Here is a 57,671-nt window from a genome sequence, read left to right on the forward strand (position 1 = left end):
CGCGGATTATCGAGCGGTCGAGACCTATCGTCATCAGCCGGGAGAACCTTTGCGCGTCGACATCGCGGCGCTGGTGAGCACCGAGGACCCGACGATGCGACCCGAACAGGCCGACGAATGGCGAGCGCACACCAGCGGCGGATTCGATCGGGCGACGTTCCCCGGCGGGCATTTCTACCTGGACGAGCACGGCGCGCAGGTCGCGAGCTTCGTGGAGCGCCACCTCGCCGCCTGAGCAGGGCCGCCTCGTCAGTGCGGTGCGTGCACACGGGTGGCCGGGGTGGCCCGCCTGCGCAGCGCCCACCCATAGCCGATCCAGGACGCCACCACCAGCGCGGCCACGACTGCCCGCACCAGCCCGAGTGCGCTTTCGGGGTAGATCACGCCGGTGATGTAGTGATCGATGAAGCCGCTCGACGGCAGCCGCTGCTCCCCGGCACGCTCGCGCGCCCAGTTCTCCAGATACGTGAGCGGGCAGTCGATGCCGAACACGATCGTGCTGAATCCCCAGCAGACCGCGAGCACGTGCAGCCAGATCGTGCGCCCGAAGCGCCACGCGAGGAACCCGCCGACCACCACGTAGGCCACGAACGCGAAATGCGTGACGGCGGTGGCGTCGGCCAACAGCCGGTAGAGCACGCCTCCAGCGTAACCTTCCCTCGCGCGGCGGGTCCCGGGTCGGCCGCTACCACGGGGAAGGCTGGTAGTCCTTGAGGAAGCAGCCGAACAGATCGATCCCGTTCTCACCCTGCACGATGGGGTCGTAGACCCGCGCCGCGCCGTCGACCAGGTCCAGCGGGGCGTGGAAACCCTCTTCGGCGAGGCGGAGCTTGGTGTAGTGCGGGCGCTCGTCGGTGATCCAGCCGGTGTCGACCGCGGTCATCAGGATGCCGTCCTGCTCGAGCATCTCCCTGGCGCTGGTGCGGGTCAGCATGTTCAGCGCCGCCTTGGCCATGTTGGTGTGCGGGTGTCCCGGGCCCTTGTAGGCGCGGGAGAACTGCCCTTCCATGGCGGAGACGTTCACGACGTATTTCCGGCGCGCCGCGGCGGCCGCCATCGCCGGGCGCAGGCGCGAGACGAGGATGAACGGCGCGACCGAGTTACACAACTGCACTTCCAGCAGTTCGGTCGGATCCACCTGCGCGACGGTCTGCACCCAGCTGTTGGTGTGCGCGAGGTCGGGCACCAGGCCGCCCGCGTCGATCGCGACGCCGCGCGCGATCCGTTCCGGCGTCGCCGATCCGGCGACCAAGGCCAGCTCGGCGACATCGGCGGCGGTGAGTGCCGGGGTGAGCGAGGCGGTCAGCGCGGTGGGGTGCGCCTGCATGGTCTTGCCGAAGCTGACCACCTCCGGCAGCGCGCCCGCGGGCAGCGGACCCGATTCCGCCTCGACCAAAGCGCTGTAGGCGCCGGGGGAGCGACGGACCGTCTGTGCGGCGTTGTTGATCAGGATGTCCAGCGGGCCCTGGGCGGCGACATCGTCGGCCAAGGCGACCACCTGGGCCGGATCGCGCAGATCGATGCCGACGATGCGCAACCGGTGCAACCAGTCGGCGCTGTCGTCCATCGCGGCGAAACGCCGGATCGCGTCGTTGGGAAAGCGGGTCGTGATGGTGGTGTGCGCGCCGTCGCGCAGCAGGCGCAGCGCGATGTACATGCCGATCTTGGCGCGGCCGCCGGTGAGCAGTGCCCGCCTTCCGGTCAGATCGGTACGAGCGTCCCGTTTGGTGTGGCTGCGCGTCGCGCAGTCCGGGCACAGCTGGTGGTAGAAGGCATCGACCCGGGTGTAGCGCTGCTTGCAGATGTAGCAGGGACGCGGGCGGATCAGCGTGCCCGCGCTGGCTCCGGTGGTGGTGGAGCTGATCGGGATGCCCGCGGTCTCGTCATCGATCCGGTTCGGCGAGCCGGTCGCGGTCGCGGCGACCACCGCGCGGTCGGCGGCCGACACCGCCGCGCGCGCATCCGAGCGGCGCCGCTGCTTGAGCTTCTTGAACATGTGCCCGACCGCGCGCTGCACCGCCACCGAGTCGGGATGGTCCTTCTCCAGCGCTCCGGCCTGCTCCAGGACCCGAAGACAGGTCGCGAGGTCCTCGGGATCGATCATGCTTTCGGCCATCGCGGCGGGGGACATCCTTCATCGAGCTGGGCAGACGACCGGCCCATTGTCGCAAACTCGCCGGACCGGTCGCCCGCGCCCCGTCCGGTACGCCGTGGTCAGCTGCTGCGCGGGGTGATCGCCGCGCGGTCGGCGCGCAGGTCGTCGACGAAGTTGGCGATGGCCTCGGCGACCAACAACGGCTCGGTGATCGGCAGCCAGTGATTCGCCGGGACGGCGCAGCGCCACAGCTTGTCGACCCAGCGCGCGGAGGCGTCGTAGACGGCGGCCGGGACGAACGGGTCGGTGGTGTCGACCAGCAGCTGGACCGGGACGGCGGTCCTGCGCACCCGCGGCTTGCCCAGGTGGTGCAGCAGATTCGCCTGCGCGATGCGCGCGCCTGCGAGCAGATCGCCACGCCAGGTGCGCGCGATCCGCGCGGGCAGCGGCGAGACTCCCCCGAGCCCGCGCACGAGCAGGCCGCGCAGGCGGGGCGGGTAGAGCCTGCGGGCCATGGGACCGGGCGTCAGCGCCCAGCGCGCACCGTGCAACCACCAGCCCAGATCGCGGAGTTCGCGGCCGGCGCGGGGCGCCAGCGCGCGCAGCCACAGGCCGAGATGATCGAGGTTCGGTCCGGCGATCGCGGTGAACGAGGCGATGCGGGTGTTGGCACGCTCGTCGCAGACCGCTTCCCACAGTTGCACCGCGCCCCAGCCGTGGCCGCATGTGTGCACCGGCCTGCGCGGGCTGGCGGCGTCGATCACCGCGAAGAAGTCCTCCGCCAGCGTGCCGAGGCGATATTCCGACAGTACGGCGGGAACGGCCGAATCACCGTGGCCGCGAACGTCATAGGTGATGACCCGGAAGCCGTCGGCCAACAGGGCCGCGACCGTGGACCACACGCTATGGGTGTCGGTGAGGCCGTGCACCAGCACCAAGGGCTCCGCGGCGGCATCACCCCATTCGAAGACGGCGAGTTCGGCGCCGTCCCGGTCGACCGTCCAGGTGCGGTCCGGTCGGGGCGTTTCGGTGGTGTCGAGCAGTTCGGTCATGTCCTTACCTCATTCGCTGCCGGCTGCCGATCCGATGGCACGTCGCCGTCGTGCCCGATGTCAGTAATTCCGATACGGACAGTACGAAGGATTGACCCTTGGAGGGAAAGGTAAAACGTCCGAATATGGCGCAGCTCACCACCGGAATCGCGGCACGGGCGGCGGTTTCTCGTCGGCACTCGGCAGGCTGCCCGCCTCCACTCGCGGTCGGGCCTGGTCATCCGGGCGCTCCGGGTGGCCGTGACGGCGGCTCGCTTTCCTTGTTGACAACTCGCCAATAGTTCGGGAATCTGAGCCGTAACCGGCGAAGGGGCCGGACCGGAGCTAGCAAAGGATCCAGCGATGGCGCGCGCGGCGTGGAGTGACGACGAGGTCGAGGCGGTACGAGACCTGGCGAAGACCTTCTTCGAGAAGGAGGTCGTGCCTCATGAGGAGAAATTCGTCGCGCAAGGGCACCCCGATCGCGCGCTGTACAACCGGGCCGGTGAACTCGGCCTGCTGTGTCCCGCGATTCCCGCCGAATACGGCGGTGGCGGCGGTACGTTCGCGCACGAAGCCGCCATCATCGAGGAGCAGGCCCGCGCCGGGGACGGATCGATGGGCATCCCCGTGCACAGCTCGATCATCGCGCCGTACCTGTACGAGTTCGGTTCCGAGGAACTCAAGCGGCGGGTGCTGCCCAAGGCCGCGAGCGGCGAGATCGTGCTTTCCATCGGCATGACCGAGCCGGGCACCGGATCGGACCTGCAGAACATCAAGACCCGCGCGGTACTGGAGGGCGACGAGTACGTCATCACCGGCTCGAAGATCTTCATCACCAACGGCTGGCTCTGCGATGGCATCATCATCGCCGCCAAAACCGACCCGACCAAGGGCGCGGCCGGTGTCTCGCTGATCTTCGCCGAAGTCGGTGACGACACTCCCGGTTTCGAGCGCGGGCGCATCCTGAACAAGATCGGCGGCAAGGCCCAGGACACCGCGGAGCTGTTCTTCGACGGCCTGCGCGTGCCCGCGTCCAACCTCCTCGGCGGCGCCGAGGGGCAGGGCTTCTACCAGATGATGCAGATGCTCGCGCAGGAACGCCTGGTCACGGCGATCATCGCGGTCGCCATGATGGAGAAGGCGGTGCAGCTCACCGTCGATTACACCAAGGGCCGCGAAGCGTTCGGCAAACCGCTGTTCGCCATGCAGAACACCAAGTTCGAACTCGCCGAGTGCGCGACCGTCACCAAGGTCTCGCGCACCTTCCTCGACGACTGCATCGACAAGCACCTGCGCGGTGAACTCGACATTCCCAGCGCTGCCATGTCGAAATACTGGCTGACCGATCAGCTCGGTATCGTGGTGGACCGCTGCCTGCAACTGTTCGGCGGCTACGGCTACATGACGGAGTATCCGATTTCCCAGCTCTACACCGGCGCCCGCGTCCTGCGCATCCTCGCGGGCAGCAACGAGGTGATGAAGGATCTCATTGCCCGGTCTCTCTGACACCAGGAGTGCGGCCGCGGACGGTGGCGCCGACCCGGCGCTACCGCGCCGCCGCAGGCTCGAACCCGACGAGCGGCGCGCGCAGATCCTCGCCTGCGCGATCGACATGTTCGGCGAGCGCCCGTACGCGGCCGTCTCCACCGCCGAACTGGCGCAGCGCGCGGGCGTCGCGCGCGGTCTGATCAACCACTATTTCGGCAACAAGCGCGACCTCTATCTCGCGGTGGTGCGGCGCATGGTGACGTTGCCCAAGCTCGACAACATGGTCGTGCCCACCGGCAGCTGGCGTGAGCGGGTCGATGCCAGCGTGCGCTGGCTGCTGGACACCATCGCCGAGCACGGCAGCACCTGGGTGAAGGTCACCAGCCACGAGGGCGTCGGCGACGATCCCGAGGTGCAGCAGATTCTCGACGCCGCCGACGACGCGGCGGCCGAGCGCCTGCTGCTGATGGTCGGCCTCGCCGATTCGGCACACGACGCCGAACTGCGAGCGATGGTGCGTGCCTATGGTGGTCTGGTCAAGGTCGCGGGCCGGGAATGGATCACGCGCGGCACGCTCACCCGCGCGCAGGTGCACGAGCTGCTGTGCGACATGCTGCTGACGCTGGTCACCGAATCGCTGCCCAAGGTCGACCGCAGGCAGTCACCCGGCGGCCCGGATCACCGCTCCCCGCTGTAGCGAATCGGACGCAAGGCGCCCGGCCCGTGGCCCTGGCGGCCGTGCTTCAGTTCGATCGCCTGTTCCCGGTGATGTTCGACGAGCAGGGCGCCGACGCCGGTGATCCACAGCGCGGCCGTCACGACCACACCGACACCGGTCCAGCCGGTGAACCCGTATCCGGCGGCGGTCAGAGTACAGGCCAGCGCTACGACGCCGAGGGTGCACAACACGATGCCCGGGAGGTTGAAGTTGTCGTCGAGCAAATCTCCGGCCCTGGCATGCCAATGCGGGGTATCCCGGCCGCTCGAGGTCGTCTTATCGGACATGGATCCTCCTGGAGAAAGGCCGCGGTCAGGTGGGTCGTATGTCGACCAGCATGCGCCTCGGCTAACAGATTCGCGAGAGTTGCGACACGTTTGTTATTACGGCCCGATCACAAATATCCGACACTTCGAATCAACTTTTCGCCGCGCGCGCCCTATTCTGTGTCGGTATATCGGGGCGGGTCCGGGCAGTCCGAGGTTCCTGCGCGGTGTTGGTGTGGAGAGGGACCTGAATGACACGGGCAGAACGGCGTGATACGGATCGCTGGCCGCAGGCGCGGCCGGAGGATCGCTGGTCGGAGCCCGAGCCCGACGGCGGCTGGGCGGACGAGGAGGACGAGCGCTGGCCCGAGCAGCCGCCGAGCCGCCGCCGAACCGGCCGACTGCGGGTGGAGATCCCGCCGATCGTCAATCCGTACGCGATCGTCGCGCTCGTGGGGGCGCTGCTGGGGCTGTTCCCGGTCGCCATCGTGTTCGGCTTCATCGCCTTCAGTCACCCGCGCGGCCGGGTCATGGCGATGTTCGCGCTGCTGCTCGGCGTCGCCGAGATCACCGCGGTGGCCGGGTTCGTCCTGCTGACGGGCAACCGGCTGCCGGACGTGATGAACCGTCAGTCCGTGATCGCGCCCACGCCCGTCGCGTCGGTGCCCACGACCGTCGAGCGTCCGGTGGCGACGACCACGGCGGCAGCGCCGAGCCCCGCTGTGACCACTACGCCGTCAGCGAGCCAGGGACCGGTCACGAAAGGTTCGTCGTGCAGCGAGGCGCAGCTCGGCCAGATCGGCAGCGCCGCCGACGGTGGCACCCTGATCTGCCTCACCACCTCCGGCGGCTACCAGTGGGCGGGCCCGCACGTCGTCGCGACCGCCGTGCAGCAAGCGGGGTCGAAGTGCGACGCCTCCGGGGCGAAGACCGGACGCACCGCCGACGGCCGGGCCCTGGTGTGCGAACTCAGCGGCCGCAGCGGCACCTGGGTGTTGTGGACCGAATAACGCTCGCTATTCGGCCTTCTTGGCGCGGCTCGGCTGCACCCTGGGCGGTTCGTTGGGCATCTTCGGATATTGCGGGGGCCACGGCGCGTCCATGAGACCGGCCGCCATGTCCCGGTCGGACATCTCCAGCAGCGGGGCGATGGACTGGGGCGCACGATCGGCCCACGGGTCGCCCGATGCGGCGTAGCGTGCCGGGACGGTCGCGATGGTCAGCTCGTCGGGCACCACCGAATCCAGATCCGCCCAGCTGATCGGCGTCGAGACCTGCGCGCCGACCTTCGGCCGCACACACCAGGCGCCGAACACCGTTTTGTGCGGCGCGTTCTGATTGAAATCGATGAAGACCCGGTTGCCGCGTTCTTCCTTCCACCACTGCGCGGTGATGTCCTCCGGGAACCGGCGCTCCAATTCGCGGGCCAGCGCCACCGCGGCGGCCCGCACCTGATAACCGTCCCACTTCGGTTCCAGCGCCGAGTAGAGATGCAAGCCGCGTGAGCCGGAGGTCTTGATCCAGGATTCGATGCCGAGTTCGGCGAGCAGATCCCTGGTGCGTATCGCGGCGTGCCGGAGATCGGCGAAGGTGATGCCCGGCGAAGGATCGAGGTCGATGCGCAGCTCGTCGGCGATCTCCAGATTGTCGGCGCGGTTGGGCCAGACGTGGAACCCGAGGCATCCCTGGTTCACCGCCCACAGGATGTGGGCGAGATCGTGGGCGACGAGGGCGTCGCTGGTGGTGCCGTTCGGTGTGGACACCTCCACGGTGTGCAGCCAGTCCGGCGCGGATTTAGGCACCCGTTTCTGGAACCAGGACTTGCCGGACGCTCCGTCGGGATACCGCTCCAGCAGCAGCGGACGCCCGCCGACCACATTCAGGAACGGCTCGGCGATCGCCTGGTAGTAACGCACCAGATCGAGTTTCGTCTCGCCGCGCTTGGTGAAATAGATCTTGCCCGGATTGCTGATCGTGACGGTCCGGCCGTCGGTCTCGATGTCGACGGACTCGGTCATCGCGCCGCGCCTTCGCCGAACAGCGTGCTCAATTCCGCGGGCGCGACCTCGTCCAGCTGCGCGTAGGTACACGATTCCGGCGTCCGGTCGGTGCGGAAGCGCACCAGCCTGCCGCCGTGGCGCAGCCGTCCCGACTGCACGTGCTCGTAGCGCACCTCGGCGACCAGCTCCGTCCGCAACGCCTCCCAGGACAGATCCTTGCCGCCGGTCCAGCGGCTGACGCCGCCGGGCATCTTGCCCTCCGCCGCCGCCTGCGCCGCGGCGTCGGCCCAATCCCGCCAGGGATGGTTGTCGAGCGCGTTCTCCCGCAGTGGCGCGAGCTCCTCGACCAGTTCCTTGCGCCGGGCCGCGGTGAAGCTGCTGGCCACGCCGACGTGGTGCAGGCGGCCCTCGTCGTCGAAAAGTCCGAGCAGCAGCGAGCCGACCCCGGCCCCGTCCTTGTGCCAGCGGAAACCCGCCACCACGCAGTCGGCGGTGCGCTCGTGCTTGACCTTCAGCATCACCCGCTTGTCCTGGAGATAGGCGAGGTCGTCGGATTTGACCATCACGCCGTCGAACCCCGCGCCCTCGAAACGGGTGAACCAGTCCTCGGCGACGTCGGGATCGTGGGTGAGCGGAGTCAGGTGCACGCGCGCGAGCGCGGTGTCCAGGATCGTTTCGAGCAGCCGCCTGCGTTCGATGAACGGCTCCCCGGTCAGATCCTTGTCGCCGAGGGCGAGCAGATCGAAGGCCACGAAACTGGCCGGCGTCTCCGCGGCCAGCTTGGCGACCCTGGACGCGGCCGGATGCAGCCGGTTCTGCAAGGTGTCGAAATCCAGACCCTGTTCGGTGACCACCACGATCTCGCCGTCCACCACGCAGCGGTCCGGCAGCGCCTGCTTCAGCAATTCGGCGACCTCGGGAAAATACCTGGTCAGCGGCCGGTCATTACGCGAGCCGAGTTCCACTTCGGCGCCGTCGCGGAACACGATGCAACGGAAACCGTCCCATTTGGGTTCGTAGCTCAGGCCCGGCTCGCGCGGCACCGCGGGCGCGGATTTGGCCAGCATCGGCCGCACTGGTGGCATCACCGGTAGATCCACGCGATCCTCCTCGGGTTCGATCCTCACCAATGTCGACGGTGCGCGCGGACCGAACTCATCGGTATGCGGCCGCGGCCTCGGCTCGATCGTAGGCGGGTGCCCCGACAGGTTCGTGGACTTCGCCGGTCAGTTCTCCAGCCAGCCGTGCTGGTCGGCGAACGCGGTGAGCCGGTCGCGGATGGTGAGGATCTCACCCGCGGTGAGCGCGGGGCTGGCGTCCAGGAGCAGCTCGGTGATCAGGCGCTGGTGCTCGGCGACGGTGAGCTGTCCCGAACCGGCCCTGTCCTTACCCTTGTGCCGGGCGGGGGGTGCGGACGACCCGCCGACCACAGTGAGATTGACCGCCTTGGGTCCGCGGTCGCCTTCGGTCACCTCGAACTCGAACACCCGTCCCTGTCGCAACTCGTCCTCGTCCAGGCCGATGTCGTTGACGTGGACGAACACATCGGGTCCACCGTCCTCCGGCCGAATGAATCCGAATCCCCGAGAGCTGTCGAACGACACCAATTTCCCGATGGACACCAACACCCGCTCCTCGTCGCCGTCGCTACTGGGCAACTTTAACGCGCCTTTTCGCCGTCGTCGGAGGAAAGCGCCTTTTGCAGCGAATTGAAAACGGTCAGTCCCTGACCGACCATTCCGTTCACCAGTTCGCTGACTCCGTCCGGTCCGTTCAGCACGGTGAGATTCGCGTTCGCCAACCCGTTCGACGCCTGCCGCACGATTTCCGGAAGTTGTTCGATCAACAACTGATCCAGCGCGATGCGGTTGTTCGACGCGGCCGCCTCGGCCTGGATCCGGGTCCGGTCGGCTTCCGCCTCGGCCAGGATGCGCACCCGATCCGCTTCCGCCTGAGCGGGTTTGACGACCTCGGCCTGCAACTGCTGCTCACGCAGCTCGGCCTCCTTGCGCGCCTGCTCGGCCTGGGCGGTGAGCACCTCCTGCAACGCCATCGCCTCGGCGAGCGGGCCCGCCTGCGCCGCCTCCGCGTTGGCCTTGTCGATGTCGCGCTGGTACTGCGCGCGCAGGATCGCCGTCTCGCGCTGATATTCCGCCTGCCTGCGCTGGGATTCCTGCTCGGCCTGCGCCGCCGCCTGCGCGGCTTGCGATTGCGCGATCTGCGCGTCGCGCTGGACGGCGGCATTGTGCGGGGCGGCGAGCGCGGCGATATAGCCGAGGTTGCCGTCGTCGATGGACTGGATCTGGAACGAATCGACCCACAGGCCGATGTTGCTCATCTCGACTTTCGACGCGACGAGCACTTCGTCGGCCAGTCTCTGCCGCTCCCGGATGATCTCCTCGACCGTCATCGAGCCGACGATCGAGCGCAGGTGCCCGGAGAAGATGCGCCCGGTCAGCACCGACATCTCCCGCTCCTGTTCGGAGAGGAACCGCTGGGCGGCGTTCACGATGGAGGAGGTGTCGTTGGCCACCTTGAACGCGATCACCGCGCGGACGTCGAGCTGGATCGCCTGTTTGGTGACGCACCGCTCCTTGATCTCGGATTCGAACATCGCCAGCGACAGGTAGCGCACCTTGCGGAACAGCGGAATCACCCAGGCGCCGCGTCCGATGACTACTTTGAACGGCGTGTTGTCGCGGCTCTTGCCGCCGCTGACCAGCATCGCCTCGTCCGGGTCCGGCACATGGTAGCCCAGCACGTCTGTCTCCCTTGCTCTTTCAGGTTTCTGCGGCCGGGTCCGGGGTGAGCGGAATCCACGGGACGACGTCGACGACGCGCCCCGGATGGACCGCGATGACCAGCACGGTCGCACCGGCCGGGATCGGCTCGGCGGACTGTGCGATGTACAGCTCGGTTCCCCCGCGAATCGCGACCAGGACCTCGCTCAGCGTCCCGGCACCTCGGATCGGCGATGTGAGCGTACCCGTCAAACCCACCACCGGGTCGGTCATCGCGCGATCTCCTTCTTCCGGCTCTCGGACCGTCACCCTACGTCTCGCACAGCGCCTTTCGGTATCGGTGCGGCGGAACGGCGCGGCGGCGCGAGTATGTTTCTTGCATGGGAGGTCGGCTGGCGCTGGTGGTGGGATCGGAATGCGCGGCGCTGGGAGATCTGGGTTTCACCGAAGAACTCGCCAACGGCTTGTACGGGAGTCTGACCGCAGCGGGCGGGTGGCGGCCCGCCATCGAGCTGGACGGCCCGGTGCTGAATCCCACTGCCGCGCAACTGCTCGAGGCCGTCGACGCGGCCTTCACGGCGGCATCGCAGCGGCAGGCCACCCTGCTGCTCGGCTTCATCGGGCACGGCGTGGCGACCAGCGCCGAGGACTTCTACCTGCTCGGCCACGATTCACCCGCTGATCCCACCTCGCACAACGCGTTTCACCTGACCCAAGAGATCCGCGAGCGGCTCGACCGCGCCGCGCTGGACGGGCTCGTGCTGCTCGTCGACGCCTGCGAGGCGGGGCAGGGCGTCCAAGGGGCCGCGCGCCGGTGGACGGATCTGCTGGCGCAGTCGGGCGGCCGGATGGAACTGCTGGTCGCCTCGGGCGACGGGCCCGCGTACTCCGGATGCTTCACCCGCACCATGCTCGCCACCTTCGACCTGGGCCTGCCGCTGCGCGGGGAGAACCTGCTGCCCTCGGACCTGGTCGATCCGATCGCCGTGCAGTGCACCCATCAACAGCCGCAGCATCTGTCGTTCAGTTCCGGCGCGGTGTCCACGGCACAGGGCGTCGACCCGGGGCTGTGGCTGGTGCCGAACACCGCGCGCCACCGCGACGCGGTGAGCGGACGCTCCGCGGCCGGATTCGTCGACCAGCTCACCCGGCGTCTGCTGCTGACGCCCGATGTGCGCGAGCGTCTCGACGCGATCGTCGACGCGGGCAGCCACCGGCTGCGTGCGGTGCTGGGTCCGGCGGGCGTGGGCAAGTCCACGCTGCTGGCGATGCTGATCCGCCCCAGCCTGGTCGACGGGCTCGCCGTCACCCCCGACTACATCACCGCCGCGGTGTTCCTGACGGTGAACAGTTCGGTGGAGTCCGTGGCCGCTGAGCTGGCCGCGCAGCTCGACGCGCGCGTGCCCGGCTTCCGTGAGGCGGCGCGCGCGGCCAGGGCGCACCGGCCCAGGGACGAGTTCGACATCTTCGACATCCTGGTCCGCCGCCCGTTGGCGCGGCTGTCCACGGCGGGCCGCCGGGTCACCCTGGTGTTCGACGGACTGAACCAGCCGCAGGAGGGGACCAGGCGGTTGCTCGTGGCCGCGATCGCCGATCTGACCGGCCGCGAGGATCTTCGGCACGTGCGCGTGATCGTCGGCATCCGGCCCGGCACCGGCGTGGAGGACGATCCGGGGCTGGCGCACATGTACCGCATCGATATCGCCGAACCGGCGGCCGACGACATCGCCGCCGTGGTGGATTCCGCGCGCGGCACGGCGCCGCTGGGCCCGGTCGACTGGATCGGCTGGATCCAGCGGCTGCTGGCGGAGACCCCCACGGACGCGAGCGGTTCGCGGGTGGTGGCGGGCGGCTGGCTGGTCGCAGGCATCCTGCTGGAGGTCGCTTCGGGATTGACCGACGGCGCGGTGGCCTCCGGGATCGGCCTCGACCGGGTCATCGCGCTGCGGGTCGAGACGGCGCTGCGCGGGCTCGATCCCGAAACCACCGGTGACACAGCGGCTCTGCTCGGTGTGCTGGTCGCGGCGGGTGTCGGGCCGGTGTTGCCGCTGGAGCTCTTGGATTCGGCGCTGTTGTCGCTCGGCGTCGACCTCAGCGCCGCCCGGGTCCGCGACATCGCCGTGAATCTCGGCACCCTGGTCACCCGCAGTCATCCCGGCACCGTTCGCGAGTCGCTCGGCGTGACCCACAGCGCGTTCCTGCCCGCGCTGGGCGCGGAATGCCACCGCCTCGGCGTGCGCATCGCGGACGCCCACCGCGCCCTGGTCGCGGCGATCCAGGCCGACGGAGGCGACCGGGCCGCGGACTACGCGCGCGGCGCGGCCGTACGCCACTGCCTGGCCTACGGCGATGCCGCCTTGGCCATCGACTTCCTGGAGAAACTGGAGACCGGCAGGTCGGCCGACGACCGCGACCTGTGGGCGGCGTGGACGCCCGACTTCGCCGAGTCACTGGGACCGGACCATCCCTACACCTTCATCACGCGGGAACGGTGGGCATATCACCGCGCCGAGAGCGGCGACCTGGTCGGCGCAGTCGCCGATTTCGAACAGTTGCTCGCCGACCGGTTGCGGGTGTTCGGACCCGACGATCCGGCCACCTCGGACACCCGCGACAAGCTGGCGAGCTACCGCGCCCGCTGCGGCGACTACTCCGGCGCGGGCGAGGAGTTCGAGCATCTGCTCGCCGACCGGCTGCGCCTGCTCGGGCCCGACCATCCCGAAACCTTGCGCACCAGGAACAACCTGGCGTCCAATCGCGGCGACGTCGGCGACTTCGCCGGGGCGATCGACCGGTTCGAACAGCTGCGCGCCGACCGCGCCCGCGTGCTCGGCGCCGATCACCCGGACACCTTGCGCACCCGCAACAGCCTGGCGTACTGGCGGGCGGCAAGCGGCGATCTCACAGGCGCACGGGCCGAATTCGAGCAGTTGGTAGCCGACTATCTGCGCGTTTTCGGCGCCGACCATCCCAATACGCTCGGCGCGCGCAACAACCTCGCGGCGTTCCGCGCGCGCAGCGGTGATCTGTCGGGGGCGGGCGCGGAGTTCACCCGGCTGCTCGACGATCGTCTGCGGGTGCTCGGACCGGACCACCCCGACACGCTGCTCACCCGCGGCAAACTGGCCGCCTACCGCGCCGACAGCGGCGATCTCGCGGGCGCGATCACCGACCTGGAGAAACTGCTCGGCGACCGGTTGCGCGTGCTCGGCCCGGACCATCCGGACACCTTCGACACCCGCAACGAACTCGCGGGCTGCCGCGCCCGGCACGGCGACCTGACCCGCGCCGTCGCGGAACTGGAGGTGTTGCTGGTCGCGGAGTTGCGCGCTCTCGGCCCCAGTCACGGCGCCACCATCCGGACGCAGAACACGCTGGCGTACTGGCGGGGCCGGTCCGGGGACCTACCGTCCGGCCGCACCGGGTGACGCGCGGGGCGGTCAGGGACGGTAGAGCGAGCGGTACACCGTGAGCATCGCGAGGCAATGCTCGATGATCTGCTCGCGGGTGGCGCGCAGCGAGCCGTTCAGCCATGCCGAGAACATGCCCGCGTTCCCGCTGGCCATGGTCACCGCCGCCAGCCTGCGCTTGACCGGATCGTCGATGTGGCCGAACAGATGGTCCTGCATGATCCGGGTGAAGACCGGCATCACCGCGAAGGTGGTCTGCCCGAGCCCGGTGCTGGAATACGGCTCGACCAGGAACAGCCGCGATTTGCGCGGGTCGGCGAGCACCTTGTCCACCAGGATCTCCGACAGCGCGCGATCGCGGGACGGGTCGTCGGTGGCGGCGAAGGCCGTCATGGGTTCGAGGAATTCCTCGGCGACCTGACGGTAGAGCACGTCGAGCAGCTCGTCGCGGCTGGCGAAGCTTTCGTAGAAGTAGCGGTCGGTGAGATTGGCCTTACGGCACACCGCCCGCATGGTGACCCCGCTCGCGCCCGACTCGCCGATCAGATCGAGCGCCGCTTCCAACAGCGCCGCCCGCCGCGTCTCCCTGCGCTCGGTGAGCGTCGTCCCACCCCAGATCCGTGGGCCCCCGTCGTCGTCTGCGTCCTGACCTGTCTGCACGGCCCAACGATAGTGCCTGGCGGCGCGCCCCGGCGCCGCGCGCACCCGCCCCGCCCTCCCCGGTCTTGCCGAACTGGATTCCGCGCCGTCACAGTGCGGTAACTGACGGTTTACTCGACCTGGTTACCTTCCCTGGGTTGCTCGGTGGTTCGGTAGTGGAGGTGACGGCGCGTGCACAACTCCGCTGCGGCGATCTCGTCCGAAGGAATCGGTCACGTACTCGGGCATGCGGGGATGCGCCCCGTACGACCGGCGGTTCGGCCTGTCCCGCCGCCGCGGCGGCCGCTGCCGCTGGCCCGTGGGCCGCGTCCGGCGCACATCCCGCTCGCCCCCGCGCAGGAACGGATGTGGCACGCCGCGCGGGCCGGGAACTCGAGTGACTGGAATGTGACTCGCGCGGTGCGACTGTCCGGACCGGCACTGCGGCCCGAGGGGATCGTCGCCGCGATCGACGACGTCGTCGCCCGGCACGAACCGCTGCGCACCCGTTACCCGAGGACCGCCTCGGGCCCGGCCCAGGTGATCGTCCCCGCGGACGAGGCCGGGGGGCGGACCGACGTCGTCCTGGCCACCGAAGCCGAATTGCCGCGGCATATCGCGGAATTCGCCGCGATCGAGTTCGATCTGGAGACCGGCCTGCCGCTTCGCGCCCGGCTGTGCGTGCTCGGACCGCACGAGGTGGTGCTGGTGCTGGTCGTGCACCACATCTCGATCGACGGGCGGTCGGTGGCCCCGCTGCTGCGCGATCTCGGCACTGCCTACCTCGCCGGACAGGACGGAGCCGCGCCGGACTGGCCGCCGCTGCCGATCGACTACGCGGACTACACCTTGTGGAAGCACGCCCAGCTCGGTGACTACTCCGACGAATGGAGCCGCGCCACGCAGCAGTTGCGGTACTGGGCCAACACCCTGGCCGGTCGGCCGCCGGTGCTCGATTTCCCCTGCGTCCGGCCTCGTGCCATCCGCCGAGGCGGTGCGAGCGCGGGTGCCGTCGTACCGGTCGCGTTCGCCGCCGGTGTGCACCGTGCGCTGCTCGATCGGGCGTGCGCGGCGCGAGCCAGCCTGTTCATGGTGTTGCAGACCGCGTTCGCGGTGGCCGTCGGCGCTTTCTCCGGCAGCGCCGACGTGACGGTGGCCACCGCGGTCGCGGGCCGCGATCACCGGCTGCTCGACGACCTGGTGGGCAACTTCGCCGACGACGTGCTGATGCGCGTCCGGCTCGACCGCGCCGCCGACGCGGAGGAACTGCTCGATCAGGTGCGCGGGGTGGCGCTGGCCGCCTTCGCCCATCCCGATACACCCGGCCAGCGGCTGAAGCGCTGCCTGCTGCAGGACGCGGCCTGCCCGCTGTTCCAAGCGACGCTCATCCTCCAGCGCGGCGCGGCCGCCCAGCCCGCGGCGGACGGTTCCGGCGGAGTGAGCATCACCGAGGTCGACACCGGAATCGTCCGCGCCAAGCACGACCTCGAATTCGGTCTCGTCGACCGGTACGACCGGCTCGGCGCGCCCGCGGGCATCGACGGCGTATTCATCTACCCGGCCGCGCTGTTCGAGCGGGGCACCGCGGTCGCTTTCACCGAATTGTTCGCCGCCACAGTCGAACTCCTGGCCGCCGGTTACCGGGGTCCGGTCACCCCGTTGCTGACGGACTGGTCCGCCGGGCGGCGGTGAGCCCGCGGGCGATCAGCCTCGTTCCAGCGGCAACCCCGCATCGCGCCAGGCGACCACGCCACCGGCCAAGCTGGTGGCGTCGTAGCCGGCTCGCCTGGCCCGTGCGGCGAACCGCACCGACAGCTCACCGACGGGGCAGACGAAGACGACGGGGCGCGAGCGCGGGAACGGGATGCCGTGCCCGAACATGTCGTCGAGCTGGTCGTCGCGGATGTTCAACGCGCCGGGGACGTGCCCGATCCGATAGGCCATGGCGCCACGGCTGTCCACGATGGTCGGGCGTCCGGTCCGGTCCAGCTCGGCGAGCTGCTCGGGCGACAGCCGCGGCACCGCCGCCAGCTCCTCCTCGGTCGGGGCCGCTTCGCGTTCGGCGCGGCCGAACCGTTCCGGCCTGCGCTTCTTGATGTACGACAGGTACGGTTCGAGGCGATCGCAGACGATGAACACCGCCACGAGCGGATCGTCCGGATCCCTCGCGGACAGATCTAGCGCGCCGAGCGTCTCCAGCGCGGCGGCGTAACTCGCACCGCTGGTCGGCCCGGCCAGGACGCCGTATCCGCTCGCCAGGCGCAGCGTCGCGTCCACGGCGTCGCCCGCCGCCACGGTCACGATCCGGTCGTAGAATTCCGGCTGGAACAGCCCGACATCCCACATCTCGCTCTCCGAACGGATGCCGGGAATGAAGTCCGATCGCTCCGAAACCACTGCGACGGTGCGCAATTCGGGATTGTGCTTGCGCAGGTAGGTAGCGGTCCCCCTGGTGGAACCGGTGGTGCCGAGCCCGCCGATCAGATAATCGATCCTGGTGATGCCATCGGCGGCCAGGTCCTCGTGGATCTCCCGGCCGGTGCCGTGATGGTGCGCCTCGATGTTCTTCTCGTTGGTGTACTGCGACAGATGCCGGTACGTAGCGGGCTGCTGGGCCATGGTCGCCTCGATCACCGAGTAGACGTCGTTCGGCGTCGTCGGGTCCGGGCACTCGGAGAGGCCGGGCAGTTCCACGATCTCGGTGCCGAACAGCTGCAGCAGATCACGGACCTCGCCCACTTTGATCCGGTTGGTCACCGCGCGCAGGTCGATCCCGTACATCGCGCCGAGGACGCGCAGCGCTTTGGCCGTGTTCCCGCTGGACGCCTCGATGAGTGTCCGGCCCTCGGCGCGGATCCGCGCCAGGTCGTCGCGCAGCATCGCCCAGGCCACCCGGTCCTTCACCGAACCGAACGGGTTGTGCGACTCCAGTTTCGCGTAGAGTTCGACATTCGCCAGCCCGTGCACCGCGGGGTCGAGCCGCAGCAGCGGCGTGTTGCCGATGAGTTCGGTGATGTGGTCGTATCGCATCAGGGGGCCTCGACGGATCGGACCGGACGGTTGACGAGGTCGGTGGCGTGCGGCGCGATGTGACGCGGCCGGGACGACTCGACGGGGAAATCGGGCTCGTAGTCGGCGTCGTGCACGACCCGGAACCCGTCGGGCGTCCGGGTGACCGCGAGTTTCGCGGGCAGGGGATGCATGGAGGCCGTCGCGGCGGACAGGTCCATGTGATAGGCGGCGGTATTCGGGAACACCACCGAATCGCCCGGCCGGGGCCGCGCGGGCAGCCATACCTTGTGGTTGGTGATCAGATCGCGCTCCAGGCACAGCCGCCCGGCGAGGTAGACGCCCTTCGGACCCGTGTCGCGGTCGCCCGCGGTCGCGTCATCGCCGGGCAGGAGGATCGGGTCGACCATGACCTCCTGATCGGCGGGCGTCACCGAATCACGGCTGAGGTCGACGTGCACCAGCACGCTGCCGTCGGCGACCTCCTTGACGAACTCGACTGTGGCCACCGTGATACCCGCGTGATCTACCAGCGCCTTGCCCGGCTCCAGCCACATCTCCAGCAGATTGTCGCCCGCCACCTGCGCCACCGTGCGTCCGCCGTGCCGCTCCAGCGGAGCGTCGAGCAGATCGGCGAGCATGCGGTCGGCGGCGACGGTGTTGGCGTACTTGTGGAACACCGGTGTGCCGTGCACGGCCCCGCCCGCGACGTGGTAGCCGAAGGTGTTGCTGCCCCAGGTCATCGGCTCCCCACGGCCGAGCAGCGATTCGCGCAGCGCGAGCACGTAGGCGTCGAACCGCTCGGCGTCGGCGGTGAACACCTGCCGGAAGCCGCCGCCGATGTCGAGCACGGACGGGGTGAGTCCGTGATCATAGGCGCGCTCGATCAGTCGCAGGCAGGTGTCTATCGCCCGGACGCGCTCACCGAGGTCGCCGGAGTCGAGGTGAAAGGCGAAGCCGAGGAAGGCGATCCGCCCGCGCCGCGCCGACAGCAGATCGAATGCCTGCTCGACATGCGCGAGCGGTATCCCGAACCGGCTCACCTGTCCCGCGTCGAATCCGGAAATTCGCAGTAGCACAGGCACTTCCGCTTGCTGTCCGGCCAGTTCCGCGATGCGGCCCAGCTCCCAGAGGTTGTCCACGTTGATCGTGACCCCTCGGTCGACGAGTTCGCGCAGGAAGGCTTCCCCTTTCGGGCCGGTGACCTCGATGCGCGCCGGATCGAACCCGGCGGCGCGGGCGCTGGACAGTTCGTGCGGTGAGGCCACGTCGACGGCGATGCCCTCGCGTTCGGCGGTGCGGACGAACGCGCGAGACTGGTTCACCTTGTGCGCGTAACAGATCCGGTGGCCGGGAAGGCTCCGCTCCAACACGGAACGCAGGCGCAGGAGATTCTCCGAATACACCTGCGGGAACACCAGATGCGCGGGCGATCCGAATCTCGTCAGCGTTTGCGTCGGGAGGCCGGGAGTGTCGAGAAAAGCGCGGACGATCGGGTGGAGCTTCGCGGGCAGCGCCGGCGGCCACGGCGTCATACGGCGGCTTCCGACGGCTCGGGGTCCGACGCCCGCGGCGCGTCGTCCGGCCGCTGCGCGACCGGGTTGTAGCCGCCGTCCCGGATCGCCTCGAACGCACGGGCCCGATTGCGCGGGCTGCGGAACTCGGCCACCACCCGTTTGCTGTCCAGGTCGATCTCGACCACGCGGATGTCCATCGACTCCAGCACTCCGCCGATCGTGCGGACGCAGTGCTTGCAGGTCATATCGGGCACGTAGAACACCTGGTCCTCGGCGGTCGCGACCCGGTCGGCGGTCGCCTCGTCGAGTTCGGCGCTGACCTCGGCGACCGCGCAGCGGCCCGCGATCTCGGTGAACGTCGCGACGAATCGGTCGACCAGCAGCGGGAGGAGACTGAAATGCCCGCTGTCGAGCTGGTGTGGCATGGCGGCCGGGCAGGCCGGATGGCTGCCCTCTGGCAGCAGGGCGTACTGCCGGGAGATCAGGTCGAGGTCGTCGTGGTACTTGGCGATCGCCTCGGCCACCGTGAGGCCTTCGGCCGTGGTGGCGCGCTCCATCACGGCGTGCGCGTCGGCGATGGTGGCGTCCTTCATCGCGCGCAGGGTCGCCACCGTCTCCGCCGAATAGCGGACGGTGCCGTCGGGTTGCGCGACCAGCGTCACCGGGATCATGCCCCGCCGGTAGGTCGAGGCCTGCAATTCCCAGAACCATCGCGTGGCGACCGCGGCGAAGATCCCGGAAACGCGGAGCCCTTCGGCGAATTCGGCGGCGTCGCGGTAGGGGGTCGCGTCCGCCAGCAACGCGTGCTGGGCCAGCACGCGCCCCGCCGCCTCGATGCCGACCCGGAAGATGTCGCGCGGATCGTGGTCGGTGGTCGTGCCCGCTAATACGGCGTGTTCGCGAGGTCCGAGCGCCGCGACCCGCGCGGCGAAATCGGCGTCGGCGTCCAATTGGCGCCACAACGCCAGGACCGTCTCGCGCGTCGCGATCGGCACCGACGGACCGAGACCACCGGCACGGAAGTGCCCGGTATTCGGGATGCCCGCGCTGTCGGTCCACGCGATCCGATGCGTCGCGCTCGTCACCTGGTCCGCGCGGCACGGCCGCATGAACCGCTCCAGATACAGCCGCTGCGAGTAGGTGAGATGGCTGTCCGGCTCGAGACCCAATGCCGTACAGGCGTATTCGAATCGCCGATGTCGGGGAGCGGGTACCGGTTCGGTGAACAGCCCTGGCTGCGCCAAGTCGGCCAGCACCCTGGACGCGGCCCGCCGGTCGTAGCGGGGGATGTCGTTACTCACGTGACCTCCTCGGCGATGGTTCGCACGCACGCGACGAATCGGTCGATCTCGTCGGGCGTGTTGTAGATGTGCGTGCTGACCCGCACCGAGCCCGCGCCGTCGGATTCGGCGGGGACGCAGTGCGCACCGGTGCGCACCAGGAAACCGAACTCGCTCAGGACGAATCCCGCGTCGGCGGCCGATATCCCCTCCAGGGTGAAGGAGACGATGCCGTAGCCGACCTCGCAGGTCGCGTGCGCCGGGCCGGGCAGGAACTCCAGGCCGGGAACCGGTCGCAGCCCGTCGATCAGCCGCAGGGTCAGGGCGCGATTGTGCGCGGCGACGGCGTCGAGACCGAACGATTCCAGCACCTCCAGCGCACTGCCGAGGGCGAGGATGCCCGGAATGTCGGGCGTTCCGCCTTCCAGCCGCGACGGCATCGGCCCCGGGCGCAGCCCGCCGGGACCCGGTTCGACGCCGGAGTTGCCCCCGGGCAGGAACGGCGTCAACCGGTCGTGCACGCGCCGGTGGCAGTAGAGGATCCCGGTGCCGGGCGCACCGAACATCTTGTGCGCGGCGAAGATCGCGAAATCGGCACCGAGCGCGGTGACGTCGACCGGAAGATGGCCGCCGCTCTGCGAGCAGTCGAAGCACAGCAGGATCGCCGGATCGATCCGGCCGCGCAGTTCCTCGAGAGTGCTCAGACCGCCGAAGACATGGTGCAGATGCCCGGTCGTGATCAGCCGGGTGCACGGGGTGATCTTGGCCAGGATGTCGTCGGTGTCCGCCTCGCCCGCAGCGGTCACCCGGTAGGGAACGAGGTGGATGCGGCGTCCGAACCGGGCGAGCAGCCCGCGCAAGTGCTGCCACGGGTACACGTTCGACGCGTGATCGCTCGCGTTGTAGAGGATCTCGTCGCCGTCGGCGAGCGCCGTCAGACCCCACGACAGCGCGACGGCGTTGAGTGCGGCGGTGGCGCCCGCGGTGAAGACCACCTCGTCCGGATGCTCGGCGCCGATGAACGCGGCGGCGTGTTCGCGGACGCGGGCGATCCGAGCCGTGAGACCGGTGGCCCAGGGGTAGGTGCCGCGGCCTGCGTTGGCGGTGTTGTTGCTGTGGTAGCGCTGAATGGTCTCGATCACCGGCAGCGGCTTCTGCGTGGTGGCGGCGCTGTCCAAATAGACCTCGGAGGCGCCGGCGATGGCCGGGAACAGCGCCCGCACCGCGGCGGGCGCGAACGTCGGGATTTCCGGCGGCCGGGGAATGTCCTCCGTCCTCGTCACCGGCGATCTCGGGGTGGGGGACCGCAACGTGACGCTCCCTTCCCACCGGTAACTCGGACGTCACCCACGATACGCATTTTCGGTACGGACTTCGAAGTTTTGTCGTGGACAAAGGCTTTCACGACTAGCCTGGAACGTATGCCTCTGACCCTGCAAGAGCGTCAAGAGTTCCTAGCGCAGCCGCATATCGCGGCGTTCTCGGTGGCCGCGGGCACCGGTCGTGGCCCGCTCACCGTCCCGATCTGGTACCAATACAGTCCCGGTGACGAGGCCTGGATCCTGACCGGCCCTGAGTCGCAGAAGATGCGCTACATCCGGGAGACCGGCCGGTTCGGTCTGATGGTGCAGCAGGCCGAACCCACGGTCCGCTACGTGAGCGTGGAGGGCCCGGTCACCCGGATCACCCCGATGACCGACGAGATGCACCGTGAAATGGCCGCGCGGTACGTACCCGCCGAATCGGTGGACACCTACCTGAAGGCGGCCGAGGCCTACGGTGAGCAGGTCGCCGTCTTCCTGCGGCCGGAGCACTGGCTCTCGGCCGATCTGGGGAACCTCAGCGAGCTCTAATATCTGCCCTGCAGGTACTCCACGAGGTGTTCGCGTTCGTCCGCCAATTCCGAGATCGCGCTCTTGACCACATCGCCGATGCTCACGATGCCGACCAGCCTGCCCTCGTGCACCACCGGCAGATGCCGGATGCGGTGGTCGGTCATGGTGCGGCGCAGGCCGTCGACCCGGTCCTCGGGCGCGCAGGTGCGCACCGCGGAGGTCATGATCGCCGAGACCGGCATGTCCAGCAGGTCCGAGCCCCACGCGTGCAGACTGCGTACCACGTCGCGCTCGGAGACGATGCCCGCGATCGTGTTGCCGTCGGGTGAGACGACGACAGCGCCGATGTTCCGCTCGGCCAGCGTGGCGAGCAGTGTGCGTACCGTCGTATCGGGCGCGACCGTGGCCACGTCGCTGCCTTTTCTGTGCAGGATCTCCGAAATTCGCATATTTCACCATCCAGACGTCGCGGCACTACCAGGATCGCAAGTTCACGGCCCGGTGACCAGCACGAATCCGTTACAGGCCACGATCAGGTCACGGCGCGGACGTCACAGGCGACGGGCGACGCTGCGGTCCAGATCCCGGGCCAGCAGGGCGATCGCCGCCTGTGAGATGCCCGCCGAGGTCGCCAGGTCGATCGAGGTGAGCTGGGCGATGCGGCGCAGGCGGTAGTCGACGGTGTTCGGGTGCACGAAGAGCTGGCGCGCGGTGAGCTGCCGGTTCATGTCGTTGCCCAGGTAGGCGCGCATGGTGTCGAACAGCTCGGGATGGGCGTCGAGCGGGTCGAGGATGGTCGCGATCCGGCGCGTGGCCGGGCCGCTGCGGGTGAGCTGATACTCCACCGCCAGATCCGACATCTGGTAGAGACCGGGAGGCCGGACGCCGACGCGCACGAGATTGAGCAGCTCGTGTGCCTGATCGGCCGATTCGGGGATCTGATCGGTGTCGGTCGGCACCACGGTCGCGGTGAGCGGGACCTCGGCGGCGACGGCGAGCAGCTCGAGCGTGGCGGCCGTGAGGACGGTCTCGGCCTCGTCGCCCGACGGGATGAGCAGTGTGCCGCCCTTGGCGCTGAGCAGCGCGAGCGCGCGGGAGGCGAACACGGTAGCCAGCTCGGACTGTAGCCGTCGCAGTTTCCGGCGCGCCGCGACGTTCCCGTCGACGCGCGGATCGCGCTCGTCCGGATGCTCCGGAATCGACAGGGCGACAACCTGATACGCCTCCGCGATCGGAATACCCGTCTGGCGGGCCAGAGCCGAGCTGCCGCGCCCGCTCAGCAGCGCCGAGGCGAGCGTCTGCGCCGCCGTCTGATGCTCCTTGGCGACCAGGTGCTGTTCGTCGACGTAGGCATCGGACACCGCCGCGGTGATCGCCTCGAGCAGTTCGAGGAGCAGATCGGCGGCGACCAGCACCTCCTCGACGTCGTCGGCCTCGGCGGGCGCGGTGACCAGACCGAAGGCGATGCGCAATCCTTCGTGGTAGGCGCGCAGGATGGTGCTCAACGGCACTCCCTCGCGCGCCCAGCGGGCGGCGGCCGCGCGCACCGGGCCGAGTTGCTCCTCGTCCGGCACGGTGCGCCGGTCGAACATCTCGGCGGCGAGGTTCAGGCAGCTGCGGGTGAGTTTCGTGACGTCACCGCGGATCTGCTCGCCGGGCAGGGTGCGGCAGGGCGCCATGACGTTCTCGAAATATCCGACCATGTGCGAGGCCACGCTGTCGGTGTTCTGCAAAGGCACCGAAGCCGGCTGTCCACCGATTTCCAGCACCGGGTCGGACGAGTCGGCGGACAGATCCAACGCGGAGTAGGTCATGACGAGTTCGCTCCCCAATGCCACGTCGGGCGTGCGAGAAATCGCGCCCGAGTCGATCGATCACTATACGAAAGGGCTGTGTGGACCGGGAGTGATCTGTGAGATCGCTCGGGATCGCTCCGCATTCCATAGTGACCCGATGACGGACGCGCAGCACGCGGCCCGGATTACGGTGCTGGAGCAGGGTTTACGAAGCGGCGAGGCATTCGCGCGCCGGGGTGTGGCCTGTTATTCGTCGTCCAGCCCGGCTGACAGATACGCGGCTGCCGCCAGCCACTGCCTGCACTGCGGACCGTGGACCTCGTGGGCGTAGAGGATGTCGCGGGCCTGCCGGTAGGTGAGGCCGCGGGGCTCCACACTGCAATCCGTCGCGGCGAACTCGGGCGCAGGGTACTGACGGAAGGGCTCGGCGCCGGCGCCATCGATGACGGCAACCCGGGGGGAAGTTCGAAATGGCTCGATCATTCGACTACCCCTCGCGTCCGACGTGCGGCGGGGAGGCCGACGTACTGGTAGCGCAGACTCGAACTCCCTGCGTACCTCCCCGATTTCGAGTTCGAGTCTATTCCTCCGTCGCTTGCAAATGCAAGTACATCTGCACGATCGGTCAGAGAAAAAAACCGGCGGCGGCCGCCGGTGGTGACCGGCGACCGCCGCTGTGCCGCTTGCGGTTTGGCGTTCAGGGGCCTTACGGCTTGCGCGCGACAGCGCCGTAGGCGGAGATCGGACGGGACTCGCCCACCTCCGTGGCGCCCGAGCGCCACTGCGTGATGGACACGAAGCCCGGCTCGACCAACTCCAGGCCGTCGAAGACGGCCTTGATCTGAGCCTGCGGGCGGGGGACATAAGGAGTGCCACCGGTGCCGGTGTAGTTCTCGCACAAGGTGACATACGCCTTGCTGTCGTCGGTGCCGTCCCACATCACCAGGTAGCTGCCCGACGGCACGGCGTCCAGCACGGTGCGCACGATGCGCAGCAACTCGTCGTAGGTCTTGGCGTGGCCGAGCACGCCCATGAACATCACGGCGATGGGCTCGTTGAAGTTCAGGACGTGCTTGGCGTCGGTGATGATCCGCTCGGGATCGTGGTAGTCGGCGTCGATGTAGGTGGTGACGCCCTCCGGCGTGGTGGAAGTGAGCAGCGCCCGCGCGTGCGTGAGCACCAGCGGATCGTTGTCCACGTACACGATCCGGGACTCCGGCGCGACGCTCTGGGCGACCTCGTGGGTGTTCTGCATGGTGGGCAGGCCGGTCCCGATGTCGAGGAACTGGCGGATGCCCTGCTCCCCGGCGAGGTAGCGCACCGCGCGGATGAGGAACTGGCGCGACTGCACCGCCATGGTGGTGATGTCCGGATCCACCTCGATCCCGGCATCGCCTGCGATGCGGTCGATCTCGTAGTAGTCCTTGCCGCCCATCCAGTAGTTCCAGATGCGCGCGGAGTGGGGTATGTCGGTTCGGATGAGGGGGCTGTGGTCTTCGGTCATGGGGTTGTACTCCTAGGCAGAAACGGGTCCGCGGCACTGACGTGCAGGTGGGTGCGTGGGGTTGTCGCGAATGACTGGTACATCCGATGTGCACTGTGACAGTACAAGATTCGCGCGCGTCCAGAGGGGTGGATCGGGGAGCTGATCTCGGTGTTTCCGGGTCGAGGTGATCGTGTTTCAGATCTGTCGCCCGATGACGCCGATCCGCGGGCGCACAGAGGGCGAACTTCGTGCTATCGTCCGGTGTCGGTGCAGATGCAAGAACGTTTGAACGTGCATCTGCACGAACCGAATCGCCTGACTGCGGTAACGGAGGAGTGGGGAAGATGTCGGATACATCCACCAACGAGATCATCGGAACTTGGCGAAAGAGTTCCTTCAGTAATCCGAGCGGCAACTGCGTCGAGGTGGCCGAAACGGCCAACGGCCAGGTGGCAGTACGTAACTCGCGGGACCCGGAAGGTGGGGTCTTGATCTACACGCGTCCGGAGATCGACGCGTTCGTCCGCGGCGCGAAGGCCGGGGAGTTCGACTATTTGACTAGCTGAGCGGTAACATTAGCGGTCGGTGCGGTGTGTCTCGCGACAGGTGGTTGTGACACACTGTGGGCAACCCCCGGAGTATCGGAGACGAACTCGATGATCGCTGAACCCGATGACGATGGTCATGTGCAATCCGTTGTCGCGGAACGTGGTCCGACCGTGCTACGCATCGCATTGGGCGGCCAGCTGCGCAAGCTTCGGGAGAAGAAGGGCATCACCCGTGAAGCGGCGGGTGATGCGATCCGGGGATCGCACGCCAAGATCAGTCGTCTCGAGTTGGGCCGTACCGGCTTCAAAGAACGCGACATCCGCGACCTGCTGACCCTTTACGGCGTTCACGATGCCGAGGAGCGCGAGTCGTTCCTCGAGTTGGCCAGGCAGGCCAACGAGCCCGGCTGGTGGCATCGCTACAGCGACCTGCTGCCGCAGTGGTTCGGCACCTACCTCGGCCTGGAACAGGCCGCGAGCAAGATCCGCACCTACGAGTCGCATCTTGTTCCCGGACTGCTGCAAACGCCCGAATACGCCCGGGCGGTCGTATCGCTCGGGTACGAGGACGCCGACACGGATCGGCGGGTCGCGGTGCGTCAGCGCAGGCAGGAAATCCTCTTCCGCTCGGACCCGCCGGTGGTGTGGGCGGTGCTCGACGAGGCCGCGTTGGTGCGGCCCGTCGGTGGCGCGCAGGTGCATCGAGAGCAGATGCTGCATCTGGTCCGGCTGGCGAAGCTGCCCAATGTGACGATCCAGGTGCTGCCGTTCACCGCGGGGGAGCACGCAGCGGCGGGCAGTTCCTTCAGCATTCTGCGTTTCGCCGAGGCCGAACTGCCGGACATCGTGTATCTCGAACAGTTGACCAGCGCGTTGTATCTCGAGCGGCGGCAAGACCTGGCGTTGTACCTGTCGGTGATGGACCGCCTCAGTGTGCAGGCCGAGCGCCCGGACAAGTCGATCGCGATCATGGAGAAGTATGCCGAAGGGCGCTGAGGCCACGCGGTAGTCTCGGCGCCGCCGAAGACCCGATACGCCGAGCGGCCACCTCCCAGATCGGAGGTGGCCGCTCGGTTTTTCTTTGCTGTCCAATCGCTCGGCGGTGGTAGCCGCCGAAAATTTCGTTATCCGCCGGGCTCGGACGGCGGGACGATCTACTGCTTGATGAAGCTGGAGGCGATTCGCCAGAATGTAGCGGGCTGCAATGCCTCGAGATCCCAGTCGTCGGCCATCGCGTGCGCGGTGGTGACGATGCGGTCGATATCGAAATCGTGCCGAGTCGCCGCCCCGGTGGATTCGACGGCATCGATCACGTATGCCACGGCGGTTTCTCGGGAAAATACGGTATCGGTGTGGCCGCTGTGGGCCGATAATGTGCTCATATGTCTACCGTTCGCCGGCTGGTCGGCCAGTGCGGTGTCGGCTGATCCGAACCGGCCGCCGGTAAGTGGATGTTCCATTCGAATGCCCCTGTTTCTGGCGGCGGCAAACCCATGGCGGCTTCGGCCTTCGGCTCGCCCACGCGGCCTCCCCTGATGGTCCCCTGTAAAGCGTTGCGGGACCGAGTTTATGCCGCCGTACCTTTCAGATGCAAGCACATCTGCACGATCGATTGCACGTGCGCACTGCGTATTTCGCGGCCGGAAGTTTGCGGAAACGGTGCCCGACGCGAAATTTCAGTCGCGGCCGAATAGGACGTCCGTGCTGTAATCGATCTGTGTACCCGGCTCGACGAATTGGTCCGCCGCGGCCCGCCAAGCAAGAAAATGTTCGGTGAAACGGTGTGCTTCCGCCGCCTCGTCGTCGGTGTAGAGCTGATAGAGAAAGAATCGGTGGGGGTCCACCCGATCTGCGCAGATGTCGAAGCGCAGACAGCCGGGCTCGGTCCGGACGGAGGCGTCGGCGCTGCGGGATATGGCTGCCAGGAACTCGGCGCGGGAGCCGGGGCGGATCTTCATCGAGACGATTCGACTGAACACGGTTGTTCTCCCATCGTGACCGTTGCGGTCGATCGGCAAGGGCGGTAGCGGGGTGCGCGACAGCTCAATCGGTCAGATGTGCAATTGCCTGGCTAATCGGAGTGTCACCCGAGACGAGTTCGAGGGTCAGCCCGTATGCGGGCGCGGCGGGCAGCAGTCCGGCCAGTACGGCCGCCACATCGGCGCGCGGGACCTCGCTGCGCCCGACCGGGGCCGGCGCGAGAGTCACCAGACCGGTGCCGGGGGAGTCGGTCAGGCGGCCGGGGCGCACAATGGTCCAGTCGAGATCTCTCTCGCGCAAATCGTCTTCGGCCTTGGTCTTCGCGTCGATGTACGCCGCCCACACGTCGTCGGAACCGGGAGCGACCGGCCGCCCCGCGCCCATCGTGGAGATCTGCAGGAAGCGGCGCACTCCGGTGCGCTCGGCGGTCTCGGCCAGCCGGACGGAGCCGCCCAGGTCGACGGTGTATTTCCGGTCCACGCCGCTGCCCTGCCCGGCGCCGGCGGCGAAAACCGCCGCGTCGCCGCCTTTTACGACATCCGCCACCTCGTCTGTGCCCGCCTTCTCCAGATCGCACAGCACCGGTTCGGCGCCGGTGGCGCGTACGTCGGCGGCGTGCTCGGGGTCGCGGATCAGGGCGGCGACCTCGTGGCCGTTCGCGGTGAGCAATGGGGCCAGCAGCAATGCGATCTTCCCGTGTCCGCCTGCGATGACGACGCGCATGGATCGCTCCTTCCGGTCGGGGCGGCGCCCGCGCTCAGCGCTCGGGGCCGCCGGGATTACAGCGCGCTTCGACGGTGGCCTGGTAGCCCACCGCCGGGCGCCACGGTTCCAGGTTCCAGCTCGGCTTGTCCGGCTGGACCAGCCGGGCCCACGCCCAGTGGCAGACGAACTGATCGCGCATGCCCGGTGCGTCCGCGTCCGCCGACTCGGCCACGACCTCCTGCCACGCCCGTTCGTCCGAGCCGGGAAAGGTGGTCCGCCGACCGGCCTGCGTCGGGAAGACGAGCAGCCGGGGTCCGTCGATCGCTTCGGTCCAGGCGACGTGATCGATCAGCGGCTGTCCCGCGTAGGGGTCGACGGACGGCACGGCGGCCGGCGGTATCGATATCGGCGCGGTCGGCACGGTCGTGGTCGTGGTGCCTGCGGTCGTGGTCGTGTCCGCCGAAGGATCGGGCGAATCGTTTCCACAGGCGATCGGCAGAGGCAGCAGCCCCGCCGCGAGCAGTACGGCGGCGCGGCGCCGGGTGACGAGGCGATACGGGTACCGCTGCGCCACGGTCGAGCCTCCTGTGTTCTCCTCGGCACCGGTTTCCGGCGTGCTCATCCGAGCCTAGCGAGCCAGGGCGGTCCCGGCGAGGTCGCCCGGCCGGGCCACCGATTGTGGTGGCTTGCCGGTGCGGCCGCGGCTGGGGATAGTCGGTCGGTGCGGTGTGGACGGTTCATGGTGGGGGCGGCGGGCGTCGTGGTCTCGGTGACGGTCGCGTTGGCCGGGCCCGCGGACGCCGGGGTGGACGAGGCGCCCGGCACCGTGACGGACCTGGCGGACCTGGCGGACCGTCTGCAGGTGGCAGGGGCGACGACCGCCGAACGGCTGACGTATCGGTCGCGTGGCCCGCGCGGGCCCATGCTGAGCACCGGAGTGCTGTATCTGCCCGAAGGCGCTCCGCCGCAAGGGGGTTGGCCGATCGTCGCCTACGCGCACGGCACTTCCGGGATCGCCGACGAGTGCGCGTTCACGCTGCGACCCCGGGACTACTACCTGACGTCGGTGTACCCGGATCTGCTGCGCGCGGGCTATGCGGTGGTGATCTCCGACTACGTCGGACTCGGCACCCCCGGCGTGCATCCCTATCTGGACGGTCCCGCCCAGGCCCGCAGCATCATCGACGGCGTGCGCGCGGCACGGGCGGTCGCCCCTTCGCTCGGTACCCGCTGGGCGGTGTTCGGTCAGTCGCAGGGCGGGCACGCGGCGCTGTTCACCGCCCATCTCGCGCCCGGCGACGCGCCGGAACTCGATCTGCGCGGCGCGGCCGCGACCGGCGCGCCGTCGAATCTGGACGTGGTGTTCCCGCTGGCGGGGCCTTGGCTGCCGCGGCTGCCGCTGCAGAAGACGACGACCTATTTCGGCATGCTGCTGGCCGGGTTGCGCGCCAGTGCGCCGGAGCTGGACATCGACGGCTACCTGACCCCGGTGGGCCGGGACGTCCTGCGCATCGTGGAAGCGGACTGCGCCGCCGAGGCGGACGCGCAGGTGTCCGGTATCGGCATCGGGGCCATGCTGTCGCGGCCATTGGACGACCCCGCGCTGCTGGCCGCGGTGCGCGCGATGTTGAAGGTGCCGACGAGCGGCTACTCGGTGCCGTTGTACCTCGGTCAGGGGCTGACGGATCTGGAGGTGCCCGCGCCGCTGACCCTCGAGCTGATCGCCGAGCTGCGCTGCGCGGGCACCGATCTGCGGGTGGACTGGTATCCCGGCGATCATCTCGGCGCGGCGCGCGAGGCGTTTCCCGACGCGCTCGACTTCCTGCGTGGCGTGCTCGATCGGCCCTGAGCCCGCTCACTCAGCGCCAGAGCGAATGACACGGTAGCCTGCGCAGGCCGGGACGGACCTGGCCGTCGACGGTGACGGTGAGCCCGGCGTGTGCGGCGGCCGAGGTGAACTCCCACGCCTCGGTTTTGGTGGCCGCGTATTCGAGGACCAGCGCGTCCTCGGGAGTGGGCCCGTCGAAGTAGACGGTGATACGCCGGGTCGGCGGTTCTCGGGTGTCGTCGCGGTCAGCGAGTCTGCGCACAGTGCCGTCCATGCCACTGTCTCCTTCCGGCCTGCGCGGCAGCCGCGCCGGTAGGACTGACGGTAAAGGGCCGCCACTGCTGAGAACATGTTGCAGGTTATCGGCTGGAAATGTCACAGAACGGACGTGGCGTCGTGGGGTACAGTCACCAGCCGGGGCGCATCGCGGGCACAGCCAGGGCGACCCAAACTTGTGAATTGTCAACATGATCGCGTCGGGCGGTACCCAGCGCGGGTGATGTTGCCGAGGATGAGCACAGCGTCGGACGATTCAGGAGGCACACGTCGATGAGTCAGGGCCCACGTTCGTTGGGTAGGGGAGTGGGGCGAAGACGTCTCGCACGTGCGATCGGAGCGATGGCCGCGGGGCTGGTGCTGATCGCGAGCATGGCCGGCGCGGCGACCAGCGCGCCGCTGTATCCCGAACCCGATCCGGATCCCTTCTACGCGACGCCCGCGGACATCGCCGACCGCAAGCCCGGCGACGTGATCGCGACCAGGGTGATGCCGCCGCTGGCGATCTTCCCGGAGACCACGGTGACCGTGATCCGGTTCCGGTCGACGAGTTCGGAGGGGAAACCGATCGCGGCGACCACCACGGTGCTGACGCCGAAGGCGCATCGCGCGGACGGTCCGCTGCTGTCGTTCCAGCACATCATCAACGGGCTCGGCTCGGAGTGCTCCGTCTCCCGGGTGCTCTACACCGGTGACCCGAACCTCGTCGTGCGGGAAGCGCCCGGCTGGAACGTGCTGCTGGCGCGCGGCTGGAGCGTCGCGCTGCCCGACCACCTCGGCCCGAATTTCGCCTACGGCGCCGCGAAGCTCGGCGGGCAGATCACGCTCGACGGGATCCGCGCCGTCAAGCAGGTCAACGAACTCGGGGTGCAGCGCAGCCCGGTGGCGATGGTCGGGTACTCCGGCGGCGGGATGGCCACCGCGTGGGCCGCGGCTCTGCAGCCGAAGTACGCGCCGGAACTCGACATCGCGGGCGCGGCCATGGGCGGCGTGCCGATGAATCTGGTGAAGATGCTCGAGGGGCTTGGGCTCAACCCGCACCCGGTGTTCGGTCTGGCGTTCGCCGCCGGGTTCGGGCTGGAACGGGAGTACCCGACTCGCTTCCCGCTGAGCGACCAGCTGAACGAACGTGGTCTGGCCGCTCGCGCGCAGATCGCCAACAGCTGCACCAATGACATCCTCTCGACGGGGGCGGGTCACGGTGCGCTGGACTTCGCCAAGACGACCTCGATGATCACCGACAACACCGCGCGCGCCGTGGTCGAGGAGAACAGCCTCGAACTCTACGACGGCGTGCCGAAGACGCCGGTGTTCGAATGGCATTCGCCGATCGACGGCCTCATCCCGATCGACGCGGTGGTCAACACCGACAAGCGATGGTGTTCGGCGGGCGCCAGGGTGCAGACCGAGGAGATCCCGGTGCCGGACCATTTGACCGCGGCGGTGCTCGGTATTCCCGCGGCACTGAACTGGCTGGACGCTCGTTTCCGAGGGGAGCCGGCGCCGAGCAATTGCTGAGCGACGATACGAGAACGGCCGAGCCGGGACCCACTCTCCGGAAAGGGTCTCGGCCGGTTGTTGCGATATGGATACGCGACAACACAACTCGGACGCTTTACTGCGTCCAGTCCAGGGCGCTGACGTAGCCTGACGTCCTGGCTCCCGGTCTGACAGGGGACATTTCGGGGGTCGAAGGCCAGTGCGCCCGGGTGCCAGACGACGTTGCCGTTCGCACCCGAAGGCGTGTGCCATGAAGATTTCGCGTGCCATTGCTGTGGCATTGCTCGCCGCCAGCTCGGTCCTGGCCGTCCCCGCCGCCGCAGAGCCGCCGCCCGCGCCGCCGCCGGGCGGGTTGCTGCCCGCGCTACAACAACTCATCGATCAGGTGATCCCGCCGCCGCCGATCGCGCCGCTGCCGGAGCCGATTTCGCCTGCGCACGAGGCGACTACGCTGTCGCCGTCGCTGGCCGCGCTGCGCTCGGCCACGCTGCCCTCCGCCGTCGGCGACCCGATGTTCGACCTACGGCCCGCGAATCTCGACGAATCGGCCGAGGGACAGGTCATCGAGGTCCGCGACGTGCGCGCGACGGCCGCGCCGTTGCTGCTGCTGCCGATCCAGCGTGCGCTGCTGGTGAAGTACCGTACGACGGACGCGCACGGCGCACCGTCGTACGCCACGGCGACGCTGATCGTTCCCGCCGCACCGTGGCCAGGGCCCGGTCAGCGGCCGGTGGTGGTGAACAACCTGCCCATCGATGCCCTCGGCCGCACCTGCACGCCGGGATACACCCTCGCGCACGGGCTCAACCCCGACACCAGCACCACCGACTTCCTGCCGCCTACGACGCATCTGGCGGCGCTGCGCGGGTACGCCGTGCTGATCCCGGACCACGAGGGCCCTTCGATGGCCTACGCCGAACCCATCGTGGCCGGGCACGCCGTGCTCGACTCGATCCGGGCGGTGCGCGGGCTGCTGCCGGAGGAGTTCGGCGCCGCGAAGTTCGGACTGGCGGGATATTCCGGCGGCGCGATCGCGACGCACGGGGCGGTGAAGCTGATCGACGGCTACGCACCGGAATTGGCGGACGTGATCGTCGGCGCCGCGCTGGGCGGCGTGCCCGCCGACTTCGAGATCCTGGCCCGCAGCATGAACGGCAACCTCGCCTCGGCGATATTCATGGGTGCCGTGTTCGGCATCGGCCGCGAGCGGCCGGAGATCCTGGCCGGGATGAACAATCTCGCCCAATGGGTGGCGACCTCGCCGGTGAAGAACATGTGCGGCAGCAGCTTCGGAGCGATCGGCGTGCTGATGCTGCCGATCGACATCGCCGCGAATTTCCCCGATCCGCTGCATTCGGCGCTGGCCGCGGACATCTATCGGGTGACGAAGATGGCCGGGATGCGGTCGGCGACTCCGCTCTACGTCTACAACGGCGAGCAGGAGTTCTGGATCCCGGCCGAGGGCGCGCGCGATCTCTATCTGGAGCAGTGCGGACTCGGCGTGCCCGCGGTGTACCGCAGTGTGCTTGGTGAGCACATCATCGCCGGTGCGCTCGGTTATCCGGAAGCCATGATCTGGCTGGACGACAGGCTGCGGGGAGTGCCTGCGCCCGACGAGTGCTGACCGTGTGACGGCGCTCGGGGGAATCCGGTAACGCGGTGTGCCCGCGATGGCGATCAAGACTGTGTCCCCCTTCGGCCCTTCGGTTGGTATGCCCAGATCTGGCGATGGCGCTCCTGCGGCGTCGTCGCGACTTCGGTACGGTGGGCCGGGCCGGTCGGGGGTGACGGCGGATTCCCGAGAGAGGCACATGAACGACATCACGACCACCGCGTCCGAACAAGCCAAGGCACTGGTGGGGCGGCAATATCGCCTGACCGACTCATACGAGGTGGGGCGCGAGAAAATCCGGGAGTTCGCGCGAGCGCTGCAGGACGGCCATCCCGCCCACCGGTACGAAGACGCCGCGGCGGAACTCGGCTTCGACGGGCTCGTCGCGCCGATGACGTTTTCGTCGATCGTGCTCATGTTGATGCAGCGCAAGATGTTCGAGTCCGTGCTCACCGGGTACGACCTCGGCCAGGTGCTGCAGACGGAACAGACGATCCGGGTGCACCGGCCGATCGTCGCGGGCGACCAGGTGCGGTGCGAATCCTACATCGAGTCGTTCCGGCAGTTCGGTGACAAGGACTTCATGGTCACCAGGAACGTGCTGAGCAACCAGCACAAGGAAGTGTTGCAGACCGCGCACACCACGGCGGTGGCGCAGACCGGGGTTGACCTCGCCGCCGATCTGCGCGCGGCGGTCGAGGGCGTGATCATGACCGGGCAGTCGGCCGCCGACCGTGAGAACGCGGCGGCCGGGCGCGGGTCCGGCGACGACGGCGGGCTGGTCGAGAGCTTCGAAGAGGCGTTGCAAGCGGACACCCCCGACGAGCCGCGCACGCCCCGCACCGTCCCCGCTTTCGAGGACCTGTCCGTCGGCATGGAACTGGCCCCGCGAACAGTGCTGCTGTCTCGTGGTGATCTGGTGAATTACGCAGGCGTCTCCGGTGATTCGAACCCGATCCACTTCAGCGACGTGGTCGCGCGCAGCGCCGGACTGCCCGACGTGGTGTCGCACGGACTGCTGACCATGGGCATCGGCGCCGGGTATCTCACCTCGTGGCTCGGTGATCCGGCCGCCGTCACGCGGTACGGGGTGCGGTTCGCCGGGTTCGCCCCGGTTCCGGCGACCAGGGCGAGCGCGATCGAATTCCGCGGTCGGGTCAAGCAATTGGACCCACAGCGCCGCGCGGCCACCATAGCCTTGACCGCGACCTGCGGTGACCGCAAGCTGTTCGGTCGCGCGACGGCGGATGTAGTGCTGCGCTGAACCGAGCGGCCCGCCGTCACCGGATTCGGCGGCGGGCGCCGGGCCGTGCGGTCATCGCTTCGGTGCGCGGTCGCGCAGCGGAACTACTCGGCCGCAATGGTTTTCGGTATCGCCGCGCGCCCCGCGGCCCACTCGTCGCTTTGCCTTCCGTAGTTCGTCTGCTGCCGGACCGATGGTCGGCGAGCAGCCATCCCGGCGATCTTGAAAATGATCTTGCGGATGTGCTTACACCTGCGCATACGCTGCCGTTCGTGGGGTTCGGTGCTGGAGTGCGGGCACCGCACATGCGAGACTCGGTACATGCGTGCTTCGGTAGTGCGGCCTCAGAACGAATCCATCGCTCGTGGAACGGCTCCCGCCGCCGAGGGCGGCCCGACCGCCCTACGGATGATCCTCGGCGGGCGGATGCGTCGGCTGCGTGAGGCGTGCGGCATCTCACTGGAGGAAGCGGGCGAGGCGATCCGTGGCTCGCACTCGAAGATCAGCCGCTTGGAACTGGGGCGTACCGGCTTCCGGGAGCGGGATCTGGTGGACCTGCTCGCGCTGTACGGCGTCACCGACGAGGAGGAGTGCGCGGAGTTCAAGCGGCTGGCCAAGCAGGCGAACACCTCGGGATGGTGGCATCACGACGCCGACTGGCTGCCGAAGTGGTTCGACACCTATCTCGGGCTGGAGCACGCCGCCCAGTTGATCCGCTGCTACGAGCCGCGGGTCGTTCCGGAACTGCTGCAGACCCCCGAGTACGCCCGCGCGCTGTTCGTGCTCGCGCATCCGCACGAGGACGAGGAGTCGATCGAGCGGCGCGTGGCCCTGCGCATGCGCCGCCAGGAGATCCTGACCAGGCCGGACCCACCCCAGATGTGGCTGATCGTCGAGGAAGCGGCGCTGCGGCGCAGAATCGGAGGATCGCAGGTGTGGTTGGCCCAGCTCGACCACCTGCTGCGGGTCGCGGACGCGCCGAACATCACCGTGCAGGTGCTCGCCGATCACGTCGGCGGCCCCGCGGTCTCCGACGGCGCGTTCACCATGCTGCGTTTCGCCGAGTCGGATCTGCCGGACATCGTGTACCTCCAGCAACTCACCGGCGCGCTGTATCTGGACAAGGATGCCGATCTCGCGGCTTACCGGGCGGTGGCGAATCTGCTGTCGGTGCACGCCGCGCCCCCCGAGTACACCCGGGACCTCATCGCGGCCTTGCGCGAGCGTGAGCCGCAGATCGTCGAGCTGCCGTCCGGCCCGGCCTGACCGGCCCGGTGGAACCACGAATGCGCGGCGGTACAGGGACTTTCGGCCGTAGATAACGACTGGGACAACATGGCAGACTCGGGGCATGCGTCCTTCGAACGTACGACAGGCGGCCGATGCGGCGGGGTTCGGCGCTCAGCCGGTGTCCGGAGGCGGGCCGACGGTGCTGCGGATGGTTCTAGGCGGCAGGCTGCGTCGCCTGCGCGAGGACCGGAAGATCACCAGGGAGGCGGCGGGTGAGGCCATTCGCGGGTCGCATTCGAAGATCAGTCGGCTGGAGCTCGGGCGCACCGGCTGCCGGGAACGCGATCTGGTCGACCTGCTCGACTTCTACGAGGTGACCGACCCCGCGGAACGGGATCGATACCTGGAACTGGCCAGGCAGGCCAATGCGTCGGGCTGGTGGGCGCGAGACAACGACTGGTTGCCGAAGTGGTTCGACACTTACCTCGGGCTGGAACAGGCGGCCCGGCTGATCCGCTGCTACGAGCCGCGGGCGGTCCCCGAACTGCTGCAGACCCCGGAGTACGCCCGCGCGCTGCTCACACTGTCGCATCCGGGCGAGCCGCAGGACGCGATCGAACGCCGGGTCGCGCTGCGCATGCGCAGGCAGGAAATCCTCGCCGGCCCGCACCCGCCGCAGGTGTGGATGCTCATCGAGGAGGCCGCGCTGCGCCGCAGGATCGGCGGCTCGACCGTCTGGCGCGCGCAGCTGGACCGCGTGCTGCACGCGGCGGCGCGGCCGAACGTCACGATCCAGATCCTGGCCGATCACGTGGGCGGCCCCGCGCTCACCGACGGCGCGTTCACCGTCTTGCGCTTCGCCGAGGCCGATCTGCCCGACATCGTCTATCTCCAGCAGCTGACCAGCGCGCTGTATCTGGACAAGATCGCCGACCTGGACGTGTACTACACGGTGCTGAACCAACTTTCGCTGCTGGCCCCCTCACCGGAGCATTCCGGCCAGCTGCTCCAGATCTTGCGCGACGGCATTCCGCCGACCGTCGACGAACCGGTGGACAACCCGAGAAGCTGACCGGCCGCCGGCCGCCCTCCCGACGTCTTCCCGGGCGATTCGGCGCGCCCGAATCGGGCATCTTCTCTGCGAGGTGATGCGCATGCCGGGCAAGAGCAAAGTATTGTCCCATTGGGACAATAGGGGTATGCTCAGGTGCATGAGCGACGACGGTGTCGGTCTGGACGGCCGTCGGCTGCGCACTCGGCGCAGCCGTGAAGCGCTGTCGCGCGCGGCGTTCGACCTGCTCACCGAGCGGGGGCTCGACGCGGTGGCCGTCGAGGACATCGCGCTGCGGGCCGGTGTCACCCGGCGCACGTTCAGCAGGCACTTCGCGTCCATCGAAGAGGCGATTCTCGGCGATGTCGACCAGGATGTGCACCTGTTCAACGAAGCCCTGAGCCACCGTCCCCTTTCCGAGTCGCCCCTGATCGCCTACCGCGGCGCCGTCCACGACTGGCTCGCCACCGAGTACGGCGGGGCCCGTGCGTCGCTGCTGGCCCGCCGCTGGGCGCTGTTCCAGCGCTTCGAGGACGAACCGGAACTGTTCGCCGGCTATCAGCGCATCCGCATCGACGGGCAACGCGAGTCCGTCCGGATCATCGCGGCACGGCTCGGCGTGGATCCGCAGACCGATCCGCGTCCGGCCGTCGCCGTCGGCGCCGGTGCGGGCATGCTGCTCGCGGCGCTACAGAGTTGGGCGGCGGGCCCTGATCCGATGGGCCTGCCCGGCCTCGTCGAAGAGTTCTTCGACACCCTCGTCACCCTCACCGCCGAAATTCGCAACGAGGAGTCACCGTCATGCCTACCGGGTCGGTGAACATGTACCGCCGGACGTGCCGCCGCGTCGGCTTGGATCGCAATCCGCTGCGCCGCAGTGAAGATCGTGTGCAGACCGGTGTCGCGGTGCTGCTGGCCCTGGTGTTCCTGATAGTCGTGCCCATACTCGCGCTGACCGTCGGCGGCCGGGTGTACCGCGTCGAGACGGCCGCGGTGCGGGCCGAGACGGCACGCTTGCATCGAGTCGACGCCACCGTGATCGAAACCGGGAAGGCGCCGCTGTACGCGCCGGTGGTGCCCGCGCGTGTGTCCTGGAAGGATGCCGAGGGCGTGGCCCACACCGGCGACTATCAGTCGACCACGGTGGTCGAGCCGGGTTCCACCGTGCCGATCTGGCTGAACGAACGCGGCGCGATCGTGGAGCCGCCGTCGTCGACCCAGCCCGCCAGCAAGGCGGTGATGCTGACCGCCGGTGCGGTGTTCGGCGTTTCGATCGTGCTCGTCGGCAGCTATCTGCTGCTGCGCCGCGGTCTCGATCGGCGGCGGCTGCGCAGGTGGGAGACCGAGTGGGTGGCGGCCGATCTCACCTGGGGGCACGGCTGAGCCTTGGTGCGGCGTGCCCGCCGGGCGAGGGTAGGGAACAGGCGCAGCGGGCACGTCGCGTGCCGCGCCGCTACGCGGCGAACGAAGCGGGCCCGGCACTGACCTGAGATTAAGGCATCGGCGTGCCGGACGGCCCGGTTCGCCGCTGATCGCCGGAGATCCCACCACATAGACCCGGTTATGTTGTGACACAGCATAACCGGGTCCGGTGCGCCTCAGACCGGAAAAAGACTGTGCTTGCGGGGGTTGGGCTCGGCGCTCGCCTCTTTCTCGCGCAGCAGACGCAGCGCCCGGCGGATCTCCAGTCTCGTCTGCGAAGGCTCGATCACCGCATCGATGTAGCCGCGCTCGGCGGCGATCCACGGCGTGGCCACCGTCGTGTTGTACTGCTCGATCATGGCGTCGCGCACGGCCGCGCGGTCCTCAGGGGCCACCTGGGCGAGCTGCCGTTTGCCGACGATGCTCACCGCGCTCTCCGCACCCATCACGGCGATGCGCGCGGTCGGCCAGGCCAGGCTGACGTCGGAGCCGAGTTGCTTGCAGCCCATCACGGCGTAGCCTCCGCCGTAGGCCTTGCGGACCACGACGGTCACGATCGGGACGGTCGCCTCGATCACCGCGCGGAAGAACCGTCCGCCGCGCTTGATCACTCCGCTGCGCTCTTCCTCCACGCCGGGCAGCACGCCGGGGGTGTCCACGACGAAGATCAGCGGCAGCCCGAAGACATTGCACAGCCGGATGAAGTGCGTCGCCTTGTCCGAGCACTTGGCGTCGATCGCGCCGCCGAGGACCAGCGGCTGATTCGCGATCACCCCGACGCTGCGCCCGTCCACCCTGGCGAAGCCGGTGATCAGGTTCTGCGCGGTCGCCGCGCTGATCTCGTGGAAGTCGCCGTCGTCGAACAGGCGCAGCAAGATCTCGTGCATGTCGTAGCCCTGCCGATCGGAGTCGGGAACGATCGAGTCCAGCTCCAGATCGTGCGGCGTGACCTGCGGCTCCAGGCCCGGATTGACGACCGGGCCCGGCTCGAGGCAACTCGACGGCAGGTAGCCCAAATAGGTCCTGGCCCAGTCGAAAGCGTCCTGCTCGGTGGCGGCGACATGGTGGACGGTGCCGTTGGCCGCCTGCGCCTGCGCGCCACCCAGTTCCTCCATGGTCACCTCCTCGCCGGTGACCTCCTTGATCACCTCGGGGCCGGTGACGAACATGTAGGACTTCTCGGTCGCGATCAGGATGTCGGTGTTGACCGGTGCGTAGACCGACCCGGCCGCGCATTTGCCCAGCATGATCGACACTTGCGGGACGAAGCCCGACAGTCGTTCCTGGCGACGGCTCATCAGCGCGTACCAGGCCAGCGAGGTGACCGCGTCCTGGATGCGGGCGCCGCCGGAGTCGTTGATCGCGACGACCGGGCAGGCGTTCCTGGTGGCGAAATCCAGCGCCGCGGCGACCTTGCGGCCGAACATCTCGCCGACGGAGCCTCCGAAGACCGTCTGATCGTGGGCGATCACCACGACGGGCCTGCCGTCGATCCGCCCGCGGCCGGTGACCACGCCGTCGCCGTACATGGCTCCCGGGGTGCCCGGCTGGCGCACCAGCGCGCCGGTCTCCACGAAACTCCCCGGGTCGAGTAGCGCGCGCACTCGCTCCCGCGCGCTGGGAATGCCCTTGGTCTTGCGCTTCGCGATGCCGTTTTCGCCTGCGGGCTCTTCGGCCAGTTCCAGAATCCCCCGCAGCTCGTCCAGCTTGTCTCGCGTACCGCTCATATGTGTTGTCGCCCTTCAAAACTCGTCGCGACGCCGTACGGCAGCGCGGCGCTCGATGCTATCGGCGATGCGATCTGCTGCACAGCGGTTCGGATGATCTGATGGAACAGCTCACAGGTTTGCCTTTCGATGCCTCGGTTCATAGCACGCGACCCCCCGGCTCACGGCGACGACACGGACTGTGTGACGTCCCAATCGTGGCCGTGGGTCGCGATGAACCGTCCCCAGAGCGCCGGAGGGGACTACTCAGGGCGGTGCCCACGGATCTAGGGTGATCTCGACGCAGCGCCGGAAATGCGCGGACGGCGCTGCGTCACACTCCGGAAATCGGTGCGCCCGCGAAGACATCGGGCCGGATCCGAAAATAGCGGTGCCGCAGCGGTTCTGCCTGTGCGGGACGCGGGCTGCGCGAAATTCCAGCGAAAGTTGTGATTGCGCCCAACGGGTCGGGCGGCCGCTGATGACTTACCCGATGCGGCGGAACATATCTCGATTCCATCACGATCCGACGCTAACCTTCGGGAGGCATGATGGGCAGGCAGTCGAGACCGAGTACCGAGACGTTGACATCGAAACTCGTCGCACACCTGGCCGGGCGTTCCGGCCGCGACGCGTCCGGCGATGTGGCGACGACCGCACGGAATTGTCTGGCGGCCGCTGTCGAACTACTGGCTCCGCGTCCGGCGCCCGCGGCGGTCCGGCCGCCGGAGATCGCCGGTTTCGCCTCGCGCTGGGCGCGGGAGGGCATCACACTGGAAACGGTGCTCGGCGCATATCACGACGAAATCCGTAGCGGCCTGGAATTCCTCGCCGACGAGGTCGCCGACGAGCGAACCGATCATTTTCTCGCGGGTGCGCTATTGGCCGTCCACGTACTGGAGATGGTGACCGTGGCGGCGTCGACCGCTTATGTCGACGAGCACCGCGCGGTCGCGCGGGAACATCAGACCGCGGCTCAGACGCTGGTCTCCGCGCTGCTGGGCGGGCACGCGGTCGGCGAACTCGCCAGGGCGACAGGCATTCCGATCGCACGGTCGTATCAGGTCGTCGCGCTGGGCATTCCGGCGCATCCGGACGAGCGAAGACCCGGCACGGGCACGGACGCGGCCCGGCGCAAACTCCGTCGCGTGCAGGCCGCGCTGGCCGGTCCGCTCGGCTCACGGGCCTTGTCGGTGCTGTCCGCCGCGGGCGGCACGGTGCTGGTGCCGCTCGACGACGTGCCCGCCCGCACCGGAACATTCACCATGACCGACGACGTGCTGGCCATCGTCGGTGAGGCCGCCGAGGTCCCGTTGACGGCCACGGTGGCCACCGGCCGCACCGCGCGCATCCCGGAACTGGCCGGTCGCGCCCACGATCTGCTGGACCGGCTGCGGGCGGCGGGCGGGCCGCCGGGGCTGTATCGGGTGGCCGACGCGGGCGATGCCCCGGCTTGTGAACTGCCCCAGCCGGGCCATATGGCCATCGTCACCTCGCCCAACGATCGCGTGATCGGCCGTTCTGCCTGATATTTCGCCGCTATCGTCGACTGTGCCCTGATCTCGAGGGTGAGCAAAGGAGTTCGAGTGACCACCGCGTTGACCGATCGCGATATTCTGCGCGAACTGGAGCCCACCGCCGAACGCCTGCTCAACGACCATCTGCGCAAGGCGAAATCCTGGAATCCGCACGATTACGTGCCGTGGGACGACGGCCGCAATTTCGCCGCCCTCGGCGGAATCGATTGGGAGCCGGGTCAATCCGCGCTTTCCGAGGTCGCGCAGACCGCGATGATCACCAATCTGCTCACCGAGGACAATCTGCCGTCGTATCACCGGGAGATCTCGGAGTCGTTCTCGCTGGACGGGGTGTGGGGTACCTGGGTGGGCCGGTGGACCGCCGAGGAGAACCGCCACGCCATCGTGATGCGCGACTATCTGGTCGTGACCCGCGCGGTCGATCCGGTGCTGCTGGAGCAGGCGCGGATGGCGCATATGACCACAGGTTTCGCCACACCCGGCGAAGAGGAGCGGTTGCTCCATTCGGTCGCTTACGTCACGTTGCAGGAGCTCGCGACCAGGATCAGCCACCGCAATACGGGAGCGGCCTGCGAGGAACCGATCGCCGAGCGTATGCTGCAGCGAGTTGCCGCCGACGAGAACCTGCACATGATCTTCTACCGGAACATCAGCGCCGCGGCCCTCGACCTGGTGCCGAACGAAGCGCTGCGCGCCATCACCAGCGTGGTCACCCGATTCCAGATGCCTGGGCTGACCCAGCCGAATTTCCGGCGCAACGCCGTGCTGCTGGCCAAGCACGGCATCTACGACTTGCGTCAGCATCTCGATGTGGTGGTGCGTCCGGTGCTGCGCGCGTGGCACGTCTTCGAACGCGACGATCTGACCGGCGACGGCGAACGAGCCCGCGAGGAGCTGCACGCCTACCTCGAAGACCTGGAGATCCGGGCGCGCCGGTTCGAGGAACAGCGCGAACGCGCCGCGGCCAGACAAGCGGAACGGGCCGCCGCAGCCGGATGAGCCCACGTATGCCGATCACCGCGGTGGCGATGGCCCTCATCGCCACCGCTGCCGCTGCGCCCGTACTCGCCGATCCGGTGCCGCAGACCCCGCCGCCCGCCGTCGACCCCGCCATGACGCGCACCGGGCTGCTCTCGATCGAGGACCTGGGCGGGGGGCACGAACGGCTGTCGATAGCCTCGGCGGCGATGCGCCGGATCATCACCGTCGACATCCTGCGCGGCAGCGGCGCGGCGCCGCGCCCGGTGCTGTACCTACTCGACGGCGTCGACGGCGATGCCACGTCCGCATGGCTGACCAAGGGCGCAGCAGCCGAGTTCTTCGCGGGCAAGCCGGTGGACGTGGTGCTGCCCGGCGGCGGCACCGGCAGCATGTACAGCGACTGGGTCCGGCAGGACGCCGCACTCGGACTCAACCGCTGGGAGACGTTCCTCACCACCGAGCTCCCGCCCATCGTGGAGTCGCTGCTGCGCACCGACGGGCGTCGCGCCATCGCCGGGGTGTCGATGGGCGCGCAGGCGGCGATGATGCTCGCCCAGCGCCATCCGGGCTGGTATCGCGCCGTCGCCGGGATGAGCGGGTGCTACTCCACCGCCGACCCGCTGGGGCACGCGGTGACCACCATCACGGTCGCCTCGCGCGGCGGCAACGTGAACAATCTCTGGGGCCCGCCGACCTCACCGGAGTGGGCCGCGCACGACAGCCTGCTACACGCGGAGAACCTGCGCGACACCGCCGTTTACCTCTCGGCGGCCACCGGGCTGCCGACGGGAGCCGATCTGGTGTCGGTCGCGAACTCCCCGTCGGTCGCGGAAGCGCTGCAAACCGCAGGCGGCGGTGCTGCGCTGGAAGCGGGCGCCCGGGCCTGCACCGAGCGGTTCGCCGACCGCCTGTCCCAGCTGAACATCCCCGCCACCCTGGAGTACACCGCGGCGGGCATGCACACCTGGCCGGACTTCCAGGCGCAGCTGCCGAAGGCGTGGCGGGTGCTGGCGCAGGCGCTGGGGCTGCCCACGCCGTCGTGAATCGGCGGAATGAGCGCGGCGCCCTCGCGTTGACACCGATATGACCTCGGCGCTTTCCCCTGTCCGGTTCTCCGTTCTCGATCGCTCGCGCGTCCGGCGCGGTCAGAGCCATCCGGCCGCGTTACGGGAGACCGTCGAGTTCGCCCGGCTCGCCGAACGGTCGGGCTATCACCGTTTCTGGGTGTCGGAGCACCACAGTGTGCCCGGCGTGGCGGGCTCGGCGCCGACCGTGCTCGCGGCCGCAGCGGCGGGAGCGACCGAGCGGATCCGGATCGGCACGGGCGGTGTGATGCTGCCCAACCACCAGCCGCTGGTGGTCGCCGAGCAGTTCGGCGTGCTGGAATCGCTCTACCCGGGACGCATCGACATGGGTCTCGGCCGCTCGGTCGGGTTCACCGACGGCGTGCGGCGAGCGCTGGGGCACGACAAGCGCGACGCGGAGGACTTCGACGCCCAGCTCGCCGAGCTGCTGGGGTACTTCGCCGAGGGCAGACAGGGGGTGCACGCGTGGCCCGCCGAAGGGCTGCGTATCCCGGCGTTCCTGCTGGCCACCGGGTCCGGCGCCGAGCGGGCCGCCCGCTTCGGGCTGCCGCTGGTCATCGCCGCGGTCGGCGGGGAGGACCGCATGGTGGAGGCTATCGAGCGCTATCGTGCCCTGTTCCGCTCCGCCGCGGTGGGCGCGGCGCCTTACGTCGTGGTCTCCGCCTCGATAGTGATCGCCGACAGCACTGCCGAAGCGCATCGGCTGCTGCTGCCGGAGGCGTGGTCCGGCGCATACGCGCGCACCCATGGCGAGTTCCCGCCCCTGATACCGCCCGTGGAAATCGAGGCGCGCACCATGACCGATCGGGAGCGCCGGATCTTCGACGAGGGGTTGCGCGGCCACCTGTACGGAACCGAGGACGAGGTCGCCGGCCGACTGGAGCGGCTGGTGGGCAGGACGGGCGCCGACGAAATCCTCGTACACACCAGCACCTACGATCGCGACGCGCGGCTGGATTCGCACCGCCGCCTGGCGTCGCTCGTCGGCCTGTCGCGCGTGGCTGTCCGCGATCGGGCCGGTACGGCGGCCTGATCAGCCGGTGCTCGCCTACGGGAAGCGCACTTCGGCGGCGGCATAGCCGAACAGTCTGCGTCCCTCGGCGCGCGCGTCGACCGCGATGGTCGCCCGCCGCCTGCGCGGGTCGATGGAGGTGACCCGGCCGCGGAATTGGATCACGCCGGTGCCGACCGGTGGTATGCGCAGGTGCTGCGCGTTGTGCGCGAACTGCACACGAAACCGGGTGAGAGCCGCGGGGTCGCCGAGCCAGGAGCTCAAGAACGAGGTGGCCAGACCCAGTTTGAGCATGCCAGGAGCGACCACGGTCGGCAGGCCGCTGGCGACCGCGACCCTTTCGTCGAACAGCACCGGATTGGATTCGCCCGTCACCCCGGCGTAGTTGACCAGGTCGCCACGGGACAGGCGCATGGTGCGAAGGGGCAGTTCGGCGCCCACCGACAGGTCGGCGAAAGCGACGCGCGGACGCGGTATCCGGCGCAGCGGCGTCGGCGCGAGGTGATCCGCCGCGGCCGGGACGACGGCGCTGCCTCGAGCCGGTGCGTCCGGGGAGCGATGGCCCATGGCGACCTTGCGTACGGCGTCGGCCAACCACGGATCGCGACCGCCCACCCGGGCGAGCAATGCGCTGGAGCCGGTCTGCACCACGGTGCCGTGCTGGTCGATGAGCACGCTCTTGATCGCGAGGACGTCGTAATCGCCGAAGTGCCGGAACGATTCGAAATAGACGTCGCAGGTCAGGCGATCGCCCGCCAGCAACGGCCTGCCGAAGTCGAAAACTTGGTCCGCGTGCAGGATCCGGGTCGGGTCGTAGCCGGTGATCAGCGTGTCCAGAATTTCGCGGTGCACTCTGGTGAGGATTATCGAGCTGAATGTGGCGGGCGCGATGAGCCCGGGAAAGCCGAGTTCGGCCGCGGCGTCCTCGCTCCGATGCGCGGGATGGGAATCCTGGACGGCGCGGGCGAATTCCCGGATCTTTTCCCGTTCCACCTCATAGCGGAGAGTGGAACGGTAACGATGGTCGATGAGTGATCTGGCCTGATCGGCCGGATTCACCGCGGTCTCGTTCATGGTTGCTCCTGTATCGCGAAATGGTGGACGACGGCGCGCTCTCGTCACGAGAGCGGACCGAACCGCCAGACCAGGGGCGGCATCTGCTCGGGAGTCACGGTGCCGACGACGTCCACCCCCGCGTCGTGGAAGGTGCCCACCGCGCGGTCGAGGTGGTCGGCCGAGGTGATCAACACGACGTCGCGCGCGCCGATCGCGCGCATGATCGTCGCCGAGCGTTCGGCGTTCTGCACGGTCGTGGCCGCCTCCGGTTCCAGATGGATGCGCGCCGCGGGTACGCCGCGAGCGATCAGCCAGTCCGCCATCGCCCGTGCCTCGGTGACACCGTTGTGCGCGTTGCCGCCGGTCACGATGATCGGCGAGAAGGGAGCCAGCAACGCCTGCAGGTATCCGGCGTGCAGGCGGTCGACCAACTCCGGGCGCATGGCGCCGTCGGGCAGCAGCCCGTAGCCGAGCACGACGATGGCGGTCACCGGTCCGCGCGGTGTGGGCATGGGCGCGGGGACCGGCGCCTGTGGTCCGGCGGTCACGGATCCCCAGTCGGCGGAGCCCGAGCCCTCCGCCGCGGCGGAGGGGAGATGGGTCGCGGCGGCGGCGACGGCGACCACGCCCAGCAAGGTGCGGGCGAGACGAACCACGATGGCGGACATGGAATCTCCAAGCGGTTAGCCACCGGATGGCCACCGATGGCTGGGGTGCAGCGTCCGTCCATGATGCGGCCGCAGGCCGTTGCGGAACCGTAATCGTCTGGTGATCTGGACAATTCACCGTTCGCGAGCCGTTCGCTTGTGCCCGACGACCTCGTCGGCGAATTCCGGGAGTGGTCTTCTTCGCCTTCTTTGTGCCGCTTCCCTAGCCGCGTCGAGCACGTTCGTGAGGTCTCCAGACCCGGCCGTGGCGGGTGGGCGGGTCGTGTTCGCCAGTTCTAGCGTTGATCCGGCTTCGGTGCCGTCGATCGGCGTGAACGGCCATCGAATGACCTGTTTCCGTCGAGCGCGTGGCTCGTGCCCTGACTCGCCCGCGGGCTCGACGGAAGCACCGACCGCCACGCGTTTCGCTCGCCGGACGGGATCTCTCGACCCGCCTCTGTCCGGCGCGCACGTCCCCGGCGCGCGGCGGTGTGCCCACCGAGCGGATCCTCGCACCCTCCGCTCGGTGGGCATCGGGGCGTGCCGGTCCCGGCCGACCACGCTCGGCGGCTGCCGTGCCGAGTCTCCGCCGTCATGGCCATTCGTGTCCGAGATGTATCGATTCGATCGGCTCGAATTACTTTTGTTCAGGTGAACAAAACTGCGCTGCCATAATGTTGATGCCGACTCACCGCGACAACTCGGGTGTCGACCGGCGGGGTGGGAGCGTGCTTCGGTTATTCGTGCTGCACGCGAGTAATCGTGCAATGGCGGATATTGGATTCGGTTCGGACCCCGTACCTCTTCCGGCGCTTCCAAGTGGCCTCGTGGTATCTGCTCACTTCAATGAATTGATGGGGACCATTCGGTCGGTTCGAAAATGGCAATGGACTTTTCGGTTTTGATTTCGGTATCGGTGGCCAGCAACGGGGTTTGTTACGCTTCTTCGCCGGACGGTACGTAGACGGACCGCATGCTTCGCCTCGTCCCGTGCCGGGTCGATGCTCGGGAACCGCAGCGACGTCGAATGTCTCGGCGGTGGTTTGCCCATCGAGTCGGACGGTGCGCACTCGCGGCATTCACACACGACATCGATGCAAGCGGCCCGCTGCCGAGCATTCGCCCCTCCTCGTTCCGTGTGCCGGTAGGGGGCTCGATTCGCCTGCGGTGGCCCGGCCGGTCCGTGTTCGATCTGTGAAACACGGGAGGTCCGCGTATCACTTGCGGGAAACCGGAACGGCTGGCAGGCTAACGCTCAGCACGCGACTGGACGGTCGTCCTGTCGCTTTGCTCTGCCGAAGAAAGATTGTGCGTGTGCCATGGGTTCGTCTTCTCAGCAATGGGAAACCGAGTGTTCGCCGCGAATAAAGAATCGTGGTATATGAAGTGCTCTATGGTGTCGGGTTTACCGTCAGTGAAGGTGGCCTCGAGATGTCCATCTCGGTAACCGCCGAGAAACATTCTCCTGCCGAAAAACGCGGTCGGGCCGGCGAGCACGGGCGAGCCACCCCGCTCGCGGGTACCTCGACCGGCTGCTTCGTCACCGATACCTGATCGAACTACTCGGTAGTTCTGGCCGACCCGCGCCGCTGCTCGCGACGCCGGGTTTCTTCGTCGACCCTGCGATACCCGGGATGTGAAACGTGGACTCGAGCGCTGGTGAATCGTCCGACCGCATGTTGGAGTACCTGAAGAAGGTCACCGTCGAGCTCATGACGACTCGCGACGATCTGACCCAGTTGCGGGAGAAGATCGACGAGCCCATCGCGATCGTCGGCATGAGCTGCCGCTATCCGGGCGGCGTCGAATCGCCGGAGCAGCTGTGGGAGCTGGTCGCGGCGGAAGTGGACGCGGTGGGCGGGTTCCCGGCGGACCGGGGCTGGGACCTCGAGGGGCTGTACGACCCGGATCCGGACCGCTTCGGCAAGGTGTACACGCGGGAGGGCGGCTTCCTGCGCGGCGCGGGCGACTTCGACGCGGGATTCTTCGGCATCGGCCCCCGGGAGGCGGCGGCGACCGACCCGCAGCAGCGGCTGCTGCTGGAGGCTTCCTGGGAGGCACTGGAGAACGCCGGTATCGCCCCGACCTCGCTGCGCGGCAGCGATACCGGCGTGTTCGCCGGTGTCATGTACGAGGACTACGAGCACACCGCCAGGGCCGCCGGACCGATCGCGGAGGGCTACGCGGGTATCGGTTCGACGGGCAGTGTCGTCTCGGGCCGAGTGGCCTATACGTTGGGCCTGGAAGGCCCTGCCGTGTCGGTGGACACGGCGTGTTCGTCGTCGCTGGTGGCCATCCACCTGGCCTGCCAGGCGCTGCGGCGCGGAGAGGCGTCGCTCGTGCTGGCGGGCGGCGTCACGGTGATGTCGACACCGTTCCTGTTCGTCGAGTTCTCCCGGCAGCGAGGTCTGTCGCGGGACGGTCGATGTAAGGCGTTCTCGGCGGCGGCCGATGGGGTGGGCTGGGGCGAAGGCGTGGGCGTGCTGGTGCTGGAGCGCCTGTCGGATGCGCGGCGGTCGGGGCACGAGGTGCTCGCCGTGATCAGGGGCTCGGCGGTGAATCAGGATGGCGCGAGCAATGGTTTGACCGCGCCGAACGGTCCGTCACAGGAGCGGGTGATCGCCTCGGCGCTGGCCGCGGCGGGGCTGATGCCCACTGATGTGGACGCGGTCGAGGCGCACGGTACGGGCACGTCGCTGGGAGATCCGATCGAGGCGCAGGCCCTGATCGCCGCGTACGGACAGCAGCGAACCGAGCCGCTGCGGATCGGTTCCCTGAAATCGAACATCGGTCATGCGCAGGCGGCGGCGGGTGTCGGCGGTGTGATCAAGATGGTGCAGGCGCTGCGCCACGGGGTGTTGCCGAAGACGTTGCACGTGGATGCGCCGTCGCCGCACGTGGATTGGTCGGCGGGGGCGGTGCGGCTGCTCACCGAGGCGGAAGCATGGCCCGCGTCGGCGCAGCGCGTGCGCCGTGCGGGTGTGTCGTCGTTCGGGATCAGCGGCACGAACGCGCATGTGATCGTGGAGGAAGCGCCCGCGCCGGTCGCCGGGTCCGACGGCGAGTCCGCCGATACCGAAGCCGGTCCGGCGTGCGCGGCAACCGTCGTTCCGTTGCTGGTGTCGGCGAAGACCGATGACGCGCTCCGCGCCCAGGCGGCGCGGCTGCACGCGTGGCTGCTCGAACACCCGGACGCCGACCTGTGGAGCGTGGCGTCCGCGCTGATCGAAACCAGGGCGCACTGGAATCGGCGCGCCGCGGTGGCCGGTAGCGACCGTGACCAGTTGCTGTCCGGGTTGGCGGAGTTGGCGGCCGGTGCGTCCGCCGGTGCGCTCGAGGGTGTGGCCGGATCGGGGAAGACGGCCTTCCTGTTCACCGGTCAGGGTGCGCAGCGGGTGGGCATGGGGGCAGGGTTGTATGCGGCGTTTCCGGTGTTCGCCGCGGCGTTCGACGAGTTGTGCGCCGAATTCGATCGCTTGCTCGGGCCGGGCGTCTCGCTGAAGGACGTCGTCTTCGGCGCCGCGGGTGCGGATTTGCTGCACCGCACCGAGTTCACGCAGCCCGCGCTGTTCGCGTTCGAGGTGGCGTTGTTCCGGCTCGTCGAGTCGTTCGGCCTCACTCCCGATGTGCTGATCGGTCATTCGATCGGTGAGTTGGTGGCGGCGTATGTGGCGGGTGTGTGGTCGACGGCGGATGCGTGCGCGTTGGTGGCGGCGCGTGGGCGGTTGATGGGGGCGTTGCCCGAAGGCGGCGCCATGCTCGCTGCGGCGGTCACCGAGCAGCGGGCCGTCGAGATCGCGGCCGCGCACGAGGGTCGACTGTCGGTGGCGGCGGTGAACGGTCCGTCGTCGGTGGTGCTCTCCGGCGACGCGGACGCCGTCGGCGCGGTCGAGCGGCAGCTGTCCGATGCGGGGGTCACGGTCTCGCGGCTGCGGGTCAGCCATGCGTTCCATTCCGCGCGAATGGATCCCATGCTCGCGGAATTCCGCGCAGTCGCACAGCGGCTGACGTACCGGATGCCCACGATCGCGGTGGTGTCGAACGTCTCCGGGGCGCTCGCCGGGGCAGAATTCACCGACCCGGGTTACTGGGTCGAGCAGCTGCGCGGTTGCGTGCGGTTCGCGCCGGGCGTGGACGCTCTCGTGGCCGCCGGGATCCGCCGCTTCGTCGAAGTCGGCCCGGACGCGGTGCTGGCCGCGATGACACGTCGCTGCCTTGCCGAACACCCGCGGATCGAAGCCGAGTCGATGGTGACGGCCGCGTCGCGCCGTTCGGGCGACGAGGTGGCGCAGTACATCACCATGCTCGCGCAAGCCCACACCGCCGGTGTCGAGGTGAACTGGCGCCCCCTTTTCAGCGGGCGGACACCAGAACGGGTGTCGTTGCCGACGTACGCGTTCCAGCGGCAGCGGTACTGGTTGGAGCCGCTCGCGATCGAGGCGTCGCTCGAGTCATCGGATCATCCGATGCTTACCGGGGCCGTGCCGTTGGCCGGTCGGGACGAATGGCTGTTCACCGGCCGGCTGTCGTTGCGGACGCATCCGTGGCTGGCCGAGCACGCCGTTTTCGGGTCGGCGCTGCTGCCCGGCGCCGCGTTCGTGGAACTGGCGCTGACCGCGGGGGCCCGGCTCGGTGCCGGGTTCGTCGAGGAACTGCTGCTGGAAGCGCCGCTGTCGCTGACCGACGACGCCGCGATCGACGTGCAGCTGACCGTCGAACCCGCCGACGACGCGGGCGCGCGCCGGTTCGTGATCTATTCGCGTGCGGTGGTGCCCGGAGAAACCGAAGCGAGCGAGTGGATTTCACACGCCAACGGTGTCCTCGTCGCCGCCGCGGAGAGTGTGCCCGCCTGGGTCGAATCGGGATGGCGCGCCGCGCCGGAGGACGGGCGATGGCCGCCGAGCGGGGCCGAACCGGTGCCGGTCGACGGACTCTACGACCGGTTGGCGCGGCTCGGCTTCGGCTACGGTCCGCTGTTCCAAGGCGTCACCTCGGCTCGGCGCGACGGCGACGACCTGCTCGCCGAGGTGTCGCTCGCTACCGAGCCCGATGCTCAGGGACCGGCCTTCGGCATCCATCCCGCCCTGCTGGACGCCGCCTTCCACACCGCGATCACCGAACTGGCCGACGACATGCCCGCGGGCAGGCTGCCTTTGCCGTTCTCGTTCGGTGGGGTCCGGCTGTATCGCGCCGGGGCGACGGCCCTTCGGGTGCGTCTGGAACGGGTGGGGCCCGGACGCATCCGGGTGGCCGCCTTCGACGACACCGGTGCGCCCGTGCTGAGCGTCGAAGCGCTGACGGCTCGCCCGGTGGATGCCAAGGCGCTCGAGGGTGGGGCCGCACGCCGCGCGTCCCTGTCGGACATCGAATGGGTGCCTGCGGCCGCCGTCGCGGGCGGCGCGTCGGGCACGATCGCGCTGCTCGGGGAGGCGAGTGTGGCGGGCGCCGATCGCCGCGGGACGGCACCGGCCGATCTGCTCGGCGACCAGGCGCCGCCGGAGATCGTCGTGTGGTCGCCGGACGGACCGGCCGCTGGCGACGTGACCGCGCGGACGCGCACCTGGCTGCGGGCGGCGCTGGAGTTGATACGGGAATGGCAGGCCGAGGAACGGTGGCACGATTCGCGGCTGGTGATCCTGACGCGGGGTGCCGCGGGCCTGCCGGGCGAGAACCCTGACCCGGCCGGGGCCGCGGTGTGCGGTCTGGTGCGCAGCGCCCAGGCCGAACACCCCGGCCGGTTCGTTCTCCTCGACGCCTCACCCGAGGACGACCTCACGACCGAAGTGATCGCCGCGGCGGTGCGGTCGGAGGAACCGCAGCTGGTCGTGCGCGGCGGAGAACTGCGCGTCCCGCGGCTGCGCAGGCAGCACGCGGCGGCGGACGGCAACGGTCTCGGTGCGGGTGCGGTGCTGATCACCGGTGGCACCAGCGGACTGGGAGCCGAGGTGGCGCGTCATGTCGTCGCCACTCACGGCGTGCGGCGGCTGGTGCTGGTGTCGCGGCGCGGTGAACAGGCCGACGGGGTGGCCGATCTGGTGAGCGAGCTGACCGCCGTGGGCGCGCGGGTGCGGGTGGCGGCCTGCGATGTGGGCGACCGGGCCGAAGTGGCGGCGCTGCTGGCGGATCTGTCGGACGAGTTCGCGCCCAGCGCGGTGATCCATTCCGCGGGCGTGCTCGATGACGCCACCATCGAGACCCTGACCGCCGAACAGCTCGACCGGGTGCTGGCGTCGAAGGCCGACGCCGCCTGGCATCTGCACGAACTGACCGGCGGCCTGGGACTGGCCGCCTTCGTGCTGTTCTCCTCGGTCGCGGGTGTGGTCGGCGCGTCCGGCCAAGGGAATTACGCGGCGGCGAACGCGTTCCTGGACGCGCTGGCAGTAGGGCGGCGGGCGGCGGGGCTGCCCGCGGTATCGATCGCCTGGGGATCGTGGAACCAGAGCATCGGCATGACCAGTGAGCTGGGTGGCGCGGCGATGGCGCGGATGGGTCGCCTCGGCGTGCGGCCGTTGGAAACGGCGGATGGCTTGACGCTGTTCGATCGCGCCGTCGCCGCGTCGTCGCCGGTCGTGATCGCGACGGAGTTCGACACCGAGGCACTGGCGGTGCAGGCCCGGGAAGGGTCGCTGCCGCGACTGCTGCAGTCGATCGTCACGGTGCCGGTGCGGCGGGCCGCCGAGACGAGTGGGACATTGGCGCGGCGGCTGGCCGCCGCGCCCGCGCAAGAGCGTGCGGCGATCGTGCTCGACGTCGTCCGCGAACAGGTCGCCGGCGTGCTCGGCCATATCTCCGGCGACGCCATCGATCCGACGGCGCCGTTCACCGAACTGGGCTTCGATTCGCTCGCCGGTGTCGAGTTCCGCAATCGCCTCGCCAAGACGACCGGCGTGCAACTGCCCTCGACACTGGTGTTCGATCACCCCACCGCCGCGGCGGTGGCGGCCTTCGTGCGCTCGCGGCTGGGCGAGGCGACCGAAACCGACGCCGGGCGGCCCGCGCGGGTGACGCGCCGGATCCGTGCCGACGAGCCGATCGCGATCGTCGGGATGAGCTGCCGGTACCCGGGCGGTATCGAATCGCCGGATGGACTGTGGGACCTGGTGGCCGCCGGTGCGGACGCGATCGGCGCGTTCCCCGTCGATCGCGGGTGGGATCTGGATCGGCTGTTCGATCCCGACCCCGACCACCCGGGAACCTCCTACCTGGACCGAGGTGGATTCCTTTCCGGCATGGCCGATTTCGACGCGGGCTTCTTCGGAATCGGTCCGCGCGAGGCGGCGGCGATGGATCCGCAGCAGCGGTTGCTGCTGGAGGCGTCGTGGGAAGCGCTGGAGCACGCCGGTATCGATCCGTCGGTATTGCGCGGCAGTGACACCGGCGTGTTCACCGGGGTCTCCTATCAGGACTACGAGGAGATCGCCAAGGCCGCGGGTTCGGTAGCCGAAGGTTATATCGGTACCGGTTCCACCAGTAGCGTGCTCTCCGGTCGCGTGGCATACACCTTCGGATTCGAGGGTCCGGCGGTCACGATCGACACCGCCTGCTCCTCCTCGCTGGTGGCCATCCACCTGGCCTGTCAGGCGCTGCGCCAAGGGGAGAGTTCGCTGGTGCTGGCCAGTGGCGCCCAGGTGATGTCGACGCCGTTCATGTTCGTCGAGTTCTCCCGGCAACGCGGTCTTTCCCGGGACGGGCGGTGCAAAGCCTTCTCGGCCTCGGCCGATGGTGTCGGCTGGGCCGAAGGCGTCGGTGTGCTGGTGCTCGAGCGGCTGTCGGACGCGCGCAGGCTCGGTCACGACGTGCTCGCGGTGATCCGGGGTTCGGCGGTGAACCAGGACGGTGCGTCCAACGGGCTGACCGCGCCGAACGGTCCGTCGCAGGAACGGGTGATCGCGGCGGCGCTGGCCACCGCGGGGCTGGCTCCCGAGGACGTGGACGCGGTGGAGGCGCACGGCACGGGCACTCCGCTGGGCGACCCGATCGAAGCGCAGGCGTTGATGGCGACCTACGGGCAGGGCCGGACCGAGCCGCTGTGGGTCGGTTCGCTGAAGTCGAATATCGGGCACGCCCAGGCCGCCGCCGGGATCGGTGGCGTGATCAAGATGGTGCAGGCGTTGCGGCACGAGATGCTGCCGAAGACGCTGCACGTGGACGCTCCGTCGCCGCACGTGGACTGGTCGGCTGGGGCCGTGCGGTTGCTGACCGAACAGCGGCCGTGGTCGGCCTCGGTCGAGCGGGTGCGCAGGGCGGGGGTGTCCGCGTTCGGGATCAGCGGAACCAACGCGCACGTCATCGTGGAGGAAGCGCCGGGAGCCCCGCAGCGCGCGGCGGTGACGAAACCGGCGGACGCTTCGCCGGGAATGCCGCTGCTGCTGTCGGCGAAAACCGAGGCGGGACTGCGGGCGCAGGCCGCTCGGTTGCGCGAGTGGCTCGCGGCCAGGCCCGACGCAGACCCGGTGGACGTGGCCCATTCGCTGCTCACGACGCGGGCCCGATTCGATCGGCGCGCAGCGGTGGTCGCGGGCGACCGCGCGGCCGTGCTGGCCGGGCTGGCGGATGTGGCGACCGGTGCGGGGTCGCCGGGAGTGGCCGAGGGCGGCCCCGTCGGCGGGAAGATCGCGTTCCTGTTCACCGGGCAGGGGGCGCAGCGAGTCGGCATGGGCGCTCGGCTTTACGCGACTTTCCCGGTCTTCGCGGCGGCGTTCGACGAGCTGTGCGCCGAATTCGACGGTCTGCTCGAATTTCCCGAGCCTGGAATGTCGCTGCGGGACATCGTCTTCGGTGCCGCGGGTGCGGACCTCCTGCACCGCACGGAGTACACCCAGCCCGCGTTGTTCGCCTACGAGGCGGCGATGGTGCGGTTGATCGAGTCCTTCGGGATCACGCCGGACGTGCTGATCGGGCATTCGATCGGCGAACTGGTCGCGGCGTACGTCTCGGGGATGTGGTCGACCGCCGACGCGTGCGCGTTGGTGGCGGCGCGGGGGCGGTTGATGGGCGCGCTGCCCGAAGGCGGCGCGATGCTGGCCGCGGCCGTCCCGCCGGAGCGAGGGGCCGAGCTCATCGCCGGATTCCGCGGCGAACTGTCGATCGCGGCGGTGAACGGACCCTCCGCGATCGTGATCTCCGGTACCGAAGGTGCCGTCGCCGAGGTGGAATCCGTGCTGACGGCGGACGGGATCAAGACGTCACGGTTGCGGGTCAGCCACGCGTTCCACTCGGCGTCGATGGAACCGATGCTGCCGGAATTCGAGGCGATGGCCGCCGGTCTCGACTACCGGAGCCCGCTGCTGCCGGTGGTGTCGAACGTGTTCGGCGTCGTGGGGGGCGAAGCGCTTTCGGATTCGCTGTACTGGGCCGGTCATGTCCGCGACACCGTGCGCTACGCCCCGGGGGTCGACGCGCTGGTGGACCTCGGTGTCCGGAAGTTCTTCGAGGTTGGCCCCGATGCGGTGCTGACGGCGATGACCCGTCAGTGCCTGCCCGACGAGGTCGGGTCCCGGTCCGTCGTGGCGGCGGCGAGCAGGCGCGGCGTCGACGAGGTCACCCAGTTCCTTGGCTTCCTCGGGCATGCCTGCAACGCCGGTGTCGAGGTGAACTGGGAGCCCTTGTCGGAGGGGCGGTCCCCCAAGCGTATTCCACTGCCCACCTACGCCTTTCAGCGTCGGCGCTATTGGCTGGACGTGGTCCGGCCGGTCGCGGCGGGCGCCGTCGACCATCCGATCCTGCTGGACGCGGTGCCGGTGGCGGGCAAGGACGAATGGCTGTTCACCGGGCAGCTGTCGAATAGCAGGCAGCCGTGGATCGCCGATCATGTGGTGTTCGGTACGCCGGTGGTACCGGCGACGACGTACCTGGAACTGATGTCGGCGATCGGCGATCGGCTCGGGATGCGCTCGGTCGAGGAGATGCGGCTGGACATCCCACTGGCCCTCGGTGAGCGCGCCGTCGACGTGCAGGTGTCGGTGGGTGCGGCCGAAGCGGACGGGCGGCGGAGCTTCACCCTGTACTCCCGCACCGCGGACCTCGACGACGCCGAGGCATGGGTACCCCATGCCGGTGGCGTGCTCGCCGCCGACCCCGGCCCCGAACTCGCCACCGGCTGGGATCGGGTATGGCCGCCCGCGGGCGCGGAACAACTCGACGACGAGGCGATCTATCGGCGGATCGCGCGTCTGGGAATGGAATACGGTCCCGCCTTCCGTGGGATGCGCGCGGTGTGGCGGCGCGGCGACGAGGTGTTCGCCGAGGTAGCGCTGGACGACGCCACCGCCGCCGCGGCGTCGGGTTACGGCATTCATCCGGCGTTGTTCGACGCCTGTCTGCACCCCGCGCTCGACTTCGTCATGGACGAGCTGCCCGCCGGGCGGGTTCCGCTGCCGGTCACGGTCGGGGGCCTGCGGCTGGCCCGGTCCGGTTCCGGGCCGGTCCGGGTCCGCGCGGTGCTGTCGGGCGACTACCGGATCCGGATGGATGTGGTGGACGAGACCGGCGCACCGGTGCTGGGCACGGAATCCGTCGTGGTGCATCCGGTGGAGCGGCGCACGGTGGAGCGGGTCCGGTCGAATACGGCGCCGGTGCCGCTGCACGGTCTGGAGTGGGTGCCGGTGTCCGCCGTCGCCGCCGAGCCGACGGGATCGATGGCGGTGCTCGGTGCGGGAAGCGTGGCGGGAATCGACCTGCGCGTCACCGACCTGAGCGAATCGATCGACGCCGATGAGGACGCGGCAACGATCGTCTGGGTGGCCGAGACCGCGGAAGCGGGCGCGGACCCGGCGCGAGCGGGCAGGCAATGGGTCACGCGGACACTGGAACTGACGCGGTCGTGGCTGACCGACACGCGGTACGACCGGGCGCGGCTGATCGTGGTGACGCGGAACGCGCTCGGATTGCCGGGCGAGTCGCCCGACCCGGCGGCCGCTGCCGTCGCGGGCCTGCTG

The 57,671-nt window shown here is 69.1% G+C and carries 48 protein-coding genes (2 of these 48 cut by a window edge); 22 read left to right on the plus strand and 26 right to left on the minus strand.

Annotation, left to right across the window (positions count from 1 at the left end):
- On the plus strand, positions 1-235 hold the end of the coding sequence (locus tag ACIA5H_RS07685) for a thioesterase II family protein (RefSeq protein WP_397074655.1). Its footprint begins 524 nt before the window's first position; 235 of the gene's 759 nt are visible here — the last part of the coding sequence; the start codon falls outside the window, past its left edge; the stop codon is at positions 233-235.
- Positions 236-249: 14 nt separating this feature from the next.
- Here ACIA5H_RS07685 and ACIA5H_RS07690 read toward each other — a convergent pair whose 3' ends face one another.
- The 3 genes from ACIA5H_RS07690 to ACIA5H_RS07700 form a co-directional block, all read right to left on the minus strand.
- Entirely contained in the window at positions 250-639 is a 390-nt protein-coding gene (locus ACIA5H_RS07690) for a DUF2784 domain-containing protein (protein WP_355078435.1), read from the minus strand.
- Positions 640-685: 46 nt separating this feature from the next.
- The gene (locus ACIA5H_RS07695) at positions 686-2,116 is read right to left on the minus strand and encodes an SDR family NAD(P)-dependent oxidoreductase (protein ID WP_397074658.1); all 1,431 of its coding nucleotides are present in this window, start codon (positions 2,114-2,116) and stop codon (positions 686-688) included.
- A gap of 98 nt (positions 2,117-2,214) precedes the next feature.
- Positions 2,215-3,147: an alpha/beta fold hydrolase gene (locus tag ACIA5H_RS07700; protein WP_379255451.1), complete on the minus strand. Its 933-nt coding sequence runs from the start codon at positions 3,145-3,147 to the stop codon at positions 2,215-2,217.
- A gap of 342 nt (positions 3,148-3,489) precedes the next feature.
- On the opposite strand from ACIA5H_RS07700, the gene ACIA5H_RS07705 reads away from it, so the two are divergent.
- Together ACIA5H_RS07705 and ACIA5H_RS07710 are read left to right on the plus strand one after the other, a co-directional pair.
- Entirely contained in the window at positions 3,490-4,635 is a 1,146-nt protein-coding gene (locus ACIA5H_RS07705; RefSeq protein ID WP_379255453.1) for an acyl-CoA dehydrogenase family protein, read from the plus strand.
- The gene (locus ACIA5H_RS07710; RefSeq protein WP_355078431.1) at positions 4,619-5,314 is read left to right on the plus strand and encodes a helix-turn-helix domain-containing protein; all 696 of its coding nucleotides are present in this window, start codon (positions 4,619-4,621) and stop codon (positions 5,312-5,314) included. The genes ACIA5H_RS07705 and ACIA5H_RS07710 overlap by 17 nt, the downstream gene beginning before the upstream one ends.
- Here ACIA5H_RS07710 and ACIA5H_RS07715 read toward each other — a convergent pair.
- Positions 5,296-5,622 carry a hypothetical protein gene (locus tag ACIA5H_RS07715; RefSeq protein ID WP_379255455.1) on the minus strand — a complete coding sequence of 109 codons (327 nt, stop codon included), beginning with the start codon at positions 5,620-5,622 and terminating at the stop codon, positions 5,296-5,298. The genes ACIA5H_RS07710 and ACIA5H_RS07715 overlap by 19 nt on opposite strands.
- 230 nt (positions 5,623-5,852) lie before the next feature.
- On the opposite strand from ACIA5H_RS07715, the gene ACIA5H_RS07720 reads away from it, so the two are divergent.
- On the plus strand, positions 5,853-6,611 hold the full coding sequence (locus ACIA5H_RS07720) for a hypothetical protein (RefSeq protein WP_397074662.1): 759 nt from the start codon (positions 5,853-5,855) through the stop codon (positions 6,609-6,611).
- Between the two features lie 6 nt (positions 6,612-6,617).
- Here the strand turns inward: ACIA5H_RS07720 and ligD are convergent, their stop codons facing one another.
- The 5 genes from ligD to ACIA5H_RS07745 all read right to left on the minus strand — a co-directional run bounded on the left by ligD (position 6,618) and on the right by ACIA5H_RS07745 (position 10,615).
- Positions 6,618-7,619: a non-homologous end-joining DNA ligase gene (gene ligD, locus ACIA5H_RS07725; protein WP_379255459.1), complete on the minus strand. Its 1,002-nt coding sequence runs from the start codon at positions 7,617-7,619 to the stop codon at positions 6,618-6,620.
- Complete coding sequence (locus ACIA5H_RS07730) at positions 7,616-8,701, minus strand: ATP-dependent DNA ligase (protein ID WP_379255460.1); 1,086 nt, start codon at positions 8,699-8,701, stop codon at positions 7,616-7,618. The genes ligD and ACIA5H_RS07730 overlap by 4 nt, the downstream gene beginning before the upstream one ends.
- A 126-nt stretch (positions 8,702-8,827) precedes the next feature.
- Positions 8,828-9,259 carry a cold-shock protein gene (locus ACIA5H_RS07735; protein ID WP_379255461.1) on the minus strand — a complete coding sequence of 144 codons (432 nt, stop codon included), beginning with the start codon at positions 9,257-9,259 and terminating at the stop codon, positions 8,828-8,830.
- Between the two features lie 2 nt (positions 9,260-9,261).
- On the minus strand, positions 9,262-10,362 hold the full coding sequence (locus tag ACIA5H_RS07740) for an SPFH domain-containing protein (RefSeq protein WP_397074665.1): 1,101 nt from the start codon (positions 10,360-10,362) through the stop codon (positions 9,262-9,264).
- A gap of 19 nt (positions 10,363-10,381) precedes the next feature.
- Positions 10,382-10,615 (minus strand): hypothetical protein, encoded by a 234-nt coding sequence (locus ACIA5H_RS07745; protein WP_355078426.1) that lies wholly within the window; start codon positions 10,613-10,615, stop codon positions 10,382-10,384.
- 107 nt (positions 10,616-10,722) lie between these two features.
- On the opposite strand from ACIA5H_RS07745, the gene ACIA5H_RS07750 reads away from it, so the two are divergent.
- On the plus strand, positions 10,723-13,770 hold the full coding sequence (locus ACIA5H_RS07750; RefSeq protein WP_397074667.1) for a tetratricopeptide repeat protein: 3,048 nt from the start codon (positions 10,723-10,725) through the stop codon (positions 13,768-13,770).
- A gap of 12 nt (positions 13,771-13,782) precedes the next feature.
- On the opposite strand, the gene ACIA5H_RS07755 is transcribed toward ACIA5H_RS07750, so the two are convergent.
- Positions 13,783-14,412, minus strand: coding sequence for a TetR/AcrR family transcriptional regulator (locus ACIA5H_RS07755; RefSeq protein ID WP_355078424.1), 630 nt, complete (start codon positions 14,410-14,412; stop codon positions 13,783-13,785).
- Positions 14,413-14,583: 171 nt separating this feature from the next.
- Between ACIA5H_RS07755 and ACIA5H_RS07760 the strand changes: the two genes are divergently transcribed.
- Positions 14,584-16,083, plus strand: a complete 1,500-nt coding sequence (locus ACIA5H_RS07760; protein WP_397074670.1) for a condensation domain-containing protein — start codon at positions 14,584-14,586, stop codon at positions 16,081-16,083.
- 12 nt (positions 16,084-16,095) lie between these two features.
- On the opposite strand, the gene ACIA5H_RS07765 is transcribed toward ACIA5H_RS07760, so the two are convergent.
- The 4 genes from ACIA5H_RS07765 to ACIA5H_RS07780 are packed head-to-tail and all read right to left on the minus strand — an operon-like array spanning position 16,096 to position 21,480.
- On the minus strand, positions 16,096-17,421 hold the full coding sequence (locus ACIA5H_RS07765; RefSeq protein WP_379255466.1) for a pyridoxal-phosphate dependent enzyme: 1,326 nt from the start codon (positions 17,419-17,421) through the stop codon (positions 16,096-16,098).
- Positions 17,421-18,935 (minus strand): alanine racemase, encoded by a 1,515-nt coding sequence (locus tag ACIA5H_RS07770; RefSeq protein ID WP_397074672.1) that lies wholly within the window; start codon positions 18,933-18,935, stop codon positions 17,421-17,423. The genes ACIA5H_RS07765 and ACIA5H_RS07770 overlap by 1 nt, the downstream gene beginning before the upstream one ends.
- Entirely contained in the window at positions 18,932-20,218 is a 1,287-nt protein-coding gene (locus ACIA5H_RS07775) for a heavy-metal-associated domain-containing protein (protein WP_379255469.1), read from the minus strand. The genes ACIA5H_RS07770 and ACIA5H_RS07775 overlap by 4 nt, the downstream gene beginning before the upstream one ends.
- On the minus strand, positions 20,215-21,480 hold the full coding sequence (locus tag ACIA5H_RS07780; protein ID WP_397074675.1) for an aminotransferase class V-fold PLP-dependent enzyme: 1,266 nt from the start codon (positions 21,478-21,480) through the stop codon (positions 20,215-20,217). Before ACIA5H_RS07780 ends, ACIA5H_RS07775 begins: the two co-directional genes overlap by 4 nt.
- Positions 21,481-21,618: 138 nt before the next feature.
- Here ACIA5H_RS07780 and ACIA5H_RS07785 point away from each other — a divergent pair, with 138 nt between their 5' ends.
- Positions 21,619-22,050, plus strand: coding sequence for a pyridoxamine 5'-phosphate oxidase family protein (locus ACIA5H_RS07785; RefSeq protein WP_356969657.1), 432 nt, complete (start codon positions 21,619-21,621; stop codon positions 22,048-22,050).
- Here ACIA5H_RS07785 and ACIA5H_RS07790 read toward each other — a convergent pair.
- The 4 genes from ACIA5H_RS07790 to ACIA5H_RS07805 all read right to left on the minus strand — a co-directional run bounded on the left by ACIA5H_RS07790 (position 22,047) and on the right by ACIA5H_RS07805 (position 25,332).
- The gene (locus ACIA5H_RS07790; RefSeq protein WP_397074677.1) at positions 22,047-22,481 is read right to left on the minus strand and encodes a CBS domain-containing protein; all 435 of its coding nucleotides are present in this window, start codon (positions 22,479-22,481) and stop codon (positions 22,047-22,049) included. The two genes, ACIA5H_RS07785 and ACIA5H_RS07790, sit on opposite strands and share 4 nt — an antisense overlap.
- A 102-nt stretch (positions 22,482-22,583) precedes the next feature.
- Entirely contained in the window at positions 22,584-23,846 is a 1,263-nt protein-coding gene (locus ACIA5H_RS07795) for a helix-turn-helix domain-containing protein (RefSeq protein ID WP_355078416.1), read from the minus strand.
- 228 nt (positions 23,847-24,074) lie between these two features.
- Positions 24,075-24,203 (minus strand): hypothetical protein, encoded by a 129-nt coding sequence (locus ACIA5H_RS07800; RefSeq protein ID WP_355078415.1) that lies wholly within the window; start codon positions 24,201-24,203, stop codon positions 24,075-24,077.
- 331 nt (positions 24,204-24,534) lie between these two features.
- Positions 24,535-25,332 carry an SAM-dependent methyltransferase gene (locus tag ACIA5H_RS07805; protein WP_355078414.1) on the minus strand — a complete coding sequence of 266 codons (798 nt, stop codon included), beginning with the start codon at positions 25,330-25,332 and terminating at the stop codon, positions 24,535-24,537.
- A 326-nt stretch (positions 25,333-25,658) separates the two neighbouring features.
- On the opposite strand from ACIA5H_RS07805, the gene ACIA5H_RS07810 reads away from it, so the two are divergent.
- Positions 25,659-25,880, plus strand: a complete 222-nt coding sequence (locus ACIA5H_RS07810) for a DUF397 domain-containing protein (protein ID WP_039797917.1) — start codon at positions 25,659-25,661, stop codon at positions 25,878-25,880.
- Between the two features lie 90 nt (positions 25,881-25,970).
- Positions 25,971-26,858: a helix-turn-helix transcriptional regulator gene (locus ACIA5H_RS07815; protein ID WP_355078413.1), complete on the plus strand. Its 888-nt coding sequence runs from the start codon at positions 25,971-25,973 to the stop codon at positions 26,856-26,858.
- Positions 26,859-27,016: 158 nt separating this feature from the next.
- Here the strand turns inward: ACIA5H_RS07815 and ACIA5H_RS07820 are convergent, their stop codons facing one another.
- The 4 genes from ACIA5H_RS07820 to ACIA5H_RS07835 form a co-directional block, all read right to left on the minus strand.
- Entirely contained in the window at positions 27,017-27,184 is a 168-nt protein-coding gene (locus ACIA5H_RS07820; RefSeq protein ID WP_245562558.1) for a hypothetical protein, read from the minus strand.
- Between the two features lie 354 nt (positions 27,185-27,538).
- A complete protein-coding gene (locus ACIA5H_RS07825; RefSeq protein WP_043690427.1) occupies positions 27,539-27,841 on the minus strand; it encodes a putative quinol monooxygenase in 303 nt (100 codons plus the stop codon).
- Positions 27,842-27,905: 64 nt separating this feature from the next.
- Entirely contained in the window at positions 27,906-28,565 is a 660-nt protein-coding gene (locus ACIA5H_RS07830; protein WP_379255475.1) for an SDR family oxidoreductase, read from the minus strand.
- A 34-nt stretch (positions 28,566-28,599) separates the two neighbouring features.
- On the minus strand, positions 28,600-29,169 hold the full coding sequence (locus ACIA5H_RS07835) for a DUF2599 domain-containing protein (protein ID WP_379255476.1): 570 nt from the start codon (positions 29,167-29,169) through the stop codon (positions 28,600-28,602).
- A 99-nt stretch (positions 29,170-29,268) separates the two neighbouring features.
- Between ACIA5H_RS07835 and ACIA5H_RS07840 the strand changes: the two genes are divergently transcribed.
- Positions 29,269-30,396 carry a lipase family protein gene (locus ACIA5H_RS07840; protein ID WP_397074682.1) on the plus strand — a complete coding sequence of 376 codons (1,128 nt, stop codon included), beginning with the start codon at positions 29,269-29,271 and terminating at the stop codon, positions 30,394-30,396.
- Between the two features lie 10 nt (positions 30,397-30,406).
- Here ACIA5H_RS07840 and ACIA5H_RS07845 read toward each other — a convergent pair whose 3' ends face one another.
- Complete coding sequence (locus ACIA5H_RS07845) at positions 30,407-30,649, minus strand: hypothetical protein (RefSeq protein WP_355078408.1); 243 nt, start codon at positions 30,647-30,649, stop codon at positions 30,407-30,409.
- A gap of 344 nt (positions 30,650-30,993) precedes the next feature.
- On the opposite strand from ACIA5H_RS07845, the gene ACIA5H_RS07850 reads away from it, so the two are divergent.
- From ACIA5H_RS07850 to ACIA5H_RS07880, 7 genes are all read left to right on the plus strand, one after another.
- Positions 30,994-32,169, plus strand: coding sequence for a lipase family protein (locus ACIA5H_RS07850; RefSeq protein WP_355078407.1), 1,176 nt, complete (start codon positions 30,994-30,996; stop codon positions 32,167-32,169).
- Positions 32,170-32,401: 232 nt separating this feature from the next.
- Positions 32,402-33,775: a lipase family protein gene (locus ACIA5H_RS07855; RefSeq protein ID WP_397074685.1), complete on the plus strand. Its 1,374-nt coding sequence runs from the start codon at positions 32,402-32,404 to the stop codon at positions 33,773-33,775.
- A gap of 187 nt (positions 33,776-33,962) precedes the next feature.
- Complete coding sequence (locus tag ACIA5H_RS07860; RefSeq protein WP_379255482.1) at positions 33,963-35,027, plus strand: fused (3R)-hydroxyacyl-ACP dehydratase subunits HadA/HadB; 1,065 nt, start codon at positions 33,963-33,965, stop codon at positions 35,025-35,027.
- Between the two features lie 300 nt (positions 35,028-35,327).
- Positions 35,328-36,272 carry a helix-turn-helix transcriptional regulator gene (locus ACIA5H_RS07865; RefSeq protein WP_356968212.1) on the plus strand — a complete coding sequence of 315 codons (945 nt, stop codon included), beginning with the start codon at positions 35,328-35,330 and terminating at the stop codon, positions 36,270-36,272.
- Positions 36,273-36,357: 85 nt separating this feature from the next.
- On the plus strand, positions 36,358-37,308 hold the full coding sequence (locus ACIA5H_RS07870; RefSeq protein WP_356968210.1) for a helix-turn-helix transcriptional regulator: 951 nt from the start codon (positions 36,358-36,360) through the stop codon (positions 37,306-37,308).
- Between the two features lie 139 nt (positions 37,309-37,447).
- Complete coding sequence (locus ACIA5H_RS07875) at positions 37,448-38,107, plus strand: TetR/AcrR family transcriptional regulator (RefSeq protein ID WP_379255484.1); 660 nt, start codon at positions 37,448-37,450, stop codon at positions 38,105-38,107.
- The gene (locus ACIA5H_RS07880; RefSeq protein ID WP_379255486.1) at positions 38,089-38,670 is read left to right on the plus strand and encodes a hypothetical protein; all 582 of its coding nucleotides are present in this window, start codon (positions 38,089-38,091) and stop codon (positions 38,668-38,670) included. The genes ACIA5H_RS07875 and ACIA5H_RS07880 overlap by 19 nt, the downstream gene beginning before the upstream one ends.
- A gap of 215 nt (positions 38,671-38,885) precedes the next feature.
- On the opposite strand, the gene ACIA5H_RS07885 is transcribed toward ACIA5H_RS07880, so the two are convergent.
- Positions 38,886-40,436, minus strand: a complete 1,551-nt coding sequence (locus tag ACIA5H_RS07885) for an acyl-CoA carboxylase subunit beta (RefSeq protein ID WP_355078400.1) — start codon at positions 40,434-40,436, stop codon at positions 38,886-38,888.
- A gap of 563 nt (positions 40,437-40,999) precedes the next feature.
- On the opposite strand from ACIA5H_RS07885, the gene ACIA5H_RS07890 reads away from it, so the two are divergent.
- The 4 genes from ACIA5H_RS07890 to ACIA5H_RS07905 are packed head-to-tail and all read left to right on the plus strand — an operon-like array spanning position 41,000 to position 45,052.
- Positions 41,000-41,944 carry a transcriptional regulator gene (locus ACIA5H_RS07890; RefSeq protein ID WP_397074689.1) on the plus strand — a complete coding sequence of 315 codons (945 nt, stop codon included), beginning with the start codon at positions 41,000-41,002 and terminating at the stop codon, positions 41,942-41,944.
- 57 nt (positions 41,945-42,001) lie between these two features.
- Positions 42,002-42,952: an acyl-ACP desaturase gene (locus tag ACIA5H_RS07895; RefSeq protein WP_397074691.1), complete on the plus strand. Its 951-nt coding sequence runs from the start codon at positions 42,002-42,004 to the stop codon at positions 42,950-42,952.
- Positions 42,953-42,960: 8 nt separating this feature from the next.
- The gene (locus tag ACIA5H_RS07900) at positions 42,961-43,977 is read left to right on the plus strand and encodes an alpha/beta hydrolase family protein (protein WP_355078397.1); all 1,017 of its coding nucleotides are present in this window, start codon (positions 42,961-42,963) and stop codon (positions 43,975-43,977) included.
- 40 nt (positions 43,978-44,017) lie between these two features.
- Positions 44,018-45,052: an LLM class flavin-dependent oxidoreductase gene (locus ACIA5H_RS07905; RefSeq protein ID WP_397074694.1), complete on the plus strand. Its 1,035-nt coding sequence runs from the start codon at positions 44,018-44,020 to the stop codon at positions 45,050-45,052.
- Between the two features lie 15 nt (positions 45,053-45,067).
- Here the strand turns inward: ACIA5H_RS07905 and ACIA5H_RS07910 are convergent, their stop codons facing one another.
- Together ACIA5H_RS07910 and ACIA5H_RS07915 are read right to left on the minus strand one after the other, a co-directional pair.
- Positions 45,068-46,105 carry a fused (3R)-hydroxyacyl-ACP dehydratase subunits HadA/HadB gene (locus ACIA5H_RS07910; RefSeq protein ID WP_355078395.1) on the minus strand — a complete coding sequence of 346 codons (1,038 nt, stop codon included), beginning with the start codon at positions 46,103-46,105 and terminating at the stop codon, positions 45,068-45,070.
- 44 nt (positions 46,106-46,149) lie between these two features.
- A complete protein-coding gene (locus tag ACIA5H_RS07915) occupies positions 46,150-46,755 on the minus strand; it encodes a YdcF family protein (RefSeq protein WP_397074697.1) in 606 nt (201 codons plus the stop codon).
- 1,655 nt (positions 46,756-48,410) lie between these two features.
- Between ACIA5H_RS07915 and ACIA5H_RS07920 the strand changes: the two genes are divergently transcribed.
- Positions 48,411-57,671, plus strand: the 5' portion of a protein-coding gene (locus ACIA5H_RS07920; protein WP_397074699.1) for an SDR family NAD(P)-dependent oxidoreductase. Its footprint extends 7,434 nt past the window's final position; 9,261 of the gene's 16,695 nt are visible here — the first part of the coding sequence; the start codon lies at positions 48,411-48,413; its stop codon lies beyond the right edge, outside the window.

Origin of the sequence: Nocardia sp. NPDC051900 (assembly GCF_044452545.1) — a bacterium.
Lineage (GTDB): Bacteria > Actinomycetota > Actinomycetes > Mycobacteriales > Mycobacteriaceae > Nocardia > Nocardia sichangensis.

Coding starts and splice junctions, on each gene's coding strand:
- ACIA5H_RS07700 (WP_379255451.1), bottom strand. CDS start 3,147: ATGACCGAACTGCTCGACACCACCGAAACGCCCCGACCGGACCGCACC.
- ACIA5H_RS07815 (WP_355078413.1), top strand. CDS start 25,971: ATGATCGCTGAACCCGATGACGATGGTCATGTGCAATCCGTTGTCGCG.
- ACIA5H_RS07905 (WP_397074694.1), top strand. CDS start 44,018: ATGACCTCGGCGCTTTCCCCTGTCCGGTTCTCCGTTCTCGATCGCTCG.
- ACIA5H_RS07705 (WP_379255453.1), top strand. CDS start 3,490: ATGGCGCGCGCGGCGTGGAGTGACGACGAGGTCGAGGCGGTACGAGAC.
- ACIA5H_RS07750 (WP_397074667.1), top strand. CDS start 10,723: ATGGGAGGTCGGCTGGCGCTGGTGGTGGGATCGGAATGCGCGGCGCTG.
- ACIA5H_RS07835 (WP_379255476.1), bottom strand. CDS start 29,169: ATGAGCACGCCGGAAACCGGTGCCGAGGAGAACACAGGAGGCTCGACC.
- ACIA5H_RS07900 (WP_355078397.1), top strand. CDS start 42,961: ATGCCGATCACCGCGGTGGCGATGGCCCTCATCGCCACCGCTGCCGCT.
- ligD (WP_379255459.1), bottom strand. CDS start 7,619: ATGACCGAGTCCGTCGACATCGAGACCGACGGCCGGACCGTCACGATC.
- ACIA5H_RS07885 (WP_355078400.1), bottom strand. CDS start 40,436: ATGAGCGGTACGCGAGACAAGCTGGACGAGCTGCGGGGGATTCTGGAA.
- ACIA5H_RS07695 (WP_397074658.1), bottom strand. CDS start 2,116: ATGGCCGAAAGCATGATCGATCCCGAGGACCTCGCGACCTGTCTTCGG.
- ACIA5H_RS07915 (WP_397074697.1), bottom strand. CDS start 46,755: ATGTCCGCCATCGTGGTTCGTCTCGCCCGCACCTTGCTGGGCGTGGTC.
- ACIA5H_RS07910 (WP_355078395.1), bottom strand. CDS start 46,105: ATGAACGAGACCGCGGTGAATCCGGCCGATCAGGCCAGATCACTCATC.
- ACIA5H_RS07805 (WP_355078414.1), bottom strand. CDS start 25,332: ATGACCGAAGACCACAGCCCCCTCATCCGAACCGACATACCCCACTCC.
- ACIA5H_RS07830 (WP_379255475.1), bottom strand. CDS start 28,565: ATGCGCGTCGTCATCGCAGGCGGACACGGGAAGATCGCATTGCTGCTG.
- ACIA5H_RS07720 (WP_397074662.1), top strand. CDS start 5,853: ATGACACGGGCAGAACGGCGTGATACGGATCGCTGGCCGCAGGCGCGG.
- ACIA5H_RS07770 (WP_397074672.1), bottom strand. CDS start 18,935: ATGACGCCGTGGCCGCCGGCGCTGCCCGCGAAGCTCCACCCGATCGTC.
- ACIA5H_RS07870 (WP_356968210.1), top strand. CDS start 36,358: ATGCGTCCTTCGAACGTACGACAGGCGGCCGATGCGGCGGGGTTCGGC.
- ACIA5H_RS07875 (WP_379255484.1), top strand. CDS start 37,448: ATGAGCGACGACGGTGTCGGTCTGGACGGCCGTCGGCTGCGCACTCGG.
- ACIA5H_RS07845 (WP_355078408.1), bottom strand. CDS start 30,649: ATGGACGGCACTGTGCGCAGACTCGCTGACCGCGACGACACCCGAGAA.
- ACIA5H_RS07785 (WP_356969657.1), top strand. CDS start 21,619: ATGCCTCTGACCCTGCAAGAGCGTCAAGAGTTCCTAGCGCAGCCGCAT.
- ACIA5H_RS07855 (WP_397074685.1), top strand. CDS start 32,402: ATGAAGATTTCGCGTGCCATTGCTGTGGCATTGCTCGCCGCCAGCTCG.
- ACIA5H_RS07810 (WP_039797917.1), top strand. CDS start 25,659: ATGTCGGATACATCCACCAACGAGATCATCGGAACTTGGCGAAAGAGT.
- ACIA5H_RS07850 (WP_355078407.1), top strand. CDS start 30,994: ATGGCCGCGGGGCTGGTGCTGATCGCGAGCATGGCCGGCGCGGCGACC.
- ACIA5H_RS07860 (WP_379255482.1), top strand. CDS start 33,963: ATGAACGACATCACGACCACCGCGTCCGAACAAGCCAAGGCACTGGTG.
- ACIA5H_RS07795 (WP_355078416.1), bottom strand. CDS start 23,846: ATGACCTACTCCGCGTTGGATCTGTCCGCCGACTCGTCCGACCCGGTG.
- ACIA5H_RS07765 (WP_379255466.1), bottom strand. CDS start 17,421: ATGCGATACGACCACATCACCGAACTCATCGGCAACACGCCGCTGCTG.
- ACIA5H_RS07865 (WP_356968212.1), top strand. CDS start 35,328: ATGCGTGCTTCGGTAGTGCGGCCTCAGAACGAATCCATCGCTCGTGGA.
- ACIA5H_RS07880 (WP_379255486.1), top strand. CDS start 38,089: ATGCCTACCGGGTCGGTGAACATGTACCGCCGGACGTGCCGCCGCGTC.
- ACIA5H_RS07745 (WP_355078426.1), bottom strand. CDS start 10,615: ATGACCGACCCGGTGGTGGGTTTGACGGGTACGCTCACATCGCCGATC.
- ACIA5H_RS07715 (WP_379255455.1), bottom strand. CDS start 5,622: ATGTCCGATAAGACGACCTCGAGCGGCCGGGATACCCCGCATTGGCAT.
- ACIA5H_RS07790 (WP_397074677.1), bottom strand. CDS start 22,481: ATGCGAATTTCGGAGATCCTGCACAGAAAAGGCAGCGACGTGGCCACG.